This is a genomic window from Sphingomonas mali NBRC 15500 (assembly GCF_001598415.1).
Taxonomy (GTDB): Bacteria; Pseudomonadota; Alphaproteobacteria; order Sphingomonadales; family Sphingomonadaceae; genus Sphingomonas; species Sphingomonas mali.
On sequence record NZ_BCYX01000029.1, the window covers coordinates 1 to 48,767 of the forward strand.

A 48,767-nucleotide genomic window follows, 5' to 3' on the forward strand; every position below is an offset into this window, starting at 1 on the left:
GGGGCCGCAGCCGCGTAGCGGCGGGATTGCTCGCGGCATTTCCCCTCCACCACCGGCTTCGCCGGCGGTCCCCCTCCCCATCTGCGATGGGGAGGATTTAAGTCGGGCGGAACTTGACCTTTCCCCCCCGTCCGCCGCAAAGCCCGGAAACGATGAAACGCCATACCGGACAAGACCGCTCGATCACGCAAAACTGGCGCCCGGCCACCCAGGCGGTGCGCGGCGGGACGGTGCGATCGGAATTCGGGGAGACGTCCGAAGCGCTCTTCCTGACGTCGGGTTATGCCTATGATTGCGCGGGCGATGCCGCGGCGCGGTTCGCGGGCGAGCAGCAGGGCATGACCTATTCGCGCCTGCAGAATCCGACCGTGCAGATGCTCGAGCAACGGATCGCGCTGCTCGAAGGGGCAGAGGCCTGCCGCGCGATGGCGACGGGCATGGCGGCGATGACCGCGGCCCTGCTGTGCCAATTGCAGACCGGCGATCACGTCGTCGCGGGTCGTGCGGCCTTCGGCTCGTGCCGCTGGCTGGTCGATACCTTGCTGCCCAAGTTCGGCATCCAGACGACGGTGATCGATGCGCGCGATCCGCAGCAATTCATCGACGCGACCCGGCCCCAGACCAAGGTCTATTTCTTCGAAACGCCGGCCAACCCGACGATGGATGTGGTCGACCTGGAAGCGGTGTGCGGCATCGCCAGGGAACGCGGCATCGTCTCCGTGGTCGATAACGCCTTCGCGACGCCGGTGCTGCAGCGGCCGCTCGATTTCGGCGCCGATGTCGTCGCTTATTCCGCGACCAAGATGATGGACGGACAGGGCCGCGTGCTGGCCGGCGCGGTGTGCGGCAGCGAGGAGTTCATCGAGAACACCTTGCTCTCGTTCACGCGCAATACCGGACCGACCTTGTCGCCGTTCAATGCCTGGGTAGTGCTGAAAGGACTCGAGACGCTCGATCTGCGCGCGCACCGGCAAAGCGAGAACGCGCTCAAGGTCGGGCGATTCCTCGAGGGCCGCGTGCCGCGCATCCTCCACCCCGGCCTGCCGAGCCATCCGCAGCACAATCTCGCGATGCGGCAGATGGATGCGGCCGGCCCGATCTTCGCGTTCGAGGTCGACGGCGGGCGGACGCAGGCACACGGCCTGCTCGATGCGCTCGCGCTCATTGATATCTCCAACAATATCGGCGATTCTCGTTCGCTGATGACACATCCGGCGTCGACGACGCATGCCGGCGTCAGCGAGGAAAAACGCCTCGAAATGGGCGTCACCGAAGGGATGCTGCGGCTCAACGTCGGGCTGGAAGATCCTGACGATGTGATCGACGACCTCGACCAGGCGTTGAAGGCAGTCAGCTTGTGAGGAGCGAGGCTTGAGCGACGCGATGAAGGCGCTGTTCCCCAATGTCGCGGAAACGCGCGGGGTGGTCGTGCGCGTCTCGGTCAGCTTCCTGCCCGAACAGTCCGAGCCCGATCGCGGTCGCTGGTTCTGGGCCTATCACGTGCGCATCGAAAACGAGTCGCCGGCGACGATCCAGCTGCTGACCCGGCATTGGGTGATTACCGACGGGCGCGGCGCGCGCCATTCGGTCGAAGGCGAAGGCGTGGTCGGCGAACAGCCGGTGATCGCCCCGGGCGCGAGCTTCGATTACGTTTCGGGCTGCCCGCTGGCGACGCCGACCGGGGCGATGCAGGGCAGCTACCACATGATCGCCGAGGACGGCTCGCCGTTCGATGTCGACATTCCCCGCTTCGCGCTGCTCGCGCCTGCGGTGGGGGCATGACGGTCGCATGAAGCGCACGCATCTTCCTCTCAACGGCCTGCGCGTGCTCGACGCCGCGGCCCGCCATCTCTCCTTCACCCGCGCCGCCGACGAGCTCGCGGTGACGCCGGCCGCGGTCGGGCAGCAGATCCGCGCGCTCGAGGATACGCTGGGCGTGGTGCTGTTCCGCCGCACGACCAAGGGCCTGGAACTGACGCCGGAAGGAGAGGCCGGGCTCGACGCGCTGCGCCAGGGTTTCCTGCAATTCGAGGAAGCGGTCCGCGCGATGCAGGCCGGCCAGTCGTCCAAGTCGCTGACCATCGCCGCGCCGCGTGACGTGCTGCATTGCTGGCTGATGCCGCGGCTGGCCGAGATCAGCGCCGCCGATGGCGAGATGCGCTTCATGCTGATCGCCGCCGACGAGGAACTGGATTTCACCCAGGCCAATCTCGACCTCGCGATCCGGTGGGGCGAGGGGCCGGGCGAGCATGAGGGCGAGGCGCTCGAATCCGAAGGCATGATCACGGTGCAGCGGCCGGGCGGCGGTGCCGATACGCGGATTTCCTGGCCGGGCTGCCTCAACGACGATGCCGTGTCGCTGGTGCGCGTCGCCGATGCCGGGCTGGCGATCGACGCCGCGGCCGAAGGACTGGGGCGGGCGACCGTGCCCGAACTGCTCGCGCGGCGGGACATTGCCGCCGGGCGCATTGTCGCGGTGGGCGAGGCCAAGCCGTACCGACTGGGTTATTGGCTCGTCGCCCCGTTGCCGCAGTGGCGGCAGAAGAAGGTCAAGGCGCTGGTGGAGGCGTTGGGCGCGTGACGCTGCCGGTCATGACGACCGAACGGCTGATCCTCCGACCGCTCAGGATCGAGGACGCCGAGGCGCTTCACCCGATGTATTCGGACGCCGAGGCCAACACCTACGGCTCGCACCCCGCTACCACGACTCTGGAGGAAAGCCGCGCCCGGCTCGAACGCGGCATCGCCGACCACACCTGGCGCGCCTGGGCAGTGACGCTGAAAGGCGATGACACGGCGATCGGCACCGTCGCCTGCTACGAGAAGCGCCAGGGCAAGGTGACCGAGATCGGCTATGTGTTGAAGCGTGCCTATTGGGGGCGCGGCATCGTCACCGAGGCGGTCGCGGCCATGATCGACCTGTTGTTCGCCGAAGGCCAGCGCCGGGTGTTCGCCGATACCGACCCCGACAACAAGGCGTCGACTGCGGTGCTCGAACGCCTGGGATTCACGCTGGAGGCGCGGCTGCGTGCCGAATGGGACACGCATATCGGCGTGCGCGACAGCCTGATCTGGGGATTGCTGGAGGACGAATGGAAAGCCGCCCGCCCCCGAACTTGAAGGATCCGGGCGAACTCGCCGCCTATCGCCGCGAACTGCGGGGTGTCGCCAGCGGCGTGCGCTGGGGCGGGATCGGGATCACCTTGGTCGGCGCGGTGGTCGCCGCGCTGCGCGCCTGGGCCTGGCCGGCGATCCCTGCGCTGATTCCGATGATCGTCGTGGCCTGGGGCATGTTGCTGATGTTGACCGCGATCGCGCTTCGGGCGGCCTATCACGCGCGCCGGATGCGCGGCGGGTAGAGCGAAGCAACCCGCGCCTCAAACCTTCTCCCACAAGGGGAGAAGGGACTTTTTCCTTTTCCGATCCGCGTCTCGTCAGTTCGGCAAGGGTCCGTCCGCCAATAGCACCAATGCCCGTGTCATCAGCATGATGAGCCGGTTCTCCTCGACACCGGCGTCGTTCCGATGCCAGCCGGCGGCAATCGCGAGCCAGCGCCCGTCCTTGCGCCTGACCAGGAAATTGAGCGTGACGACGCCGGGTTCTGACCCGCCCTTGAACCCGACATAGTCGAACTTGCTGCGCGTGGCGGGATCGATCCCGGGATTGATCGCCAGCAACGCCAGGGGCGTTTCCCCGTCCTCCTTGCGGAGCCAGTCGAACATCCCGGCAGTCTCGGCAGGACTGGCGAACCATTCGAGCGTATCGATCTTGCTCGGCTTCCCAGCGAACATCATCGGGTCGACCGGCGTCGTCCGCAGCCGTTCAGCATTGCCATCGAGCAGTTTGCGCCGCGCCGAAGGCGCCGGCGATGTCACCCATTGTGCCGCGAGATCGGCATTGGCGGAGCTTTTCAGCGCGAACATCTGTCGCGTGGTCAGGACCGGCGCGAGGCCGGCGACGCCCGCCTTGGTGACGAAGTCATCGAGCCGATCGCCCTCTAGCGACACCAATGTGTCGGTTGCGGTGTTATCGCTGATCGAGATCATCAGAGTGGCGAGCGTCTGGATCGTCACCGGGCTGCCCGCCGGCCAGTTCTGCGTAATGCCCGAGGGCAGCGACGCGGGACCGACCGGCACCACGTCGCTCCACTTGCGGTCGCCCGCACCCACCTCGCGCGCCAGCTCGCCGAGTACCCAGAGCTTGAACGCCGAGCCAAGCGGCATCGCCTTGTCGGGCGCGATCCCGGTCACCAGGCGCGGCGCTCCTTCACCGAGCGCGTAGATGCCAAGGCCGGTCGTTCCGGGAAGCGCCCGGATATCGGCGGCGAGCTTGTCGAGCGTATCCCCCGTCATCTCGGGGCCGGTGAAGAGCAGGCCGACGACCTGATGCGGCGCCGCCGGATCGATCGCGATCTGCGCATTGACGATACCGCGTTCGAACCGGACCCGCAGATTGGCCGAGAATGGCGTGACGGCGGTCAGCCTGTCGATCGCCAGCGGCTTGCCCATCTGGGCGGTCATCGACGCAACGACCGTTTCCCATTTTTCCTTGGGCAACGCGGCATGGAAGCTCGGAGCAAAATAGCCATCGAAGTCACCGCTGCCGGCGATCACGCCGATCAACTGGCGCGAACGCGCATCGAGCGCGGGATCAGCGCGTACCGCCTCGGCGATAGGGGTCTGCGCTGCAGCCAATGGCGCCGGCATTAGGCAGGCGACCACGACGAGCGCGCGGATCATCCACACGCGCATCGCCGAATTCAGCTGGCCTTCGGACCGGACGGCGGATCGACCGACAGATCGAGCATCTCGATCTGTGGCCTGGGCTCCCTGACCAGCAACCGCGATCCGGTATTGGTGGTGAGCCGCGCTGTCAGCGTATAGCGTTCGACGCGCATCACCCCAGGCTGCGACGGATCCATCTTGAGCGGGGCATAGCGTCGCGCGGTTATTCCCGTCAGGATCGGCTTCACCCAATAGGGTTCATCAACCGACTTGCCCGAGCGCAGCACGCCGGCATCGCTGACCCGGCCGTCAGGGGTTACCCAAAAGCCGATATCGACCCATTCGCCGTCATAACTGGTCCGCGACAATTTGGTCAGCGTCTCTCCCGAATTTGCGCCACGGTCGGTGTCATCGACCGATTTGAGCGGTGGGGCATAAAGCAACACCGGTGCACTACCCTGGTCGGTGGCACGGTAATCGGCGATCAGCTTGTCGATCGCACTGGGGTCGCCGGTCTTGGCATCCAGCCGCGCCATCAGTACGCGAGCCGCCTGGCTGAAGGGCTTCATATGCGGGTCGGCATTGTTGATCAGCCAGTCCGCGGCTTTGTGGGCTTCGCCCTTATATTCGAACGGTAGCGCCAGCGCGAGCTGGCTGTACAGGCCGACGATGCGCAGGCGTGCCATGCCCTGGATGTTGTACAGACCGAGCTTAACCGCCTGGCGCTCGACGCTCGAATATTTGTCGACCGCCTCATCTATGCGGTTGAACCGCGCATACATGTCGCCGACTTCGATTTCCCCGCCCAGCACGCGCGGGTCTTTCTCTGGCAGGCCAGCCTTGAGCGCGCTTACCATATCGAACGTGCCGACCCGGAACGCCTCTCCGTCGCCGAGATGCGCCGCGATGCGGTAATTGGCGCGCAAGAGGTCGGCCACCGGCTCGGGATAGTCGTGCGCAAAGCGCTTATTGCGACCGATCGACTTGAGCAGGGTGGAGCGAGCATCCTCATATTTGCCGTCAACGAACTGGTGCTCGGCGACCTTCAGCGTGGCATTGATGTCCTGATCGGGCGGACATTTGCGGTCGATACAGGCCTTCAGCGCTTTCTGCAGGTCAGGAAGGCGCTCGCCGGTAATGACGATGTCGGCCTTGGAAGCATCGGCCGCGTTATCCTGCGCGGCGACGGTCGCCGGAGCAGAGGCGAGCAATAAAGCGAACAGGGTCAAGCTACGCGACATGACGTGAATCCTTCCAGACGCGACAGCCGTTCGTACCATTCTGCTTCGAATCGCGGAAGCGTCGCGCGATCACGCGTCGATCGCTTCTTCATCCAATCTGGCGGCATTTTCCTGGATGAAGGCGAAGCGGTGCGCCGGGTTGGTGCCCATTAGCCGGTCGACCAGATCCTTCACGCCGGCGCGTTCTTCATATTCCTGCGGCAAGGTGATGCGGATCAGCCCGCGCGAGCCGGGATTCATCGTCGTTTCCTTGAGCTGGTTGGGGTTCATCTCGCCCAGACCCTTGAATCGGCTGACCTCGACCTTCTTGCCTTTGAACTCCTTGGCCTCGAGCTCGGCGCGATGCGCATCGTCGCGCGCGTACAGGCTCTTGGTGCCGGCGGTCAGGCGATAGAGTGGCGGCTGGGCAAGATAGAGGTGCCCGCGGCGGACGATGTCCGGCATTTCCTGGAAGAAGAAGGTCATCAACAGGGTCGCGATATGCGCGCCGTCGACATCGGCGTCGGTCATGATGATCACGCGTTCGTAGCGCAGATTGTCGGGTTCGCAGTCCTTGCGCGTGCCGCAGCCTAGCGCCAAGGTCAGGTCAGCGATTTCCTGGTTGGCGAAGATCTTGGCGCTCGTTGCGCTCGCGACGTTGAGGATCTTGCCGCGGATCGGCAGGATCGCCTGGGTCTTGCGGTCGCGTGCCTGCTTGGCCGAGCCGCCGGCCGAATCGCCTTCGACGATGAAAATCTCGGTGCCGGCGGGATCGTCGGCCGAGCAATCGGTCAGTTTGCCAGGCAGGCGCAACTTGCGCCCCGAGGTCGCCGACTTGCGTTTGACCTCGCGCTCCTGCTTGCGGCGGAGGCGCTCGTCCATCCGCTCGACGACATAGCCGAGCAGCGCCTTGCCGCGGTCCATATTGTCCGACAGAAAATGGTCGAAATGGTCGCGCACCGCGCGCTCGACCATAGTTGCCGCCTCGGGGCTGGTCAGCCGATCCTTGGTCTGGCTCTGGAATTGCGGCTCGCGGATGAACACCGACAGCATCAGCTCGCAGCCGACCATCACGTCGTCGGCGGTGATGTCCTTGGCGCGCTTCTGCCCGACCAATTCGCCGAACGCGCGGATGCCGCGGACGAGTGCGGCGCGCAGGCCGGCTTCGTGCGTGCCGCCGTCGGGGGTCGGGATGGTGTTGCAATACCAGCTATAGCTGCCGTCGGACCAGAGCGGCCAGGCCACTGCCCATTCGACGCGGCCCTGGCTTTCGCCGGGGAAATCCTGGCTGCCCGAGAAGAAATTGGCGGTGGCGCATTCGCGGTCGCCAATTTGCTCCTTCAGATGATCGGCCAAGCCGCCGGGGAACTGGAATACCGCTTCGGCTGGGGTGTCGTCGGTGATGAGTTCGGGCGCGCATTTCCAGCGAATCTCGACGCCCGCGAACAGATACGCCTTGGAGCGCGCCAATTTGTACAGCCGCGCCGGCTTGAAGTGCAGCTCGGGCCCGAAAATCTCGGGGTCGGGCGTGAACGCGACCGAGGTGCCACGGCGATTGGGGGTCGGTCCCAGTTTCTCGATCGGACCGAGCGTCAGTCCCTTGGAAAAGCGCTGGCGGAACAATTCGCGGTTGCGCGCGACCTCGATCACCGTGTCCTCGCTCAGCGCGTTGACCACGCTGATGCCGACGCCGTGCAGACCGCCCGAGGTTGCGTAAGCCTTGCCGTCGAACTTGCCGCCGGCATGCAGCATCGAGAGGATCACTTCGAGCGCCGACTTGTCGGGGAATTTGGGATGCGGGTCGACCGGCATGCCGCGGCCATTGTCGACGATCGTCAGCCGGTTACCGATATCCAGCGTGACCTCGATCCGCGTCGCGTGCCCGGCGACCGCCTCATCCATCGAATTGTCGAGCACTTCGGCCGCGAGGTGGTGCATCGCGCGCTCGTCGGTCCCGCCGACATACATGCCGGGCCGGCGGCGCACCGGCTCCAGCCCCTCGAGCACTTCGATCGAGGAGGCGTCATACTCGTTGCCGGGCTTACCGGAAGAAGCGAACAAATCGTCGGACATATGTCACGTATAGGAGGGGCGGAATCCGCTGCAAGGGCTGCGCGCGCGACGGCGTCGCCTATCCACAGCAAATCGCGCGCCCGAATGCTCTTCGGACGCGCGATATGCGGTCATCGATGATCCCGGGTCAGCGGACGCGCGGACCGCCGAACGGCAGCGGCGGCGGCGGGCGACGGTCGCGGCGCGGCAGCTGCGCCTGATAGGCGTGGCCGCAATGCGCGACGCAATAGGGGAATCCCGGGTTCACCTTGTCGCCGCAGAAATGGAAATCGGGCTCGCCGGGATGGCCCAGCGGCCATTTGCAGATCTTGTCGTTGAGATCGAGCAGGCTGGTCTTGCCGGCAATCTCGGGCGACGGCTTGGCGGGAACCAGCCGGCGCGGCGGTGCTGGCGCGATCGGCGGCTGCTGCTCGCCTGGCGCTTGGCGCACGAAGCCGCCGGGACCGACCGAGCGCAGGATCGGCTGGGGCGGGGCGTCGGGAGCGGGGGTGGCAGGCGTAGCGGGTATCGCTGCCGCGGCGGGCGGTGCCGCCGGGACCGGAGCAGGGGCTGGCGCGGGGCGTGGTGCCTCGGCAACCGGCGGCGCGGCCTTCTTGACCGGCGCCGGGGCAGGGGTGGGCGACGCGCTGTCGTCATTGGGCTTCACGGGCGACGGGCGCGATTGCAGGCCCAGGCGATGCGCCTTGCCGATCACCGCGTTGCGGCTGACATCGCCCAGCGCCTCGGCGATCTGGCTCGCCGTCATGCCCTTTTCCCACATCGTCCTCAGCGTATCGATGCGGTCGTCGGTCCAGCTCATTCACATTCCTTCCAAAACGTCACCAGACGGTTGCGGGGCATCGCGTCAGCGCCTACCTGCGTGGCCGATGGACGCGCCCACCACTTCCGGTGAGAAAATCACTGTTATGGCACCCCCCGGCGTTCCGGTGATCCGGAGCGTGAACTGGGGTGGCCTGAGAACCCTCTATGTGAAGGAGGTGCGCCGTTTCTTCAAGGTGCACCTGCAGACGATCTGGGCGCCGGCCGCCACGACCTTGCTATTTCTGGTCGTTTTTACAGTCGCGACGGGCGCCAAACGTCCGGTTCAGGTCGGCGGCGTCGACATTCCGTTCGGCGATTTCATCGCGCCGGGGCTGATCATCAGCCAGGGAATGATGGGTCCGGCCTTCGCCAATGCCAGTTTCTCGCTGCTGGTCGGCAAGATCCAGGGCACGATCGTCGATTATCTGATGCCGCCCTTGTCGACGATGGAGTTGCTTGCGGCTTTGGTCGGTGGGGCGATGACGCGTGCCTTTATCGTCGGCTTCATCGTCTGGGCGGCGATGGCGCTCTACGGCATCGGGGTCTGGCCGCAGCATTTGTGGGCGGTGATCTGGTTCGGTTTCCTCGGCGCGGCGTTCCTGTCGCTGCTCGGCGTGCTGACCTCGATCTGGGCGGACAAGTTCGACCATGCCGCGGCGGTGACCAACTTCGTCATCGTGCCATTGGGACTGTTGTCGGGTACCTTCTATTCGGTCGACCGCCTGGCGCCCGCATTCCGCGCCTTCAGCCACGGCAACCCGTTCTTCTACATCATCTCGGGCTTCCGCTACGGGTTCCTGGGCACCGCCGACTCGCCGGTGCTCATCGGCAGCGTGGTCGTGTTCGGCCTGGACGTCGTCTTGGCCTTGACCTGCTACTGGCTGCTCAACAAGGGCTGGAAGATCAAGAGCTGACGACCGGCCGACGGCTTGGCGACGCAGTCGACTGAACGGCGGGTGACGGCGGCGTTCAGCCTGCACGCAACATCGCACCTCTATCGCGCGTTATGATCCCACCCAGTGGAGTTCCGGTAACATGCGCATTCTGTTGATATCGGCGGCGAGCCTCGCCGCCTTGAGCGCGGTGCCCGCGACGGCGCAATCCTATAACCGCGATTATTCGGGCAGTTACGGCAACGGCTATGCTCGCACCGCGGTGCCGACGCCGTACCAAATCCGCTCGATGATCGATACCGCCGAGCGCCGCGGCGAGATTTCAGACGATCAGGCAAGCAACCTGCGCCAGCAGGCCGACGACCTGGTGCGGCTGGACCGCCGCGCCCAGCGCGACGACGATGGCGATGTGCGCCGCGATCTCACTCGCCGGACCTTCGCGCTGCTACGCGATCTGCGCGAGGCGCGCGGCGACTCGGGCAATGATTACGCTTATCGTGGCCGCTCGACCGACTATCCCCCCACTTATGGATCGACGCCCCAGGGCGGCTATGACAGCGCCCGCCGCGCGCCCGGCGACGATGACGACGACCAGCTTTATTCGTCCGCACCGGACGATTCGTATCGCAGCACGCCTCGTACGGACGACTCCTACAATATATCGCCGTCCTACGATCCCCGCCGTGCCGCGCCGGAGAATGACGATTCCTATCGCGCACCGTCGCGGAACGAGGACGCCGATCGATCGACGCCACCGGTCAGCGATTCGTACAGCGCGACGACGCCACCTGCCGACGACCAGAGCTATGACGATCCCAATGGGCAGGACGGTGACAATATGCCGCCGTCCGACGACGGCATTTACCGCCCCCGTAACAACTGATCGAAGGTGGGTGGCGGCCTAGTCGCCGCCCGCCTTGTCCAAGCACGCCGCAGCGGCTTGCGCCGGCATGGGTAGTCATCTTCCGCCGGATCGCCGGGCAAGGCGATCCGGTCGTCATGCGCCTTGGGCATGACTCGCTCAACCTATGTCATGGCCGATTCGGTCCGGCGGTGTTGACGCTCCATGGCTGGACCAAGTAAATGCCCGCTCCGGGCGGTCCGGATGGGCCGCCCTTTTTGCTTTTTTGCAATTGAAGGAGGCCATCGCCGTGACCATCACTCCGCTCATGCCCGTCTATCCGCGGTGCGGGGTGCGTCCGGTCCGAGGCGAGGGCTGCTATCTGATCGGCGAGCGTGGTGAGCGCTATCTCGATTTCGCGGCCGGCATCGCGGTCAACGCTCTCGGCCACGGCCATCCCAAGCTGACCAAGGCGATCGCCGACCAGGCGGCGACCCTGATGCATGTATCGAACCTGTACGGCAGCCCGCAAGGCGAGCACCTGGCGCAGCGTATCGTCGACATCAGCTTCGCCGACACGGTGTTCTTCACCAATTCTGGAGTCGAGGCGATCGAATGCGCGATCAAGACCGCGCGCCGTTATCACGACGTCAACGGCAATCCCGACCGCTACAAGCTGATCACCTTCAAGAATGCGTTCCACGGCCGCTCGCTCGGCGCGATCAGCGCCACCGACCAGCCCAAGATGCGCGACGGCTTCGAGCCGCTGCTGCCGGGCTTCGATTATGCGAAGTTCAACGACCTGGAAGGCGCGCTCGCGCTGATCGACGACGAGACCGCGGGCTTCCTGGTTGAGACGGTGCAGGGCGAGGGCGGGATGACCGCCGGCACGCCCGAATTCATCCAGGGCTTGCGCAAGGCGTGCGACGAGCACGGTCTGCTGCTGATCCTCGACGAAATTCAGTGCGGCTATGGCCGTACCGGCAAGATGTGGGCGTATGAGCATTACGGCATCACCCCCGACATCATGACCGTGGCCAAGGGCATCGGCGGCGGCTTCCCGCTCGGCGCCTGTCTCGCTACCGAGGAAGCGGCCAAGGGGATGGTGATCGGTACCCACGGCTCGACTTATGGTGGCAACCCGCTGGCAATGGCGGCGGGCGAGGCGGTGCTCGACGTGATGCTCGAGCCGGGCTTTCTCGAACACGTCACCGCGATGGGCGACCGGCTGCGCGCGGCGTTCGAGCAGCTCATTCCGAACCATGACGATCTGTTCGAGGAAATCCGCGGCAAGGGGCTGATGCTCGGCATCAAGATGAAGGAGCCGGCGGTCAGCCGCGATTTCGTCGCGCATCTGCGCGACAATCACGGCCTGCTGACGGTCGCCGCGGGCGAGAACGTGTTCCGCGTGCTGCCGCCGTTGGTGATCGAGGAAAACCACATCGCCGAATGCATCGAGCGGCTGAGCGAAGGCGCGCGGACCTATGCCGCCGCCGCCGTGGCAGCGTGATAATTTCCCTCTCCCCTTGGGAGAGGGAAGGGGCCCGCTCGGCGAAGCCGAGCGGGAAGGGTGAGGGCAGCCTCATCTTCTCTGCCCTCACCCTTCCGCCGCTTCGCGGCTCCGTCCCGCATCGGGTAAACAGCGCCCCGCGCTGTTTAGGTCATGCCGGGGGCATGACCGACCTGATGCGCCCAAAGGGAGAGGGATCGTGATCCGCCACTTCCTCAACCTGTCCGATGCCGGACCCGACGGCGTGGCCGCGATGCTGGCCGACGCGCTCGACCGTAAGGCCGCGCGCGCCGGCTGGCCCAAGGGCAAGGTGGATACCGACGCGCCGCTCGCCGGGCATGTGCTTGCGATGGTGTTCGAGAAGAACTCGACTCGGACCCGCTTCAGCTTCGACATGGCGATCCGCCAATTGGGCGGCACCAGCATCGTGACGGATGCCGGCCAGATGCAGCTTGGCCGCGGCGAGACCGTCGCCGACACGGCGCGCATTCTGTCGGGCTATGTCGACGCGATCATGATCCGCACCGACGACCACGCCAAGGTCGAGGAACTCGCGGCCTATGCCACCGTGCCGGTGATCAACGGTCTGACCGACTATTCGCATCCGTGCCAGATCGTCGCCGACCTGCAGACGGTGATCGAGGCGGGCTATGCGCTGCCGGGCCTCAAGGTCGCATGGCTGGGCGACGGCAACAACGTGCTGACGTCGATGATGGAAGCGGCCGGGCTGATGCAGTTCGATGTGGTAGCCGCCTGTCCCCAAGGTTTCCAGCCGTCCGAAGAGGAAGTCGCGCTGGCGAACGGTCGGGCGAAAGTCGTGGGTACCGCCCGCGAAGCGGTCGAGGGCGCGGACATCGTCGTCACCGATACCTGGATCTCGATGGGACAGGAGCACGCCGACACCAAGCTCGCGGCGATGATGCCGTTCCAGGTGACCGGCGAGTTGATGGCGGGCGCGAAGCCGGGCGCCAAATTCCTCCATTGCCTGCCCGCGCATCGCGGCGAGGAAGTGACCGCCGAGGTGCTCGACGGGCCGCAATCGTTGATCTGGCCCGAAGCGGAGAACCGGCTGCACGCCCAGAAATCGATCCTGCGCTGGTGCTTCGGGCAGATCGGTTGACCGCGGGCAGCGCGCTTCCCACATCCGTCATGCCGGCGCACGCCGGCATCTCATGCAATTTGGCGCAGCGCTGACCGCCAGAGACTCCTGCTTTCGCTGGGGTGACGAAGGATTGTTATGACCGCAGACGTTACCGAGCTCGACCAGACGATCGGCTTCACCATTCCCGCTCGCCACGCGCGCGGCCGGCTGGTGCGGCTGGGGCCGGTGCTCGACGAAATTCTGGCGGCGCATGCCTATCCGCCAGCGATCGAACGGTTGCTCGCCGAGGCGCTGACCTTGACCGCGTTGATCGGCTCGACGCTCAAGGATCCATTGGGGCAGCTCACCATCCAGGCGCAGACCCAGGCTGGCGTGGTGAAATTGCTGGTGTGTGACTATCGCGGCGGCGACTTGCGCGGTTACGTCCAGTTCGATGGCGATCGCCTGGCCGAGGCGCCTGAAGAGCCAACGCTGTTCGCCTTGTTCGGCGAAGGATATCTGGCGATCACCTTCGATCTGGCGGGAACCGGCGAACGCTATCAGGGCATCGTCCCGCTCGACGGCGAAACGCTAGCCGAGGCCGCGGAGAGCTATTTTGCGCAGTCGGAGCAAATCCCGACGCTGATCAATTTCGGGGTGGCGCGCGACCGCGCCGGCCATCACGTCGCCGGCGGGCTGTTGCTGCAACATCTGCCGGAAGGCGAGATCGGACGTGAGCGGCTGCATGTGCGGCACGACCATCCCGAGTGGGAACATGTCGCGATCCTCGGGCGGACGATGGGGGCGGACGAACTCACCGATGCCGCGATCCCATTGGAAACCTTGATCTGGCGCCTGTTCAACGAAGAAGAGGAAGTGCGCGTGCTGGCGCGGTCGGACTTCCGCAAGGGATGCCGCTGCGACGCGGTGTATATTGCCGGCGTGCTCGCCAAATTTACGCCCGAGGATCGGCGCGAGATGGCCGACGAGCATGGCATGATCAACGTCGATTGCGCGTTCTGCGCGAAGTCGTTTCCGGTATCGGCGGAGTTAGCCGCGCCCTAGCGTCGTTTTCAGCTTCGCTGAAACCGAGTCTAGTGATTGTAACATCGCCCGCCCATTGCCACATTTCGACGGCATAGGAGTGTGTATGGGGAAGGGCACGATGATCTTGGCTGCGTTTGCGGCCATGGCCGGGCTGGGCGCCGGCGTAGCGGTGGCGGCGGGACCGGCTGCGCTCGACCGGCTAGGCATGGGTCAATGGCAATTGCACGAGATCGGCAGCGCCGACGCGCCGCGACAGATGTGCGTGCACAATCCCTTGCAGATGGTCCAATTGTTCCATCCCGGCGTTCAATGCGCGCGTTTCACCATCGACGATGCGCCCGACCACGCCACGATACATTATACCTGCCAGGGCCGCGGTTATGGACGCACGACGATCACGCTCGAAAATCCCAATTTGATTCGCCTCGATACGCAAGGGATCGATCCGCTGGGGCAGCCGTTCGACATTGTCTATGAAGGCCGCCGGACGGGCGTGTGCACGTCACCTCCTGTCCGTTAAGGTCGCGTTTAGGGTCGTTGGATTATGGAGGAGATGTGCTCTTCGGGCACGCTTTCCTCCCTGAAAGACGCGTGGAAGCGTCCAGACTGGGCCGCCGCGAGGCGGCCCTCTTCTTTTGTCGCGCTGTTCAGGTCATGCCGGGGGCATGACCGACCCGGTGCACCCGCACGCGGGGGAGGGCTTAGAGTGGAGAGAGCCGGAAGCATCGCGGCTTGCGAGAGAGGGCTTAACCCCCTAGCTCCCGCCCGATCATGGAAACTACATCGCCTTTGGCGGTCGCGCTGATCTCGGGCGGCCTCGATTCGATGGTTGCCGCGGCCTCGATGAAGGCTGCGGGCTATCGCCTGCTCGCGCTTTCGATCGATTATAACCAGCGCCATCAGATCGAGCTTGCCGCGGCGCGACGAATCGCCGGCGTGCTGGGTGCCGAACGCCATGTCGTGCTGCCGCTCGACCTGCGTGCGTTCGGCGGCTCGGCGCTGACCGCGGAGATCGATGTTCCCAAGAGCGGCGTCGGCAGCGACATCCCGGTCACCTACGTGCCCGCGCGCAACACGATCTTTCTCAGCCTGTCATTGGGTTGGGCGGAGGCGGCGGGCGCGCGCGACCTGGTGATCGGGGTCAATGCGCTCGATTATTCCGGCTATCCCGATTGCCGCCCTGAATTCGTCGCCGCGTTCGAGGATATGGCGGCGCTCGCGACTAAAGCGGGCGTGGAGGGCGACCGTTTCCGCATCCATGCACCGCTCCAGCACATGACCAAAGCGGATATCGTACGCGAAGGCACGCGGCTGGGGCTCGATCTGGGGATGAGCTGGTCGTGCTACGATCCGGCGCCGGGCGGGGTGCATTGCGGGTTGTGCGACAGCTGCCGCCTCCGCGCCAAGGGCTTCGAGGAAGCCGGTATTCCCGACCCGACGCGTTACGCCGGCTGACGATGAGCTACGCGGTCAAGGAGATGTTCCTCACGCTCCAGGGAGAGGGGGTGAATGCCGGCCGGCGTGCCGTGTTCGTCCGCTTTGCCGGGTGCAATCTATGGTCGGGCCGCGAACAGGATCGCGCGACCGCGATCTGCCGGTTCTGCGACACCGATTTCGTCGGCACCGACGGCGAGGGCGGCGGGCGGTTCGCCGACGCCGCCGCGCTGGCCGAGGCAGCGGCGGGTTTCTGGGGGGAAGGGCGCGAGGAGCGGTTCTGCGTGCTTACCGGTGGCGAGCCGATGCTCCAGGTCGACGACGCTTTGGTCGACGCGCTGCACGCGGCAGGGTTCACCATCGCTATCGAAAGCAACGGCACGCTCGCCGTGCATCCCGGAATCGACTGGGTCTGCATCAGCCCCAAGGCGGGGAGCGAGGTGGTCCAGCGATCGGGCGACGAGCTGAAACTGGTCTGGCCGCAACCCGGTACCGATGTCGACGTGCTCGAGACCTGGGATTTCGCCCATCTGCTCGCGCAGCCGCTCGATACCGGCTCGGCCGAAGGCAATGCGGCGAGCGAGGCCGAGGCGATCGCGTTGGTCATGGCCCGGCCGCGCTGGCGCCTGACGCTTCAGGCGCACAAGCGGCTTGGCCTGCGCTAGAGCGTCGCGCGGAAAAGTGGATACCGGTTTTCCGCAAAAAGCGACGCGACAGCTGTAGGGCTTTAGCTCAGCGCTTCTTTTTCTTGGCGCTGCTGCCGCAATAGGTCGCGCTATAGCGTTGCTTGCGCCAGCAATCAGGCTGGAAATCCGGCAGGAACAGATAGGTCCGGGCGTAGAAGGCGCGCGGGAATTGCTGCTCGCCATAGGGGATCAGGCTGTTGCGCAATTCGCGCATGTACCTGGTGGCGACATCGCCCAACTGGCCGCGCGGCGCGAAGATCACTTCCCGGCCGATCTTGCTGGCGGTCTGGCAGAAGCCATATTGCGCGGCGACGGTGGCGAAGGCCGAATAGGTGCGCGTACCGAATCGGTCGAACGCGGTCTGGCCCGCCGCCTTGGTCTTGGCGGTGCGGACGAAATAGGCATTGATCGTGTCGAGCGAGCTTTTGAGCTCGGCCGAATGGTCGCGCAGCATCGCGTTGTAATTGTCGACCGTGAGCAGCATCGGCGCGAAATCGCATTGCAGCGCCGCGACGTTGAGCGCGGCGCGCATGTTCCACACCAGCCCGGCGCGCAATTCGGCCGGCGTCGCGCCCGGCAGCGGCATGCCCATTTCCGGCTCGGCACCGGTCACTGTCGCGCCACTGAAATCATAGGATTTCAGGAAAAACTGCGCCGATGCCGGTGATCCGGCGAACAGGCCGGCGGCAAGCGACACGCCTGCCATGATACGCACGATTTTCATCCTCATCCCTTCTCGCGCCCCCTGCGCAGGCACTTTCCTACGGTGATTTTCCTGCGCGCCCAAGAGGTTTCGGTGTGTTTAAGTTCGCTGAATCTGCACCACGAATCGAAAGGGGCCGCCCGACGAACGGACGGCCCCTCGAAACCTAACCATCCGCCCGAAGGCGGACGACCAGACGAATTACATCGTCGTGTTGGTCGTGGTGGTCGTGGTGTCGTTCGACATCATGTCGGTACCGTTCATGGCGCCGCCGTCGACCGCAGTCATGTTGTCGGTGGCGGTTTCGTCAGTGACGTTCATGTCGGTGACATTGGTGGTGGTTTCGGTCTTGGTGCAGGCCGAAACCGCCAGGGCGGCGCCCGCGATCATGGTGCCGATCACGGCCTTCGAGTTGAAAGAACGCATTTGGAAGCTCCCTAGATAGTGGATTTGGTCGGCTTTTCCGGCCTTATCACCCAAATCAAGGGGGACATTAGACACTAATCCGAAGTTGCTCAAGCCGCTTTTCGTGCGCGGAAAGCGCATCGAGAAAGTCGGGCAGGTGAGCCGCCAATGCCGCGTCAAATTCCTCAAAAACAACGGGTTTTCCTAGGGTTGCCGCGCTGGTCACGGCATAGTCGGCCAGGCCGCACGGCACGATTCCGCCAAAATGTGCGAGATCGGGGTCGAGGTTGATCGCGAAGCCATGCAGGGTCACCCACCGTTTCACGCGCACCCCGATCGCGCCGATTTTCGCCTCCTCGGCGCCATGCCCGGTCCAGATGCCGACGCGCCCCGATTCGGTCCGCGCCTCTATCCCGAAGTCGCCCAGCGTCGCGATCAGCCAATGTTCGAGCTCATGGATGAAGCACCGCACGTCGCGCCCGCGGCGGTTGAGGTCGAGCACCAGATAGCCGACGCGCTGGCCAGGGCCATGATAGGTGTAGCGCCCGCCGCGCCCCGTCTGGACGACCGGAAAGCGCGGATCGATCAACTCGGTCGGATCGGCGCTGGTGCCTCCGGTATAGATCGGCGGATGTTCGAGCAGCCAGATGAGTTCGCGCGCATCGCCGGCGGCGACCGCTGCGGCGCGAGCCTCCATCGCCGCCAGGCTGTCGGCATAGGGCACTTGCTCGGTCGAGACGCGCAATTCGATATCGGCGGGGATCATCGCGCGGGGCTACTCCCGCGCGGGGACGTGGCGCAAGTCGCGGGCCGCCGTAAGATGCTTGGGTGAGGGCGTTGCCAGTCGTGAGCACACGCCCTAGTCAGGCGTCCTCGGGCCGACGACTGGATCGGCATGTGGGGAATCGGGGGCCGCATATGGTCAATATGGGAAACGTCTGGGATCGTACCACCGAATTCCTCAGCGATAATCTGGGCGCGGTGGTGCCGATCGCGTTGCTGACGATCTTCGTGCCGCAATCGATATCGGGGGCGATCAAGCTCGCCGGCACCGCGGTCGCGCCGGCGCTCGGCCAGGGGATCATGCTCGCCTTGCTGATTCCGATGCTGTGGGGCCAGCTCGCCATTGCCGTGCTGGCGCTCCGGCCGGATGGCGGACGAGGCGCGGCGCAATCGACCGCGACACGCCGTTTCCTCCCATATCTGCTGGCCATGCTGATCCTGTTCGGCGTGATCGTCGTGCTGTTCCTGCCGATTATCCTCGCGCTGGTCGCGAGCGGGGTCGATCTGACCGCCCTGACCAGTGCGTCCGCCGAACCGAAGCCCGACATCTCGCCGGCCATGGCCGGGTTCATCGGTCTCTACGGCCTAGCCTGGCTGATCTTCGCCGTGTTCGTGTCGGTCAGGTTCAGCACGTTGCTCGTCGCGGTGGTCGCTGCCGAAGGCGGCGTGATCGCCGCCTTGCGCCGCTCGTTCGCGCTCAGCCGGGGAATCGCCTGGAAGCTGCTCGGCGTCGTGCTGCTGTTCGGGCTGGTCGTCGGCGTCGCGTCGATCGCGGTGACCTCGGTATTCGGCGCCTTATTCCGCTTCCTCGATCCCACCGCCGGGCCGTTCGCGATCGGATCGATCGTTGTCGCGATCCTCGGCGGGCTGGTGACGACGGCTTATTATGTCGTCCAGTCGAGCTTCATGGCCAAAGTCTATCTGGCGGCGACGTCGGCGCGCGAGGGCGTGTGAGAGTCACTTTTCCGGCTTTGATGCGCGATGCCTGGCGATTGTGGCGGCGCGATTGGGAAGTGCTGACGGCGGTGGCGGGGTTGTTCGTATTCCTGCCCGCGCTGGCGATGGCGATGTTCATCCCCGACATGCCGTCGCCGCCCGCGGCAGGCGAAGCCGTGCCGGGCTCGGTGACGATGGCGGCCTATGAACAGGGCCTCACGCAATGGATGCTCAACTATGGCGGCTGGCAGATCGCCGCGCAGGCGGTCGTGCTGTTCGGCCAATTCGCGATCGTCGCCTTGTATCTGGCAGGCGACCAGCCGCCGGCGAGCAAGGCACTGATCGCCGCGGCGCGGCGTTATCCGTTGTTGCTGCTCGCGGGGCTGATCATCGCCGTACCGATCGCGGCCGCCCTGTTGCTGGCGCAGGCACTGCCGCTGCTGATGGCCGCGTTTTTCGTGATCGTCTTCTGGGTGCTGGCGCGGACGATCGTGCTGGCGCCGACCTTGCTGGCCGAAGCCCCGGTGGGGGCGCTGGGGGCGATTACTCGCAGCCTCCATTTGACGCGCGGCCACACGCTCGCGCTCGCCGCGGCGGTGATGACGGTGATCCTGGCGATGACGATCGCGACCTGGCCGTTCGAGCAGGTCGATGCCTGGATGGTGGTTCACGCGCCCAATCCGATCGCGCGCACGATCGTCGACATGATCGCCGCGACGATCACCGGACTGGGCGGGATCGCCATGGCGCTGGTTCAGGTCGCGGCGTATCGCCGGCTTAAAGCGTGATGACTCACGTCATCACGCTCTAGGACCAGGTAGCGACCGGCGGCAGGCTCATCAGAATGGCATCGATGTTGCCGCCCGTCTTGAGCCCGAACAGCGTCCCGCGATCATAGACCAGGTTGAATTCGGCGTAGCGGCCGCGCCACTCGCGCATCGCGGCGATGTCGGCATCGGTGAAGGCGTCGCCCATCCGCCGCCGCACGATCCGCGGAAACGCGTCCAGGAAGGCGCGCCCGACATCCTGGGTGAAGGCGAAATTGGCGGCGAAATCGCCTTCGAGATGATCGTAGAAAATGCCGCCGACGCCGCGATGCACCTTGCGGTGCGGGATGTAGAAATAATCGTCGGCCCATTGCTTGAAGCGCGGATAATGCGCCGGATCATGGCGATCGCAGGCCGCCTTGAGCGTCTCGTGGAAATCGGCGGTGTCCGCCGCCACCGGCAAGGGCGGGTTGAGGTCGGCGCCGCCGCCGAACCAGCGCTTGGTCGTGACCAGGAAGCGCGTGTTCATGTGCACCGCCGGGACGTGCGGGTTGGCCATGTGGGCGACCAGGCTGATCCCGGTGGCGAAGAAGGTCGGATCCTCGGCCGCGCCATGAATGGTCTTGCCGAATTCGCCGTCGAACGCACCGCCCACCGTCGAGACGTTGACGCCGACTTTCTCGAACACCTTGCCCTTCATCACGCCGCGCACGCCGCCACCGCCATCGGCGCCCGACGGATCGACTCGGTTCCACGCGATATAGTCGAATCGCGCGTCGGAACCCGCCTCGCGCTCGATCGATTCGAATTCGGCGCAGATCAGGTCGCGGAGCTGCTCGAACCACTGTCTCGCGGTCGCCTGTTCGACGTCCAGCTCCTTCATTCGGGCCATCCCTTCGTCTGTCGTAATGCTTCACCGAGCGCGATGGCGGCGGAAACCGCAACGTTCAAGGACCGAAAGCCCGGCCGCATCGGAATCATGACCCGCAGATCGGCGCGATCGTGAACCGATTGCGGCACGCCAGCGCTTTCCGACCCCAGCAGCAAAATATCGTTCGGCCGGAATTCGGCGGCGTCAAGGCGCACCGCGCCCTGGGTGGACAAAAGGACGATGCGGCCCGTGATGCCCGCTTCGAATGCCGGCCAGTCGGCGTGGCGCGTCACCTCTGCCTGCGCGGCATAGTCCATTCCGGCGCGCATCAAGGCTCGGTCGGAAAAGGCGAATCCCATCGGTTCGATAAGGTCGACGGGCACGTCCAGGCAGGCGGCCAGTCGCAAGATGGTGCCGACGTTTCCGGCAATGTCGGGCTGGTGAAGGGCGATGCGCATAAAAAGCCGTTGGCAAAGCGGCATGCCCGTGTCTATCAGGCGCGCAACTTCCGTGGGGACGGAAGGGTTCTGGCGGGCGCGCGGCCTCCTCAAGGCCGGTTCCCCGAGCGTTCCGCCGCCGGATTTGAAGTGCAAGGGCAGGTGAATGGCGACCGTTGACGATGTGATTCCGGAGGGTGAGTCGCCCGATAGCGTGAGCGATCCGCGTCGCCGCGACTTCCTGAACATTGCCGCCGTGGCGTTTCCCGCCACCGCCGGCGCGGTCGCGGTGCTCATTCCGCTGGTCAACCAGATGAGCCCGTCGGCCGACGTTCTCGCCGAATCGACCACCACGGTCGACCTGTCGAAGATCCAGCCGGGCCAGGGCGTCATCACGACGTTCCGCAAGCAGCCTTTGTTCGTGCGCAACCTGACGCCGAAGGAAGTCGCCGAGGCCAATGCGGTTCCGCTGTCCGAACTGCGCGATCCCGAAACGCTCGAGAAGCGCACCCAGCCGGGGCATGAGAACTGGCTGATTACCTTGGGCGTCTGCACCCATCTGGGCTGCATCCCGCTCGGCATCAACGAGGGCGACAATCGCGGCAAGTTCGGCGGATATTTCTGCCCGTGCCACGGCTCGCAATACGACACGGCCGGGCGCATTCGTCAGGGACCGGCGCCGAAGAATCTCGCCGTGCCGCCCTACAAGTTCACGTCGCCGACCGCGATCCTGGTCGGTTAAAGGGGTAGAAGAAGATGAGTTTCCCCTGGGCCAATCATTACGAGCCGAAGCAGCCATTCATGCGCTGGCTCGACGAGAAGCTGCCGCTGCCGCGCCTGGCGTACAATGCGGTGGGCGCCGGCTATCCGGTGCCGCGCAACCTCAATTATTTCTGGAATTTCGGCGTGCTCGCCGGCGCCGCGCTGGCGATCCAGATCGTCACCGGCATCGTGCTGGCGATGCATTATCACTCGGACGCCGCGACCGCTTTCTCGTCGATCAACGGCACGATCATGCGCGACGTCAATGCCGGCTGGTTCCTGCGCTATGCGCACGCCAACGGCGCGTCGATGTTCTTCATCGTCGTCTACATCCACATTTTCCGCGGTCTGTATTACGGATCGTACAAGGCGCCGCGCGAGATGGTGTGGCTGCTCGGCGTGGTCATCTTCCTGCTGATGATGGCGACTGCGTTCATGGGCTACGTGCTTCCCTGGGGCCAGATGAGCTTCTGGGGCGCGCAGGTCATCACCGGCTTCTTCTCCGCGATCCCAGGGGTCGGCGAGACGATCCGCGTGTGGCTGCTCGGCGGCTATGCCCCGGACGACGCCGCGCTCAACCGCTTCTTCTCGCTCCATTATCTGCTGCCGTTCGTAATCGCGGCGGTGATCATCCTGCACATCTGGGCGCTGCACATTCCGGGCTCGGGCAATCCGACCGGCGTCGACGTCAAGGGCGAGCAGGACACGGTACCGTTCCATCCTTATTATACGGCGAAGGACGGTTTCGGGCTGGGCGTCTTCCTGCTGCTGTTCGCGGCGTTGGTGTTCTTCTTCCCGGACATGCTCGGCCACCCGGACAATTACATCGCGGCGAATCCGTTGCAGACGCCGGCGCACATCGTTCCCGAATGGTATTTCTGGCCGTTCTACGCGATCCTGCGCTCGTTCACCTCGGACTTCATCCTGCCGGCCAAGCTGTGGGGCGTGCTCGCGATGTTCGGGTCGATCCTGCTGCTGTTCTTCCTGCCGTGGCTCGATTCGTCGCCGATCCGCTCGAACAATTATCGTCCGAAGGCACGTATCGCCTTCTGGTTGCTCGTCGTCGACGTGCTGATCCTGGGCTATTGCGGCGGTTCGCCCGCCGACCCGTTCTACGTGATCGTCGCACAGGTCTGCTCGGCTTATTACTTCCTGCACTTCCTGGTGGTCCTGCCGTGGATTTCGCGGACGGAGCGGCCGGTGGCGCTGCCGAATTCGATCACCGAAGCGGTGCTCGCGGGCAAGGGCGGGACGAACCCGGCCGAAACCGCGCTGGCGCACTGAGCGAGCTATAGGGGATATAAGACAGATGGTTCGCTGGATTGCAGCTTTGGTCGGGTTGGCGTTTGCGGGCGTGCTCGCGATCGCACTGGTCATCACCGTGTGGGGCGTCGCGTCCGACAGCACGCCCAAGATCTGGACGGGCGCGCCGAAGTCGGCGGAGACCGAGTTCCACAAGCATCCGCGCAATGCGGGGCTGAGCTCGGCGGGCGTGTTCGGCAAGTTCGACAAACAGCAGCTGCAGCGCGGCTTCCAAGTCTATAAGGAAGTCTGCTCGGCGTGCCATTCGCTCAAGTACGTCGCGTTCCGCGATCTCACTGGGCTCGGCTACAGCGAAGGCCAGGTGAAGGCGATCGCGGCCGGCTTCGACAACATTCCGTCGATCAATCCGGACACGGGTGAGGCCGCGACCCGCAAGGGCGTGCCGGCCGACCATTTCCCGCTGGCGTTCGCCAACGACATCGCGGCGCGCGCCGCCAACAACAACGCGATCCCGCCCGACCTCAGCTACATGACTCGCGCCCGCCATGGCGGTGCCGACTATGTCTATTCGCTGCTGACCGGCTATCAGGATCAGCCCGCGGCGTTGTTGAAGGAATTCCCCGAGGCCAAGACGCCGACCGGGCTGCACTTCAATCCGTATTTCGCGAACCTCAACATCGCGATGCCGCCGCCGCTCAGGTCGGAAGGCCAGGTGCAATATTCCGACGGCACCAAGCCCACGGTCGACAATATGGCGCGCGACGTTGCCGCTTTCCTGGTGTGGACCGCAGACCCCAATCTGGAGACGCGGCACCAATATGGCTTCATGGCGGTCATCTTCCTGCTGTTCTCGAGCCTGCTGGCGTTCGGCGCGTACCGGAACATCTGGCGCGACGTGAAGCATTGATCGGGCGCGGCGCTTGACGTTTTAAAACGGCTCCGCCGCCCCCCTTCGTTTCGTCATCCATCGGGCGGAGTTCGCGATGACCCACGCCAATGATGACCTCAAGGCACTGATCCGCACGATCCCGGACTTCCCCAAGCCCGGGATCATGTTCCGTGACATCACGACCCTATTGCTCGACGCGCAGGGGCTGGCCGAAACCATCAGGCGCATGGCGGCGGCCGTCGACGGCCCGGTCGACCTCGTGGCTGGAATCGAAGCGCGCGGTTTCCTGTTCGCCGCCGCGCTCGCCGTGCCGCTCAACGCCGGCGTGCTGCTGATCCGCAAGGACGGCAAGCTGCCCGGCGTGACGATCGCGGAGGACTATGCGCTCGAATACGGCACCGACCGCATCACCATGCACGAGGATGCGCTGGTGCCCGGCCAGCGCGTATTGCTGGTCGACGATCTGATCGCCACCGGCGGCACGGCACGCGCCGCAATCCGCTTGCTGCGCAAGGCCGGCGCGGTGGTCGACCAGGTCCAGTTCGTCATCGACCTGCCAGACCTCGGCGGTGCCGCCGCGCTGGCAGGCGACGGCGTGAAGGTCACCTCATTGTTCGCCTTCGAAGGGCATTGACCGGTCCGATTGGGCTGAAACGGCCCTGGAGCATCGCGCGGAAAAGTGGGCACCGGTTTCCGCAAAAAAGCGATGCGACCTCTGCCCCTCGGAACTGATTTCGCCTCCGAATCGTTTTATCGCCTAGTGGCAGCGGCGCGTTTTTTGCCGCGGCTCCGGTGTATGGAGACGTTTCAATGAAGATCGGCATCATGATGTTGGGTGCGGCGTCGCTGCTCTCGCTCGGCGGCTGCGTCGATGATGGCTATGGCTATAGCGGCGTCAGTATCGGCTATGGCTCACCTGGCTATTACGGCGACTATTACAGCGATTTCTACGACGGCGGATATGGCACGCCATATTACGGATGGTACGGGGGCTATTATTACCCCGGCACAGGCTATTACGTCTACGATCGCTATCGCCGTCCGCATCGTTGGGACAGCAACCAGCAGCGCTACTGGCAGAACCGCGGCTCGCAATGGCGGGGGTCGGGTCGAAGCGACGAATGGCGCGGCTTCCAGCGCGGTCCGCGGACAGGCGGCAACGACGGCTATCGCTGGCGTGGCAATGGCGGCGGCAACGGAGGTTGGCGCGGTAACGATGGTCGACGCGGCAATGGCGGCGACGGGCGCCATCGCGGCCACTAATATCAATTCTCCTGGGGCCGCGTCCGGATCAGCCCGTTGGCGACGAAGGTCATGACCGCTTCGTCATGCTGGTTGAACACCGTGGTGCGGCCCTTGGTGATGCCCATTTCCGGGCGGCTCCGCGACACGCGCTTGTCGAGCAATTCCGTCTCGCAGCGCAATGTGTCGCCCGGATAGACCGGCTTCAGCCAGCGCAATTCGTCGATTCCCGGTGATCCGAGGCCAGCCGAGCGCTGGCCCTTCATATTCTCGACCGTCATCCGCATTGCCATCGCCGCGGTATGCCAGCCGCTCGCCGACAATCGTCCGAAATGGGTCTGCGCGGCCGCCTCGTCGGACAGATGGAAGGGCTGGGGGTCGTATTTGGTGGCGAACTCGACCACTTCTTCGCGCGTCACTTCGTAGCGGCCGAAGCTCGCTTTGGTGCCGACCACCAGATCCTCGAAATATTTGAGGTCGTCGCTCATTTTCCCAATGCTCCCCGGAACGGTACGTCGTCGCCATCCAGCCCCTGTCCCGGCGGCAGCCCGATCAGGTCGCGCAGCAACGGCGCGACGTCGACATTGTCGAAGGTCGGAATCCTGCCGATCGGCTTGATCGCCGGGCCGCTGGCGATGAACAGCGCCCGCATCTCCGGCGCGTCATTGTCATAGCCATGTGCGCCGCCCTCGACCTTGCGCTTGGGCGGGTGGACGACGACCGTCCAGCCCGCATCGGGCAGGCAGAGGATGGCCGGCACGCGCGGGTTCTTCCCATAATGGAGGCGCTCCGGCACCTCGGCCTTGCGATAACAATTGAGGTGCGGGCCGTGTGCGCCGAGCAGCGCCTTCTCGACCGCCGCCTGCTTGCCCGGCTTGGGATTGATCGAGGCGTACACCCCGTCCTCGACCACGTCATAATCGTCGGGATTGCTGAACGTATCGAGCACGATCAGCCGGTCTTGGGAGATCGCCGCCATGCCGTGATCGGCGACGATGACGAAATTGGCCGGCTGGCCCAGCTTGGCGAGTTCCTCGCGCAGCCGTCCGATCGCCTTGTCGGCACTGGCCGCCGCATCGGTCGTGCGTTGGTCGTCCGGGCCATATTCATGGCCCGCGGTATCGACCTCGTCGAAATAGAGCGTGACGAAGCGCGGGCGCGTCTCAGCCGGGCGGCGCAGCCAGTCGACGACGCTGTCGACGCGCTGGCGGTCGCTCAGCGCCTGGTTGAATTGCAGCCAATCGTGCGGCCGCGTGCCCCCGGTCATCGGGTTGGGCCAGTCCTTCGATCGCTCGCCGCCCCAGGCGACGTTCGATCCCGGCCAGAAGGCGGTCGCGGTGCGGATCCCGGCCTTTTCCGCGGTGACCCAGATGGGCTCCGCGGCGTTCCACCAGAACGGGTCGTCCGACGCCATGGTGAAGGTGTCGCCCGGTCGCGATGCGTCGAGCATCTTGTTGGCGACGATGCCGGTACGGTCGGGGCGCAGTCCGGTGACCAAGGTCCAGTGATTGGGGAACGTCTTGGACGGATAGCTCGGCCGCATCGCGCCGCTGATGCCGGCGGCGGCAAGCGCGCTGAGATTGGGTGTCACGCCGCGATCGAGATAGTCGGCGCGGAAGCCGTCGATCGAGACCAGGATGGTGACCGGCGCCTTGGCCTCGGCTTCGGCAACCGGCGTGGGAAGGGTGCTTGCTGCGCTTTGCGGCGGTGGCGACGCCCCCGCATATGCCGGCAACGCAATAGCGGCGGCGAGAAGGGCGGCCCGGGCAATCCAGCGCATCAACGACTCCTTGGTCGATCCGCCCCCGCCATGGCGGGCCGCGGTTTCACGCGCAAGCTGAAGCGGAGAGCGTGGTTCTAATCACGCTCTCCGCTTCATCATTGGTGTCGCAGTGCGGAAGTCGGAATCCACTTTCCCGCGCGATCTACCCGCCCAAGCTGAGCTTGACGAATCCGGTCCAGCCCGCCGGCGACTTGCCATAAGCCGCATCGAGCGCCGCCGGCTTGGCGATCAGGAACCCGCTGCCACCGATGGCCGCCTCCAGCGGCCCGATCAACTTGAGCCGATAGGCATAACCGAACTCGGCGCGCGTCACGCGAAAGGGACGGTCGTGGAACGGATCCTGCGGGTCGGGGAACAGCTCATCGTTGGTCAGGTTCTCGACCCGACCGAACACAGTGTGGTGATCGTCGATGTCCCAATTCGCCTCGCCCAGCCACGCAGTCAGCGATCGCCCGGGCAAGCGGTTCTTGACCGCAAATCCCGCCAGCGCGGAAAAGCCGCCGCGCGCATATTGCACGCTCGCCGTGGTTCGCGCTTCATCGACGTCCGGCTCGAGCGCTTCGGGGCTCTTTAACCGTCCGTAGCTGGCCTGGGCGGACCAGTAAGGCGACGGGTTCCACGTCGCGCGCACGCTCCACGAATCGAGCTTGGGGGTTTCGATGTCCCAGCGATGCTGGTCCGGCTCGCGCCCGCGGAACGCCGACCCCTCGATCTGCCAATGATCGCCATTGAGCCCGGTCGTGACGACGCCATAGGTGATGTGCGTGCTGTCGAACCAGTGATGCGTGATCGGCGCGAGCGGCAGATATTTGGCCGATCGGCGATGCATGAACGCCGATGGTCCCAGGGCCGGCTCGGCGACCGGCCCGCCATAGACGAACCCGGTGATCCCCTTGCCCAGCGGCACGTCGACTCGCGCCGCGAGCTCCATGAACAGGTCATGCGGATGCTGGCGATCGACCAGGGAGGTCACGCCATTGGCGGTCTCCCCGGTCGCCAGCAGGCTCGGATAGCCCTTCGCGCCCATCAACGGCTCCAGGCTGAGCATCGACCGCAACGTCAGCCGCGCACCACCGAGATCGCGCTGCGCTTCGATCATCGCCATCGAGGTCACGAACGCCTCGTCGCGGCCACGCGGTCCCGACTGATCGGTATAGGCGCCCCAGACATAGCCGTGGAGCATCACCATCCAGTCGCCGCTGGCGAGGTGAAGGCCGTGCATCCCGCCTTCCGCCCCCGGCAGGCGCGAGGTGCCCGATCCGGTTGCGAAGGCGGACGGCGCGCCCGACATGTCCATCCCCGGCATCGCAGCCGCGGATCGGTCATTGCCTGACGGCGTACCCGACTGGGGCATCGGCATGGTCATGCCCGGCATCGCGGCCGGCGCCTGGCCGGATGGCGTTGGGCCTGCGGGAGGCGACTGGGGCGGCGCCTGCGGGCTCGACATGTCCATTCCGGGCATCGCCTGCGGCATTGGCGATGTCGACGGTGGAGAGGCGGGGGCGGGCGTCCCCATCTCCATCCCCGGCATGGCCTCGGTCCGCATCGGTTCCGGCGCGGGGGCAGGCGCCTTTGAAGCATTGCGCGGCGCGCCCGCGCGCACGGGCGTTTTGTGTTTCGCGACCGAGCCGCGCTTGGGTTTGGACTTGGGTTTTGGCTTGGGCTTCGCCGTCGGCTTGGCGGGCATCTTCATGCCGGGCATCTGCATGCCGGCCATGCTCTGGCCGGCTGCCATGCCAGGCAGCATCGCGACCGCCGCGGCGGCCACGAACCATTTGGTACTGATCATCGGAAATCTCCGTGGAATGGGGGAAGCGTCGGGGGCTTCACCCGTTCCTCGGCGGAGGCGGAATCGGCGCCTCGCCGGGCATCATGCGCAGGGCCATGATTCGCGAGATCGGTTCGGGAGCGGGCAGCGAGACCGGCGGCCGCACCCGCACGGCGTACCAGTCGCCCATCGGCACGCAGCCGATGCAAAGATGCTGCTGGACCATGGGCGCCTTGGGCTGCGGGTCGGGCATCCGGTGCCCGGCCATCGCCATCGGCTCCATCCCCTCCATCCCCTCATGCGCCGCGGCCGGCATGGCCGGTGCGCCGAACGCAAGCATGAGGGCAAGGATCAATCGCAACAGCATCGGTCGACCTTAGCGCGCCAGCATCCAGATCGCCATCGCGACCATCATCAGGTTCTCCGTCAACGACACGAAGCCGAGCGGGACGTTGCTCGATCCGCCGACGCAGGCGCATTTCAGCTGACGCTTGTCGATATAGACCGCCTTGAACACCGACACCGCACCGACGTCGCCGATGAACAACGCGACGGGAATCGACAGCCACTTGGCGCTGCCGGCGATCATCAGGACGCCTGCCAGCGCCTCGGCAAAGGGATAGATATAGGCATAGGGCACCCAGCGCCGCGCCAGCAGATCGTAATTGAGGAACATGGTCGAGAAGCGTTCGATATCCTGCAGCTTCAGGATCGCCAGCACGCCCATGCTGAAGGCGATGAACCATTCGCCCGCCATGATCGTGAACGGCGACCCCATCGCCGCCTGGCTGGCGGCCAGCGCCATCAGCGCAGTCATCGCGAATAGGGCGATGACGGGACGATAGCTGGTCTCGTCCTTGGTCGGCACGTGCTTGCCGAAGAATGCGCGCAAATCGTCATTGCCGCCGATCCGCTGGCCATGGATGACCGTCTGCGGCGTCGTGGCGACGTTATGCTCGGCCTTGAACGCGTCCGTCTCCTCGCGCGTCCGCAGCCAGTGATCGTCGACCTGGTAGCCGTACGATTCGAGCAGCCATTTGGATTTGAGGCCATAGGGGCAGACATGCTCGGGCATGACCATGCGATAGAGCGTCGCGCGCTTTGCGTTTTCCATGATGCATCCCATATAGGTTCCGTACCGTGGTACGGAGTCAAGCATGGCTGGAATGACGATCGGTAAATTGGCCGCGGCGGGCGGGGTCGGCGTCGAGACCATCCGCTATTATCAACGCCGCGGCCTGTTGGAGGAGCCGCCTCGCGACGGATTTTATGGCGGTGTCCGCCGCTACGATACGACGGATGTGCAGCGGCTACGCTTCATCCGCGCGGCGCAGGGCGCCGGCTTCACGCTCGACCAGATCGCCGAATTGCTCGAACTCGACGCGACCGACGATCGCGCCCGGGCGCGGGCGCTCGCGACCGAGCGGATCGCCGCGCTCGATGCCAAGATCGCCGAAATGCAGGAGGCGCGGGCCGCGCTCTCGCGACTGGCGCGTGACTGCGCGAGTTCGGAGGCCGGACCCTGCCCGATCCTGCGGGCGTTCGAGGCGGGCCGGCAGAGCTAGAGTGATCCGTCTAGTCGACATCCCTCCCCGGCGAAGGCCGGGGCCCAGTTTCGGTGGCGGGGAGATGGCGTCTGCTCGCTGAGAGAGCATCGCGACTGGGCCCCGGCCTTCGCCGGGGAGGTGTTTTATATTCGATGCACATCGTTCCGACGCCGCGTCAGCTGTGGAGGAAGTGCATCACGTCGCCATCATGGACGACGTACGCCTTGCCCTCTGCGCGTAGCTTGCCGGCTTCGCGCGCGCGGCTCTCGCCGCCCAGGGCGACGTAGTCGTCGTAGGCGATCGTCTCGGCGCGGATGAAGCCTTTTTCGAAGTCGGTGTGGATCTCGCCGGCGGCTTCGGGCGCGGTGGCGCCAGCATGGACGGTCCAGGCGCGCGCTTCCTTCGGGCCGACGGTGAAGAAGGTGAGGAGATGGAGCAGCTTGTACCCGGCGCGGATGACGCGGGCGAGACCGGTTTCCTCAAGCCCCAGTTCGGCCAGGAACTCGCCGCGATCCTCGGCCGGCATGGTCGCGATCTCCGCCTCGATCGCGGCGGAGACGATCACTGCCTCGGCGCCTTCGGCCTTGGCCTTTTCGAACACGCGCGCCGAATGCGCATTGCCATGGGCGGCGTTGGCTTCCTCGACGTTGCAGACGTAGAGGACCGGCTTGGCGGTCAGCAATTGCGCCTGCGAGAACACGCGCGCTTCCTCGGCATCCCTGGGCTGGGTCAGCCGCGCCGGCTTGCCGTCGCGCAGCAGGTCGAGCGCCTGGCCCAGCACACTGGCTGCGATCTTCGCTTCCTTGTCGCCCTGCGCGGCCTTCTTGGCGAAATTGGGCACGCGCTTTTCGAGACTCTCCAGGTCGGAGAGCATCAATTCGGTTTCGACCGTCTCGGCATCGGCGATCGGGTCGATCTTGCCTTCGACATGGGTGACGTCGCCATCCTCGAAACAGCGTAGCACGTGGACGACCGCATCGACTTCACGGATGTTGCCGAGGAACTGATTGCCCAGGCCTTCGCCCTTCGATGCGCCGCGGACCAGGCCGGCGATGTCGACGAAGGCGAGCTGGGTTTCGATGATCTTGGCCGAGCCGGCGATCGCCGCGAGCTTATCCAGCCGCGGATCGGGCACGGCCACATTGCCCACATTCGGTTCGATCGTGCAGAACGGATAATTCGCCGCCTGCGCCGCTGCCGTCTCCGTCAGCGCGTTGAACAAGGTCGACTTGCCGACATTGGGAAGGCCGACAATGCCGCAACGGAAACCCATGTAGTTCGTCCTCAAGCTTTCGGGGGAAGGCCCGGCGCCTACTCGCCCGGCCACGCGCTGGCAAGGATTGGGCGATGTTGAACACGAGCAACGGCCCGAGCAATTGCTCGGGCCGCCACCGGTGTTCAAGTCAAGAGACGTCTAGTGCTTGTGATCGCCGCCGCCGCGGCCATTGCCGCCACCGCCCCTTGGCGCGGCTGGCGCGGCGGCGCGTGGCGGCGGTGCCGGGCGAGCCATTTGCGGTGCTGGTCGGGCCATTTGCGGGGCGCGAGGCTGGAATGCGGGCCGGCTCATTTGCGGTGCCGGGCGCATCCCGCCATTGCCGCCCCCGCCAAACCGGGGCGCCTGCGGCCGAGGCGCGGCGATTTGCGGTTGCGGGCGCGGGGCCTGGAAGCGCGGGCGCTCGTTGCCGCCGTTGAAGCGCGGCTGGAAGCGCGGTGCTGCCGCGCGCGGTTCTGGACGCGGCGCGGCCATTTGCGGGCGCCCGCCACCGCGGCCGAACTGGGGCTGCGGTCTAGGCGTTGCGACACGCGGTTGCGGCTGGGGTTGCGCCCCGAAGCGCGGGCCATTGCCCCGCATCCCATGATCGCCGCGCATAGTCGCTAGTTGGGCGCGGTCGGGATTGCCGTGGGGACCCACAAGGCGCGGCGGATTGGGCTGTCCCTGCGGCCTTGGCGCGAAGCGGCCGGCGGGGGCGTTGCCCTGCGGCTCGCGAATTGCGCGCATCGGCCCCATGCCTGGACGCTGTTGCTCTCGGGCAGCGATGATCGCCTGACGGCGTGGGTCGTTGGCTTGCGGCGCGACGACATTTGCGGGCTGGTTGCCCGGCTCGACCCGCTGGCGATTGCCGAACAGGCCCTGCGGCATGTTGGGCATGCCACGATTGGGTTGGGCATTGGCGGCCAAGCGCTCGCGATCGTCTTTGGCCGGTAGAAAGCGCTTCTGGTCGCGCGCCCAGCTTGCCGACGTCCAGGTCGCGGGGATGGCGCGCGGCGGCGGTGGGCTGCGGAACGAATCGTTGCGCCAGGCCGCGAAACGGCGGGCGTCGGCCTGGCGGCGGACGCTCTCCTCGCGCCAGTAATTGGCCTGAGTCGGGCTCACGCGGCTGCTATAGTCGCGCCATTGCGGCTGGCGATCACGAACCGCATACCAACGCGCCTGCATTGCGGAAATCGCAGCGCTACGTGCCGCCCAATTGGCCGCGCTGACCGCGCGCCGGTCATCACGCCGCGACGCCATATAGAGGTCGCGTCCGCGCGCCAGATATCGGCCGGCATAATCGAGCCGCGCGCCGTAATCCGAATAAGGCACGACCGCGCCATAGCTGTCATAGACCACCGCCAATTGGCCGTTGTCATAGCCATAGCCATAATAGGGATCGCGGACGAAATAGGGTTCGTCGGCGCCCGGGCGGTAATAATAATAGCGATAGCCGTCATCGACCGGCTCGAGGAAGACGACCGATTGGTCATAGCCTTCCCACGCCCAGGGATCGGTGCCGTCATAATCGAAATAATAATCGGGTGGGGCGTCGCTCAGCACGCGCTGATAATCGTAAGCAGCGTCGGCATAGCCGTAATAATCGCGCGGATTGGCGACGCGAACGGTACGCACCGGCTTTGCTTCGGGCAGTGCCGCGACTTCGGGCGCGGTCGGCCAGGCGGTCGATGGACTGGCGTCGAGCGGCAAGGTCGCGGGAAGCGCCGGCGGGGCCGCCGCCATCATCTGCTGATCACTGCCTTTGCCGCAGGCCGACAGAGCGGTGGCGAGCGCGATGGTCGCGGCAGTCGCAAGCCGGCGGCGGCTGAAAATGATCTTGTTCACGGCATCCATACTCCACTCGATGCCCACCCGAACTGACGATCATATCGCCGCGTTCCTTAATCGGCGCTGGCCCGGCGGTTCATCGGGGAGTCTGGTGGAACGTCGGCCAAAACGAGGCGCTTCGCGCACGCACCTCGGGCTGCGCTAACTGCTTTTTCCGATCTGCAAATGGGAGCGATATTGATAAGTTGCGTCCGGACCAAGGGCATGACACTCTCCATGAATGAAGCGCCGGCCGGGGGGAAAACGGGCGGCGCTTCGAGGGGAAAAATGATGGTCATCAGGGCGATCTGTGCCGGTTTCGTGATCGGCGCGCTGGCGTGCACCTTTCAGCCGGCGCACGCCCGTAACACCCAATCGGAGGCGCAAAAACCCGCATCGAAAATCGTCGCGCGGGTGAGGCTGGGGCTGCTGCCCACCAGATCGCCCCGCCTGGGGCCACAGATCGTCTATCGCGGCGGCTATACGCCGTTGGACGAGATGGTCCGTCCGCGCTTCATCGGCGGCATGATCGATCTCTACCCGACCGAGCGATCTGGAATCCGCCTGTCGGTCGGCACGCGCTATTTCGCGCGACCAAATTTCTGGATCGCGGCCGAACAGGCGACCGGCGGCGTCCTCTACGACCCGCATATGACGCGTGGCGGACGCAGCTTGTCGCGCGGGTTCCGCCGCTCCACGCCCGCCATGATTTTGGGCTATGATCGCGAGGTGTCGAAGGGGCTCGTCCTGGGCCTCGAAGGCGGCGCGCTCAGCGATCGGGCGATCATGCCGACGCGGCCGGGCCGCTGGAGCGCCACTGGCGTGCGCGACGGCGGTTTCGGTCTCAACCCCGTCGCGACGGCCTCCGCGCGGTTCGCTTTCTGATCAGCCCTTCGGGGCGGACGCCAGGCCGATGCCGCCGACCGGCTCGGTCTCCGCGCTGGAATCGAACCCCGCGATCAACGGCCGCGCCTTGGCGATCGCCGCCTGGACCTGGGGAAGTTTCAGCGAGGCGTCGTGATGGTCCTTGCTGTCCCACGCTTCAGTGATCCAGATCGCGTCGGCGTCCTTCGCATCCTTGGCAACGATATAGCTCAGGCACCCGGGCATGCTGCCCGAGCTGTCGAGCAATAGCGCGAGCAGGTCGTCGCGCTTGCCCGGCACTGCCTTCATCCGTCCCAGCATGCCGTACATGGTCGCTCCTTTTTTCGCGCTCAGTGCGGCAGTCGGCAACATCGTCGCCGCAGCCGTCGCGCCCAGCATCGTGCGTCGATCGATCGTCATGCAGGCAGTCTAGACTCTGTTTCAGCAAAGCTGAAACGGTTGCGGTACCGGCCCACTCCCCCACCCGGCCGCCCAACAGCGTATTCTATGGGCGGCCGGGTGGGGGAGTGGGCCGGTACCGTCTCAGCGTAGCTGCAAAAGACTCTATCGCGCGATCAGCGATAGTTGAAGCTGATGCTGATCCGGTCCTGCTTGGCGGCGTTGGGCATGACTTCGTGGCGGAGCCAGCTTTCCCACAGAAAGACGCTGCCTTCGCTCGGTTCGGCATAGACGAACGTACCGGGTCGCGACGGCGCCGCCATCATCAGCGGCAAGCGCGGATCCTCGAGCTTGAGCGCGCCCGATCCCGGCGGCACCGCGACATAGATGGTGCCCGACACGATCGAATGCGGGTGGATGTGCCCGGAATGCGTGCCGCCGGGCTTGAGGACGTTGACCCACAGGCTGTCGAGCCTGAGCTTCTTGCCGAGCTCGAATCCGCACTCCTTGGCGAAGGCCGCGACGTGGCGGTCGAGCAGCTTGACCAGATCGGCGAAACGCGGGTCGCGCAGCGGCAAATCGTTGAGCGAGGCGTAGGACGTATAGCCGCGATAGCCATGCTCCTTCGACCAATTGCGCCCGGCGCGATCCTGCTCGGCGAGGTCGCGGCAGGCGTCGGTGAGCTCTACGATCAGCGCGTCGTTGCCGAGCGGAGCGTCATAGAAGCGGGTGGCGAAGAGATCGCGGCTGGTCACGCGGCCGGGCGAAGCACGCAGCGCGCGGCGATGCAAGCGTCCAGAGTCGTTTTCAGCTTCGCTGAGCGGGCCGGTGCCGCAACCGTTTCAGCTTTGCTGAAACAGACACTCTATCGGTCGGCCACCGCCGCCGTCGCGGCTACGGGCGGGACGCCAGCCGATGTAGTAATCAGCATACCGCCGATCAGCAGGCCGCTCACCAGCGCACTCAGCACAAACGCAGGCTTCACGACTCACTCTCCCTGGAACTCGAGCGGCGCGATAGGCGAGCAGGCCTGCCTTAATATTGGATGGATTCGACCTCGAACCGGCAGTGGCTGCTTTCTAGAGTGGAATGCGACCAAGCCGAACGTCACCTCGGCCTGGTGCCGGGGTCCAACTCTCCGTCACGGAAGCTAGCCGTGTGGCACCTTGGATGCCGGAACAAGTCCGGCATGACGGCTAAAGCTGATCGAAAACGATTCTAGTCCTGCAACCGCAGCGCGATATCGTTCATGAACCGCGCGTCGTCGCCCTTGGCCAGCCAATCGGCCTCCGCGGCCAACGCGCCGAGCAGATCGCTCAACGGCTCGATCTCGCTTTTGGAATAGTTTCCAAGGACATGGCCGGTCACCCGATCCTTATGCCCGGGATGGCCGATGCCGATCCTGACCCGGCGGAAGGCGTCGCCGATATGCTGAATGGTCGATCGGATGCCATTATGCCCAGCAGCACCTCCACCGCGCTTCACCCGTACCTTGAACGGATCGAGGTCGAGTTCGTCATAGAACACGGTCACGTCTTCTGGCTCGAGTTTGTAGAAGCGCATCGCCTCACCGACCGAACGGCCGCTGTCGTTCATGAAGGTCGCGGGCTTGAGCAACAGGATCTTATCCGACCCGATCCGGCCTTCCTGCGTCCAGCCCTGGAACTGCTTCTTGACCGGGCCAAAGCCTTGCACCTCGGCGATCGCGTCGACCGCCATGAAGCCGACATTGTGCCGGTGCATCGCATATTGCGCGCCGGGATTTCCGAGGCCGACCCAGAGTTGCATGAAATATCCCTAGACATGAAAGGGGCGCCCGATCCAGCGGATCCGGCGCCCCCTTTCAATTCGGCAAAGAAGCAGACGCTTACTCGGCGTCGCCCTCGGCAGCCGGGGTTTCCTCGGCTTCGGCTTCGGCTTCGGCGGCATGCTCGGCAGAGGCTTCCTCGGCCTGCGCGGCTTCTTCAGCCGCCTGCTCGACCGCTTCCGACTTCATCGCCGACGGCGCAACGATCGTGGCGATGGTGAAGTCGCGATCGTCGATCGCCGAGGTCGCGCCCTTGGGCAGCTTGACGTTCGAGATGTGGATCGCGTCGCCCACGTCGAGACCCGCGAGCGAAATCTGGATCTCGCTGGGGATGTCGGCGGAATCGACCACCAGTTCGAGCTCGTGACGGACGACGTTGAGCACGCCACCCTTCTTGATGCCCTTGGACTCTTCCTCGTCGGTGAACACGACCGGCACGTTGACGTGAACCGTGGTGTGCGCACCGATGCGCAGGAAGTCGACATGGATCGGACGATCGGTGACGACGTCGAACGCGACGTCCTTGGGCAAGGTCCGCGTGGGCTTGCCGTCAACGTCGATCATCACGACGGAATTCATGAAATGCCCGGTCATCAGCTGGCGGACCAGCTCCTTCTCTTCCACGTGGATCGAGACGGGGTCCTGCTTGTTGCCGTAGATAACGGCGGGCACGCGGCCATTGCGGCGCAGATCACGTGAGGCTCCCTTGCCTCCACGGTCGCGCGTCTCGGCGGCGAGCGTCATTTGGTCGCTCATGGTAATCTCCGATATGCGGTTTGCTTGGATTTCCGCGCACGCCTCCAGGGATGACCATGCACGGAAGCGCGCGCCTGTAGCCGGAAGGGGAGGGGAAGGCAAGGGCAGGTTCTTGCGCGGGTTCGTTTGAGTTTGTCCGCCCGAACCCCTATCGCCGCCCTCAGGACCGCCCGATGGCGGTCGAAACATGGAGGAATAGATGGCCGGCCCGCAGGATAAAGCATGGAGCGAAGGCTATGCCGCCGGCAAGCGGGGCAGGCCGGAGACCGTTTCACCCTACAAGAAGGGCGCGTTCATGCTTGCCTGGCAGCAGGGCTGGCAGAACGGCGTCAAGGCGCGGGACGACAAGGAGGCCTGAAAAACGGCCGATAATTAACGGCTGTGCGTCGGCCTGAACGCGCCGCCTACTCGATCCGCTCGACCTTCAGTCCGCGTGCGGCGAGCAGTTTCGGCAGCGCGTACGGTCCAGCCATGTGACCCAGCCCGACCGCGACCAGCACAATACCCGGCTGTTTCATCCGCGTGGTGATCCATTGCGCCCAGCGATTGTTGGGCTGTCCGACGAGTTTCCCCTCCAGCGGCGTGCACTCCGCCGTCTTTTCGAGCGAGGCAACATCGCCGCTCGTCCAGGCTCTCAGCGTTTCCCCGTAATTCTCTTTTCCCGATAATGTGTTTTCCAGCATTTTCCTTTGGTCGGCTTCGGGAAGGACGTCGAGTTGATCAAGTTGTTCCTTTGCACGGTAGAATGCCAGTCGCGTTTTCCCAGTCGATTTGAAATCGCTCCAAAGTTTCGCCTCGATACCGTGACGCGTCGTGGCGCCGGCTGCAATCGCGTCGCCGGTCGCAAGCGTGGTTGCCAAAGCCCAATCCTTGTAGCCGTCCAGCGTCTCGCGAGCGATCCCCGACCGCGCGATCATGGCGTCCAGGAGTAAACGTTTCCCCGGGGAAACACGTTCTCCTGCAGGCTTGAGATTTGCCCCTTGCGCCATTGCCCTAAAGTCGACCGACTCTTCCGGGGAGCTTTCGAGCACCAGCGTGTCGGATGTGGCGATGGCGCGGTCGATCAGCGGCGTTCGCCAATCGATGTTCGGGGGCAGCAAGTGGATGCTGCCGAGCAGATAGATCGTCGTGTCGCCGTCGCTGACGCGCCACATCGCGGGCCGCGCCTCGATTGGCGGCTTACCACACCCGGCGAGTGCCAGCAGGACGGTGCCGAGCGCGGCAAGGCGCTGGCGTCGGCTCGCCATCAGTAGGCGACCCGTTCCGCCTTGATTTTCAAAGCCTTGAGCTGGTGGATCACGCTCTTGTCGCCGGCCAGATGCCCTGCGCCGACCGCGATGAACACGGTGCCGGGCTTATCGAGCCGCGCCTTGATCCATTGCGCCCAGCGCGCGTTGCGATCGAACAGCAGGGTCTTGGCGAGCTCAGGCGAATCGTCGAGACCGTCGTTCATATATTTGGCCAGCGCAACGGGATCGCCGCGCGACCAGGCGGCGACCATGCCGTTCATCGTCTCTTCGGTCTTGGGCAGATCCTTGAGCGTCGATTCGAGGAACTGCAATTGCACCTTGTCGGGCAGGCCGGCGAGATAGCCGATCTGTTGCTCGGGTGTCTCGAGACCCTCGACCGCCTTCTTCTCGGTCGCGGCGGCGGCGGTCAGCACGGTTTCGGGACCGCTCTTGGGATCATAGCCCAGCTTCATCAGCGGCAGCAGCGACAGATTGGTGGCGACGAACCAGGGCTGCGCGCGGTCGAACGCGGCCGGTGGGATGCCCAGATTGGTCATGGCGTTCAGATAGACGGGGCGATCTGCCTCCGGTAGGCGCTCGATAAGGGTGGGTCCGGTCAGGCTATATGCCTTGCTCAGCACGATATTCTGCATCGTGGCCGCATCGGGCTGGACCATTTCGAGCACCAGCTCGTCGCTCGCGTCGAACGCCTTCTTCACGCCGTCATCGAACCAACTCAGCCCGGGCTTGAGCACATGGATCGTGCCGAACAGATAGATCGTCGTGTCCTTGTCCTTCACCACCCACAAAGCGGGATCGGCATCGACCGTCTTGACCTCGGGCGCGGCCGGGGCCGGCCTTGGGGCAGGGGCTGTCTGTCCGCTCGCGAAGGAGGGGGACAGGGTGGCGAGCGCCAAGGCTGCCGCGCGGATAGCGCGTCGGAAGAGAGCGAGCATAGTATCTCCATATAGATGGCGGCGACTGATCGGAAAGGGCCGCCCGAACGGGATGGGTCGCGGTCAGCGATATTTGGCCCAGAACCAGATGACGGTGGCGATGACCGCGGTCGCGACATAGATCAGCACGCCGTCGGGTGCGGCGACCAGCCCGCCACGCCAAAGTAGCCACCAGACCGGCGCGCCGACCCAGTAAGCGTACATCGCGAACAGCGCGCCTTTGTTATAGGCGGCTGCTTCCTGCTCATCGATCGCGTGCAAATGCCAGTAGAGCGACAGCGCCGGCAGCAGCACGCCAACCAGCAGCGCCAGGGCAATCGCGACGCCCGGCGACAAGGGGCCATCGAGAAGCTCCAGCGGATTGCCAGTGAGCGTGTCGTTCTGGAGGGCAAGGGTCAGGCTGATCGCCCCGCCGAGCAACGCGGCCAGGATCATGACCAAACGATAGCGACCTTCGCGCGGCGTCGGTGGGCCGCCAACGGCGCTGGCCGCCCGGAGCGATCGACCCGCGCGCCACCCGGCATAGAGGCAGCCGAGCACGAACAAACCCGCGCCCGCCAGGATCAGCAGGTCGCGGACCGACATCGCGCCGCCGTGTTGCTGGTGTGCGGCGATAAAGCCGGTGATCACGCCGGCGCCCAGTAAGGCGCCGAACCCACCCAGCGCGACCATTGCGATCCGGCCGGCCTGCGCGCCGAACCCGGCATTCGCCTCCTTATCCACGGCGCTCTCCATCATCGAAAATCTCCTCGATCGACAAGTCGAACAAGCGGGCGATCTTGAAGGCGAGCGGCAGCGACGGGTCGTACTTGCTGGTTTCGATCGCGTTAACCGCCTGTCGCGACACGTCGAGCCGTCCGGCCAGCTCCGCTTGGCTCCAGTTCCGCTCGGCTCTCAATACCTTGAGGCGGTTCTTCATCTCGTTCCTCGCCCGACGTGCCGGTGAATGTCAGGTTTCCATGACTAAATGACAGCGTCCACTGACTATGTCAACAACACCTGACAAAAAGTCGCTAAGCCGTGACTTCGCGCGCGCAGCATGGTTCTTGACCGGCCCGAAGCGCTCGGCCAAAGCCGCGCCGTGACCGACCAGCCTCTATCGTTCCAGCGAATGATCCTGACGCTCCATGATTATTGGAGCCAGCACGGCTGTCTGATCCTCCAGCCGTACGACATGCGGATGGGCGCGGGGACGTTTCACACCGCGACCACCCTGCGCGCGCTCGGCCCCGATCCGTGGAATGCCGCCTTCGTCCAGCCGTGCCGCCGCCCGACCGACGGCCGCTATGGCGAGAACCCCAACCGGCTGCAGCATTATTATCAGTATCAGGTGATCCTGAAGCCGAGCCCGCCCGATCTCCAGGATCTCTATCTCGGCAGCCTGGCGGCGATCGGCATCGATTTCACCAAGCACGACATCCGTTTCGTCGAGGACGATTGGGAATCGCCCACGCTCGGCGCCTGGGGGCTGGGCTGGGAAGTATGGTGCGACGGGATGGAAGTGACCCAGTTCACCTATTTCCAGCAGATGGGCGGCTTCGACTGCAAGCCGGTCGCGGGCGAGCTGACCTATGGGCTCGAGCGGCTGGCGACGTATATCCAGAACAAGGACAGCGTGTACGACCTCGCCTATAACGACGCGGTCGGCAACACGCCGCAGCTGACCTATGGCGACGTGTTCCATGAGAATGAGGTCGAGATGTCGACCTGGAACTTCGAAGTCGCCGACACCGACACCTTGTTCGACCTGTTCCGCAAGGCCGCGGCCGAGTGCGAGAATTGCCTCGACCACAAATTGCCGATCCCGGCCTATGAACAGGCGATCGAGGCGAGCCACATCTTCAACCTGTTGAACGCGCGCGGGGTGATCTCGGTCGCCGAGCGCCAGGCGTATATCGGCCGCGTCCGCGACCTGGCGAAGGGTAGCTGCCAGGCGTGGATGGAGAAGAACGGGTGGGCGGCGTGATTGGGTTCACGCAAAGACGCGAAGGCGCGAAGATTCTGCTCACGCGGAGGCGCGGAGGCGCGGAGTTTTTGTTCGCGCAGAGGCGCAGAGGCGCAGAGAGAGCGCAGAGCATCGCTCGTCTCGCGCCAGCGAGACCTTCACGCTTGATCGCCGCGGGCTTTGAGGGAGCCGCTAAAGCGGCTCGGCCGCCAGCAACTCCGACTCCTCGGCGCCCTCTGCGCCTCTGCGCGAACCAATCTTTTCTTCGCGCCTCCGCGCCTCCGCGTGAATCAAAAAAATGACCGACTTCCTCCTCGAACTCCGCTCAGAAGAAATCCCCGCGCGGATGCAGGACAAGGCGCGCGATGACCTCGCTCGGCTGTTCACCGCCGAGCTCGAGAAAGCCGGCCTGCGCGCCGATGCGATCGTCACCTTCGCGACGCCGCGCCGGCTGGCGCTGATCGCGCGTGACTTGCCCGAGGCGACCGAGGCGGTCAGCGAGGAAATCAAAGGCCCGCGCGCCGGTGCGCCGCCCCAGGCGCTCGAAGGATTTCTGCGCAAGACCGGCCTCACCGCCGACCAATTGGTCGAGCGCGACGGCGTGCTGTTCGCGGTGATCGACAAGCCTGGCCGCGACACCGCCGAGGTGCTGGCCGAAGCGATCCCGGCGATTATCCGCGCTTTCCCCTGGCCCAAATCGATGCGCTGGGGCGAGGCGTCGTCCTCGACCGAAAGCCTGCGCTGGGTGCGTCCGTTGCATGGCATCGTCGCGTTGCTCGGTGACCAGATCGTGCCCGTGGAGATCGCTGGTGTCCGATCGGGCGCGGTGACCCTCGGCCATCGCTTTCATCATCCGGGGCCGATCACGATCGGCTCGGCGGCGGACTATGCCGAGAAGCTCCACGCCTGCCATGTCATCGTCGACCAGGACGAGCGCCGCGCGATCATCCGCGACAAGGCGAGCGCGCTGGCCGACGCCGCCGGGCTCGAACTGATCGAGGACGAAGGGCTGGTCGCCGAGAATGCCGGGCTGACCGAATGGCCGGTGCCTTTGCTCGGCCGATTCGACGAGGATTTCCTCGGCGTGCCGCCCGAGGTGATCCAGCTCACCGCGCGGGTGAACCAGAAGTATTTCGTCTGCCGCGACAAAGCAGGCAAGCTGGCCAATGCCTTCGTCTGTACCGCCAATATCGATGCGGCGGACGGCGGCGCGAAGATCGTCGACGGTAACCGCAAGGTGCTGGCAGCGCGGTTGAGCGATGCGCGGTTCTTCTACGAGACGGACCTCAAGGTGCCGCTCGAGGAGCAGGCCAAGAAGCTCGAGAAGATCGTCTTCCATGAGAGACTGGGGACGGTCGCCGACAAGGTCGAGCGGGTCGCGAAGCTAGCGCGGTGGCTGGTCGAAGAAGGGATCATCGGGGGGGCGAGTCCCTCCGGGACCACCATGCTTGCGGACCAAGCCGAACGCGCCGCGCGCTTGGCCAAGGCCGATCTCGTCACCGGTATGGTCGGCGAGTTCCCCGAACTCCAAGGCTTGATGGGCGGCTATTACGCCGCCGCGCAGGGCGAGGCTCCGGCGGTCGCCGAGGCGATCCGCGATCACTACAAGCCGGTCGGGCAAGGTGATGAGGTGCCGACTGCGCCGGTGACGGTGGCGGTGTCGCTGGCGGATAAGCTGGATATTTTGACGCGCTTTTTCTTGATCAACGAGGCGCCGACCGGTTCCAAAGATCCGTTTGCGCTGAGGCGTGCTGCGCTCGGCGTGATTTCGACGATACTGCAGAATAATCTTCGGTTCCGCTTAGAACGTGTCCTCCTCAAGGCTTGCGGCGACGATCTGGCGCAGTTTGAAGATGTCTTCTTCGGCCGAATTGAAGAGAAGCTGGCGGCCTTCTTCGCCGACCGCCTCAAGGTCCAGCAGCGCGAAGCCGGCGTCCGTCACGACCTGATCGACGCGGTGTTCGCGCTCGGGGGCGAGGACGATCTCGTTCGTCTGCTTGCCCGCGTCCACGCGTTGCAGTCGTTCGTCACCACGGAGGACGGCGCCAACCTGCTCGCCGGGTACAAGCGCGCGGCGAATATCCTGAAGAAGGAAGGGTATGAAACTCCCTCTCCCCTTGTGGGAGAGGGAGGGGGCCCGCTCGCGTCAGCGAGTGGGAAGGGTGAGGGAGACTCTGAGAGTTCGCCGACTCCCCCTCATCCTTCCGCGCCTTCGGCGCTCCCTCCTTCTCCCACAAGGGGAGAAGGACTTTCGTACACCCCTGAACCCGCTGAAGCCGACCTCATCGCCGCGCTCGACGCCGCCGGCCCGGTCGCGGCGGACGCGGTCGCGAACGAGGATTTCGAAGCCGCGATGGCCGCGCTCGCGACGTTGCGCGCGCCGATCGACGCATTCTTCGACGCCGTCACGGTCAACGACACCGATCCCGCCAAACGCGCCGCTCGCCTCGCGCTGCTCGCCCGGGTGCGCGATGCGGTGCATGGTGTTGCCGATTTCTCCAAGATCGAGGGATGACATCTCGGCATACATATTCCGCCTGATCCTTCCGCCTCCCCAGCGAAACCAGGCATCAAAGGGACTGACGAATGACGCAGTACGTGTACCGGTTCGGTGGTGGCGTTTCCGATGGGGGGAAAGGCGACAAGAATCTGCTGGGCGGCAAGGGCGCGAACCTTGCCGAAATGGCCTCGATCGGGCTGCCGGTGCCCCCGGGCTTCACCATCTCGACCGAGATGTGCACGCGTTATTATGACGAAGGCGCGGTCTTTCCCGACAGCCTGAGGGCCGAAGTCGCCGCGGGCATCGCGCATATCGAAAGCGTCACCGGCAAGAAGTTCGGCGATGCGTCGGATCCCTTGCTCGTCTCGGTCCGCTCGGGCGCGCGCGCCTCGATGCCGGGGATGATGGACACCGTGCTCAACCTTGGCCTCAACGACCACACCGTGGTCGGCCTGGCCAATGCCTCGGGCGACGAGCGTTTCGCCTGGGACAGCTATCGCCGCTTCATCCAGATGTATTCGGACGTGGTGCTCGAACTCGACCACGGATCGTTCGAGGAAGCGCTCGAAATCGCCAAGGAAGACAAGGGTTATTATCTCGACACCGAGATGACCGCCGCCGACTGGAAGGCGCTGGTCGATACCTACAAGAAATTGGTCGTCGAGCAGTGGGACAAGCCGTTCCCGCAGGACGTTCACGATCAGCTGTGGGGCGCGGTCGGCGCGGTGTTCGGGTCGTGGCAGTCGGAGCGCGCCAAAGTCTATCGCCGGCTCAACGACATCCCGTCCGAATGGGGCACCGCGGTCAACGTCCAGGCGATGGTGTTCGGCAATATGGGCGACACCTCGGCGACCGGTGTGGCGTTCACGCGCGATCCGGCAAAGGGCGACAATGCCTATTATGGCGAGTTCCTGATCAACGCGCAGGGCGAGGACGTCGTCGCCGGCATCCGCACGCCGCAATATCTGACCAAGGCTGCGCGCGAAGAGGCCAATGCCAAACCGTTGTCGATGGAAGAGGCTTTGCCCGAAGTCTATCAGCAGCTCGCGGGCGTGTTCGACACGCTGGAAACGCATTACCGCGACATGCAGGACATCGAGTTCACGGTGCAGCAAGGCAAGCTCTGGATGCTGCAGACGCGGTCGGGCAAGCGCACCGCCAAGGCCGCGCTCAAGATTGCGGTCGACATGGCCAATGAAGGCTTGATCACGCGGGAGGAAGCGATCGCGCGCGTCGATCCGGCGGCGCTCGACCAATTGCTCCACCCGACGCTCGACCCCGCCGCGCCGCGCGACGTGCTGACCAAGGGCCTGCCGGCATCGCCGGGTGCCGCCTCGGGCAAGGTCGTGTTCGATGCCGATGCCGCGGAAAAGCGCGCGGCGGCGGGCGACGCGGTGATCCTGGTCCGCACCGAAACCAGTCCCGAGGACATTCACGGCATGCACGCGGCGCGGGGCATCCTGACCGCGCGCGGCGGCATGACCAGCCACGCCGCCGTCGTGGCGCGCGGCATGGGTCGGCCGTGCGTGTCGGGCGCAGGCACCTTGTCGATCGACGCCAAGGCGAAGGTCATGCGCTGCGCCGGGCGCGAGGTGAACGAAGGCGACATCATCACGATCGACGGTGCGTCGGGCGAAGTGATGATCGGCGAAGTGCCGACCGTCCAGCCCGAGCTGGCCGGCGATTTCGGCACACTGATGGAATGGGCCGATGGTGTCCGCCGGCTCAAGGTGCGCGCCAATGCCGAAACGCCGCTCGATGCCAAGACGGCGCGCGAGTTCGGCGCGGAAGGCATTGGTCTCTGCCGCACCGAGCACATGTTCTTCGACGCCAATCGCATCACCGCGGTCCGCCAGATGATCCTGGCCGAGGATGAAAAAGGCCGCCGCGCGGCGCTCGACAAGCTGCTCCCAGAGCAGCGCAGCGACTTCGTCGAACTGTTCGAGGTGATGGCGGGGCTGCCCGTCACCATCCGCCTGCTCGACCCGCCGCTGCACGAATTCCTGCCCCACGAGGAAGAAGAGTTCGCCGAAGTGGCTGAGGCCGCCGGCGTCGAGGTCGATTATCTCAAGCGCCGTGCCGCCGAACTCCATGAATTCAACCCGATGCTTGGCCATCGCGGTTGCCGGCTGGGCGTGACCTATCCCGAAATCTACGAGATGCAGGCACGCGCGATCTTCGAGGCGGCGGTCATCGTTGCGGAGAAATCGGGCGACGCACCGATTCCCGAAGTGATGATCCCATTGGTCGCGACGCGACGCGAACTCGAACTGATGAAGGACGTGGTCGACAAGGCGGCCAAGGCGGTGTTCGCCGACAAGGGGCGCGAGATCAGCTATTTCGTCGGCACGATGATCGAACTGCCGCGCGCCGCGCTCAAGGCAGGCGAGATCGCCGAAGTCGGGCAGTTTTTCTCGTTCGGTACCAATGACCTGACCCAGACCGCTTTGGGTGTCAGCCGCGACGACGCGGCGCGCTTCCTCGGCATCTATGTCGACAAGGGTATCTATCCCAAGGACCCGTTCGTCAGCCTCGACGTCGAAGGCGTCGGCGAGTTGATCCGCATCGCCGCCGAGCGCGGTCGCGCGACCCGGCCCGATATCAAGCTCGGCATTTGCGGCGAGCATGGCGGCGATCCGGCATCGATCGCGTTCTGCGAGGAAGTCGGGCTCGATTACGTCTCGGCCTCGCCCTATCGCGTGCCGATCGCCCGGCTGGCCGCCGCGCAAGCGGCGCTGGGCAGCAAAGCGGGTTGAGACGGGCTTGACTTCGCGCGCGCGGCGACCGCACTCAACGGCGATGGATCTGGGCATGAAGCGCTGGCTGGTTCTCGCGATGGTGGCGCCGTTGGCGGCCTGTAATCCGTTCGCCAGCAATGACGGTCCGTCCGAAAAGGACATTGCCGACGCCTTGGTTCGATCGGGGGCGAAGGTGCAGTCGACCGAGCGTATCGCGTGCAAGACGGCACCCGATCGGCCCGGCTATGTCTGCGATTATCGCGCGACGACCTGCAGTCCGTTCACCGGCAAGTGCGACAAGTCGGCGACGCGCACGGGCCGCTTCGTGCGCTATGGCGACAATTGGATGTTCCGCGACGACGTGATCGATCCCAATCGCTATGTTCCGACGCCCGCGCCGAGCCCGGTGGCGAGCCCCGCGATCACTGATCTTTCGGCCAGGCCGGCGCCCACACCGACGCCGACGCCAACCGCGAGCGCGTCACCTGATCCGACGCCCTCGCCGACCGCGAAGCCAACGCCCAAGCCGAGTCCGACACCAAAGCCGACGCCCAAACCGACATCGACGCCGATCGCGAAGCCGACGCCCAAACCCACGCCGACCGCGAAACCCACGCCGAAACCGATCCCGGGTGGCGTCAACCGCACCTGGCTGTCGGGGCGCTGGGGCGCGGAGAATGGCGATTGCACGGCGCGGCGCGCGGTCAATTTCGGTCCCGGCGGCGGCTTCTACGGCAAGCGCGGCATGGGTCACTGGTCGCTCGACGGCAAGACGGTCAAGGTCACCGGCAATTACAGCGAAGACGACAAGCCGTTCGACCAGATTCTGAAGGTCGACCGTATCGGCGACGACGCGATGATGATGGAAGGCAAGCGCTACCACCGCTGCCCGAACTGACAGGGGAGGGGGTTATGAAGCCCTGGATCCGATATGCGATCTGCGGTGTGCTCGGCTTGGCGCTGGGCGCAGGGGCTGCGATCCAGCACGTCCGTACGGGAGCGCTCGGCGCCAGCCGGGCGATCGGACCGTGGACGACGGGCAGCGATTTCGGCACCGCCCGAGCCGGCGCGTTCACTCGCGCGGTGGTCTCGCTCCGGGGCTTGCTCGCACTGCCGGCGCATGAGGCACGCTATTACAACGCCGCGGTCGACAGCGCGAACGAGCCGCTCGAGGGTCGCTGCCGCTATCGCGTGTCGGGTGGATCGATCCCGGCCAAATGGTGGAGCCTGACGCTCTACGATCATCCGGGCTATCTGGTCGCCAACCAGGCCGGCCGGTTCTCGATCGCCAGCGCGGCTGTGTCCAACCCGGCCAAATGGGAAGTGATCGTGGCGCCGTCCGAACAGGCGGGATTGTGGCTGCCGACCGGGCGGATCGACCGGTTCGAGCTGACGCTGCGCGCCTATCTTCCCGATGACGGCGGCATCGGCAACATGACCCGCGACCAGCTGCCCTCGATCGTCAAGGAGGGATGCTGATGCGCCGCTGGCTGTTCCCGCTGCTGCTCGGGCTGGTGCTGGCGTTTGCCGGCTATCATCTCGCGCTTGTGCAATTCCCACGCGTGCTGATGGGCCTCGCCACACACCGTATCGCCAAGGGCGCGGGCTACAACACCATGTTCGCTGCGCCGCTCGCCACCGACAAGGCGCGTGCGATCGTCCGGCCAAGTCCCGATTTGGCCTATTCGTCCTGCCCGTTCGACTTGTCCAAGGGGCCGGTCCTCGTCGATGTCGCGCCGGTGCCCGCGCTTTACTGGTCGCTGTCGATCTTCGATGCGCGCACCGACGTCGCCTATGTCCGCAACAATATCGAGGCCGCCAACCAGCCGATCCGTGTCGCCATCGCGCAAGCCGGCCAGCCGGTCCCCGACGGCATGACCGCGGTCCGCGTCAAGGGCACGACCGGGATCGCGTTGATCCGAATCCTGGTGCCCGATCGTAGTCAGTTTCCTGCGATCGACGCCGCGCGCAAGAAATCGAGCTGCAAGGCGCTGAGTTAGGGAAATAATTTCCCTCTCCCCTTGTGGG

53 protein-coding genes are annotated in these 48,767 nt (G+C 65.2%); 29 read left to right on the forward strand and 24 right to left on the reverse strand.

Going from position 1 to position 48,767, the window contains the following annotated elements; all coding sequences use genetic code 11:
* The first annotated feature begins 152 nt into the window (after window positions 1-152).
* The 5 genes from SMA01S_RS17570 to SMA01S_RS17590 are packed head-to-tail and all read left to right on the forward strand — an operon-like array spanning window position 153 to window position 3,359.
* The gene (locus SMA01S_RS17570) at window positions 153-1,361 is read left to right on the forward strand and encodes a trans-sulfuration enzyme family protein (protein WP_066825378.1); all 1,209 of its coding nucleotides are present in this window, start codon (window positions 153-155) and stop codon (window positions 1,359-1,361) included.
* Between the two features lie 22 nt (window positions 1,362-1,383).
* The gene (apaG, locus tag SMA01S_RS17575; RefSeq protein ID WP_066825380.1) at window positions 1,384-1,782 is read left to right on the forward strand and encodes a Co2+/Mg2+ efflux facilitator ApaG/CorD; all 399 of its coding nucleotides are present in this window, start codon (window positions 1,384-1,386) and stop codon (window positions 1,780-1,782) included.
* A gap of 7 nt (window positions 1,783-1,789) precedes the next feature.
* Complete coding sequence (locus SMA01S_RS17580; protein ID WP_066825382.1) at window positions 1,790-2,581, forward strand: LysR family transcriptional regulator; 792 nt, start codon at window positions 1,790-1,792, stop codon at window positions 2,579-2,581.
* Complete coding sequence (locus SMA01S_RS17585; protein WP_369405675.1) at window positions 2,578-3,120, forward strand: GNAT family N-acetyltransferase; 543 nt, start codon at window positions 2,578-2,580, stop codon at window positions 3,118-3,120. Before SMA01S_RS17580 ends, SMA01S_RS17585 begins: the two co-directional genes overlap by 4 nt.
* Window positions 3,093-3,359 carry a hypothetical protein gene (locus tag SMA01S_RS17590; protein WP_157094016.1) on the forward strand — a complete coding sequence of 89 codons (267 nt, stop codon included), beginning with the start codon at window positions 3,093-3,095 and terminating at the stop codon, window positions 3,357-3,359. The genes SMA01S_RS17585 and SMA01S_RS17590 overlap by 28 nt, the downstream gene beginning before the upstream one ends.
* Before the next feature lie 75 nt (window positions 3,360-3,434).
* On the opposite strand, the gene SMA01S_RS17595 is transcribed toward SMA01S_RS17590, so the two are convergent.
* The 4 genes from SMA01S_RS17595 to SMA01S_RS17610 form a co-directional block, all read right to left on the reverse strand.
* Complete coding sequence (locus tag SMA01S_RS17595) at window positions 3,435-4,739, reverse strand: serine hydrolase (RefSeq protein ID WP_169804263.1); 1,305 nt, start codon at window positions 4,737-4,739, stop codon at window positions 3,435-3,437.
* Between the two features lie 20 nt (window positions 4,740-4,759).
* On the reverse strand, window positions 4,760-5,965 hold the full coding sequence (locus SMA01S_RS17600) for a hypothetical protein (protein WP_066825395.1): 1,206 nt from the start codon (window positions 5,963-5,965) through the stop codon (window positions 4,760-4,762).
* A gap of 69 nt (window positions 5,966-6,034) precedes the next feature.
* Window positions 6,035-8,017, reverse strand: a complete 1,983-nt coding sequence (gene parE, locus SMA01S_RS17605) for a DNA topoisomerase IV subunit B (protein WP_066825396.1) — start codon at window positions 8,015-8,017, stop codon at window positions 6,035-6,037.
* Window positions 8,018-8,144: 127 nt separating this feature from the next.
* The gene (locus SMA01S_RS17610) at window positions 8,145-8,816 is read right to left on the reverse strand and encodes a GcrA family cell cycle regulator (RefSeq protein ID WP_066825402.1); all 672 of its coding nucleotides are present in this window, start codon (window positions 8,814-8,816) and stop codon (window positions 8,145-8,147) included.
* Between the two features lie 106 nt (window positions 8,817-8,922).
* On the opposite strand from SMA01S_RS17610, the gene SMA01S_RS17615 reads away from it, so the two are divergent.
* From SMA01S_RS17615 to queE, 8 genes are all read left to right on the forward strand, one after another.
* Window positions 8,923-9,732 carry an ABC transporter permease gene (locus tag SMA01S_RS17615; RefSeq protein WP_066825404.1) on the forward strand — a complete coding sequence of 270 codons (810 nt, stop codon included), beginning with the start codon at window positions 8,923-8,925 and terminating at the stop codon, window positions 9,730-9,732.
* A gap of 121 nt (window positions 9,733-9,853) precedes the next feature.
* Window positions 9,854-10,594, forward strand: coding sequence for a hypothetical protein (locus SMA01S_RS17620; RefSeq protein ID WP_066825406.1), 741 nt, complete (start codon window positions 9,854-9,856; stop codon window positions 10,592-10,594).
* A gap of 268 nt (window positions 10,595-10,862) precedes the next feature.
* Complete coding sequence (locus tag SMA01S_RS17625; RefSeq protein ID WP_066825512.1) at window positions 10,863-12,062, forward strand: aspartate aminotransferase family protein; 1,200 nt, start codon at window positions 10,863-10,865, stop codon at window positions 12,060-12,062.
* Window positions 12,063-12,264: 202 nt separating this feature from the next.
* On the forward strand, window positions 12,265-13,182 hold the full coding sequence (gene argF / locus SMA01S_RS17630) for an ornithine carbamoyltransferase (protein ID WP_066825514.1): 918 nt from the start codon (window positions 12,265-12,267) through the stop codon (window positions 13,180-13,182).
* A 117-nt stretch (window positions 13,183-13,299) separates the two neighbouring features.
* On the forward strand, window positions 13,300-14,208 hold the full coding sequence (gene hslO / locus SMA01S_RS17635; protein WP_066825409.1) for an Hsp33 family molecular chaperone HslO: 909 nt from the start codon (window positions 13,300-13,302) through the stop codon (window positions 14,206-14,208).
* Window positions 14,209-14,308: 100 nt separating this feature from the next.
* Window positions 14,309-14,710 (forward strand): hypothetical protein, encoded by a 402-nt coding sequence (locus SMA01S_RS17640; RefSeq protein ID WP_157094017.1) that lies wholly within the window; start codon window positions 14,309-14,311, stop codon window positions 14,708-14,710.
* A 251-nt stretch (window positions 14,711-14,961) separates the two neighbouring features.
* Window positions 14,962-15,645 carry a 7-cyano-7-deazaguanine synthase QueC gene (gene queC, locus SMA01S_RS17645; RefSeq protein ID WP_066825414.1) on the forward strand — a complete coding sequence of 228 codons (684 nt, stop codon included), beginning with the start codon at window positions 14,962-14,964 and terminating at the stop codon, window positions 15,643-15,645.
* 2 nt (window positions 15,646-15,647) lie between these two features.
* Complete coding sequence (queE, locus tag SMA01S_RS17650) at window positions 15,648-16,289, forward strand: 7-carboxy-7-deazaguanine synthase (protein WP_066825416.1); 642 nt, start codon at window positions 15,648-15,650, stop codon at window positions 16,287-16,289.
* 67 nt (window positions 16,290-16,356) lie between these two features.
* Here the strand turns inward: queE and SMA01S_RS17655 are convergent, their stop codons facing one another.
* The 3 genes from SMA01S_RS17655 to lipB all read right to left on the reverse strand — a co-directional run bounded on the left by SMA01S_RS17655 (window position 16,357) and on the right by lipB (window position 18,184).
* Window positions 16,357-17,034, reverse strand: coding sequence for a hypothetical protein (locus SMA01S_RS17655; RefSeq protein WP_066825418.1), 678 nt, complete (start codon window positions 17,032-17,034; stop codon window positions 16,357-16,359).
* Between the two features lie 180 nt (window positions 17,035-17,214).
* Window positions 17,215-17,439 carry a hypothetical protein gene (locus SMA01S_RS17660; RefSeq protein WP_066825421.1) on the reverse strand — a complete coding sequence of 75 codons (225 nt, stop codon included), beginning with the start codon at window positions 17,437-17,439 and terminating at the stop codon, window positions 17,215-17,217.
* Window positions 17,440-17,506: 67 nt separating this feature from the next.
* The gene (lipB, locus tag SMA01S_RS17665; RefSeq protein WP_066825424.1) at window positions 17,507-18,184 is read right to left on the reverse strand and encodes a lipoyl(octanoyl) transferase LipB; all 678 of its coding nucleotides are present in this window, start codon (window positions 18,182-18,184) and stop codon (window positions 17,507-17,509) included.
* A gap of 152 nt (window positions 18,185-18,336) precedes the next feature.
* Between lipB and SMA01S_RS17670 the strand changes: the two genes are divergently transcribed.
* Window positions 18,337-19,155, forward strand: a complete 819-nt coding sequence (locus SMA01S_RS17670) for a DUF7847 domain-containing protein (protein WP_066825426.1) — start codon at window positions 18,337-18,339, stop codon at window positions 19,153-19,155.
* 20 nt (window positions 19,156-19,175) lie between these two features.
* Window positions 19,176-19,925, forward strand: a complete 750-nt coding sequence (locus SMA01S_RS17675; protein ID WP_066825428.1) for a hypothetical protein — start codon at window positions 19,176-19,178, stop codon at window positions 19,923-19,925.
* A gap of 19 nt (window positions 19,926-19,944) precedes the next feature.
* Here the strand turns inward: SMA01S_RS17675 and hemF are convergent, their stop codons facing one another.
* Together hemF and SMA01S_RS17685 are read right to left on the reverse strand one after the other, a co-directional pair.
* A complete protein-coding gene (gene hemF / locus SMA01S_RS17680; RefSeq protein ID WP_066825430.1) occupies window positions 19,945-20,787 on the reverse strand; it encodes an oxygen-dependent coproporphyrinogen oxidase in 843 nt (280 codons plus the stop codon).
* Window positions 20,784-21,233, reverse strand: a complete 450-nt coding sequence (locus SMA01S_RS17685) for a tRNA (cytidine(34)-2'-O)-methyltransferase (RefSeq protein WP_066825433.1) — start codon at window positions 21,231-21,233, stop codon at window positions 20,784-20,786. The genes hemF and SMA01S_RS17685 overlap by 4 nt, the downstream gene beginning before the upstream one ends.
* A 145-nt stretch (window positions 21,234-21,378) precedes the next feature.
* Here SMA01S_RS17685 and petA point away from each other — a divergent pair, with 145 nt between their 5' ends.
* The 5 genes from petA (at window position 21,379) to SMA01S_RS17710 (ending at window position 25,389) form a co-directional block, all read left to right on the forward strand.
* Complete coding sequence (gene petA, locus SMA01S_RS17690) at window positions 21,379-21,954, forward strand: ubiquinol-cytochrome c reductase iron-sulfur subunit (RefSeq protein WP_066825435.1); 576 nt, start codon at window positions 21,379-21,381, stop codon at window positions 21,952-21,954.
* Between the two features lie 14 nt (window positions 21,955-21,968).
* On the forward strand, window positions 21,969-23,258 hold the full coding sequence (locus tag SMA01S_RS17695) for a cytochrome b (RefSeq protein WP_066825437.1): 1,290 nt from the start codon (window positions 21,969-21,971) through the stop codon (window positions 23,256-23,258).
* 25 nt (window positions 23,259-23,283) lie between these two features.
* The gene (locus SMA01S_RS17700) at window positions 23,284-24,144 is read left to right on the forward strand and encodes a cytochrome c1 (protein ID WP_066825439.1); all 861 of its coding nucleotides are present in this window, start codon (window positions 23,284-23,286) and stop codon (window positions 24,142-24,144) included.
* A 76-nt stretch (window positions 24,145-24,220) separates the two neighbouring features.
* Window positions 24,221-24,760: an adenine phosphoribosyltransferase gene (locus SMA01S_RS17705; protein WP_066825444.1), complete on the forward strand. Its 540-nt coding sequence runs from the start codon at window positions 24,221-24,223 to the stop codon at window positions 24,758-24,760.
* A 176-nt stretch (window positions 24,761-24,936) separates the two neighbouring features.
* Window positions 24,937-25,389, forward strand: coding sequence for a hypothetical protein (locus SMA01S_RS17710; protein ID WP_066825446.1), 453 nt, complete (start codon window positions 24,937-24,939; stop codon window positions 25,387-25,389).
* A gap of 2 nt (window positions 25,390-25,391) precedes the next feature.
* On the opposite strand, the gene SMA01S_RS17715 is transcribed toward SMA01S_RS17710, so the two are convergent.
* The 5 genes from SMA01S_RS17715 to SMA01S_RS24885 all read right to left on the reverse strand — a co-directional run bounded on the left by SMA01S_RS17715 (window position 25,392) and on the right by SMA01S_RS24885 (window position 30,033).
* Window positions 25,392-25,856, reverse strand: a complete 465-nt coding sequence (locus SMA01S_RS17715) for a MaoC family dehydratase (RefSeq protein WP_066825449.1) — start codon at window positions 25,854-25,856, stop codon at window positions 25,392-25,394.
* Window positions 25,853-27,148: an alkaline phosphatase family protein gene (locus SMA01S_RS17720; protein WP_066825452.1), complete on the reverse strand. Its 1,296-nt coding sequence runs from the start codon at window positions 27,146-27,148 to the stop codon at window positions 25,853-25,855. Before SMA01S_RS17720 ends, SMA01S_RS17715 begins: the two co-directional genes overlap by 4 nt.
* Window positions 27,149-27,293: 145 nt before the next feature.
* On the reverse strand, window positions 27,294-28,940 hold the full coding sequence (locus SMA01S_RS17725) for a hypothetical protein (RefSeq protein WP_245649322.1): 1,647 nt from the start codon (window positions 28,938-28,940) through the stop codon (window positions 27,294-27,296).
* Window positions 28,941-28,977: 37 nt separating this feature from the next.
* Window positions 28,978-29,286, reverse strand: coding sequence for a hypothetical protein (locus SMA01S_RS17730; protein ID WP_066825454.1), 309 nt, complete (start codon window positions 29,284-29,286; stop codon window positions 28,978-28,980).
* Window positions 29,287-29,295: 9 nt separating this feature from the next.
* Complete coding sequence (locus SMA01S_RS24885; protein WP_174543166.1) at window positions 29,296-30,033, reverse strand: glutaredoxin family protein; 738 nt, start codon at window positions 30,031-30,033, stop codon at window positions 29,296-29,298.
* A gap of 43 nt (window positions 30,034-30,076) precedes the next feature.
* Here SMA01S_RS24885 and SMA01S_RS17740 point away from each other — a divergent pair, with 43 nt between their 5' ends.
* Window positions 30,077-30,484, forward strand: coding sequence for a MerR family transcriptional regulator (locus tag SMA01S_RS17740; RefSeq protein ID WP_066825457.1), 408 nt, complete (start codon window positions 30,077-30,079; stop codon window positions 30,482-30,484).
* 157 nt (window positions 30,485-30,641) lie between these two features.
* On the opposite strand, the gene ychF is transcribed toward SMA01S_RS17740, so the two are convergent.
* Window positions 30,642-31,739, reverse strand: a complete 1,098-nt coding sequence (gene ychF / locus SMA01S_RS17745; RefSeq protein ID WP_066825466.1) for a redox-regulated ATPase YchF — start codon at window positions 31,737-31,739, stop codon at window positions 30,642-30,644.
* Window positions 31,740-31,880: 141 nt separating this feature from the next.
* Window positions 31,881-33,563, reverse strand: a complete 1,683-nt coding sequence (locus SMA01S_RS17750) for a hypothetical protein (protein ID WP_157094018.1) — start codon at window positions 33,561-33,563, stop codon at window positions 31,881-31,883.
* A 270-nt stretch (window positions 33,564-33,833) separates the two neighbouring features.
* On the opposite strand from SMA01S_RS17750, the gene SMA01S_RS17755 reads away from it, so the two are divergent.
* On the forward strand, window positions 33,834-34,430 hold the full coding sequence (locus SMA01S_RS17755; RefSeq protein WP_066825472.1) for a hypothetical protein: 597 nt from the start codon (window positions 33,834-33,836) through the stop codon (window positions 34,428-34,430).
* Here SMA01S_RS17755 and SMA01S_RS17760 read toward each other — a convergent pair whose 3' ends face one another.
* The 4 genes from SMA01S_RS17760 to SMA01S_RS17775 form a co-directional block, all read right to left on the reverse strand.
* A complete protein-coding gene (locus SMA01S_RS17760) occupies window positions 34,431-34,829 on the reverse strand; it encodes a putative quinol monooxygenase (RefSeq protein WP_066825475.1) in 399 nt (132 codons plus the stop codon).
* A 155-nt stretch (window positions 34,830-34,984) separates the two neighbouring features.
* Window positions 34,985-35,563 carry a TIGR02466 family protein gene (locus tag SMA01S_RS17765; RefSeq protein WP_084250407.1) on the reverse strand — a complete coding sequence of 193 codons (579 nt, stop codon included), beginning with the start codon at window positions 35,561-35,563 and terminating at the stop codon, window positions 34,985-34,987.
* 463 nt (window positions 35,564-36,026) lie between these two features.
* A complete protein-coding gene (gene pth / locus SMA01S_RS17770) occupies window positions 36,027-36,596 on the reverse strand; it encodes an aminoacyl-tRNA hydrolase (protein ID WP_066825477.1) in 570 nt (189 codons plus the stop codon).
* A 79-nt stretch (window positions 36,597-36,675) separates the two neighbouring features.
* Window positions 36,676-37,371 (reverse strand): 50S ribosomal protein L25/general stress protein Ctc, encoded by a 696-nt coding sequence (locus tag SMA01S_RS17775; RefSeq protein ID WP_066825479.1) that lies wholly within the window; start codon window positions 37,369-37,371, stop codon window positions 36,676-36,678.
* 199 nt (window positions 37,372-37,570) lie between these two features.
* On the opposite strand from SMA01S_RS17775, the gene SMA01S_RS24675 reads away from it, so the two are divergent.
* A complete protein-coding gene (locus SMA01S_RS24675) occupies window positions 37,571-37,729 on the forward strand; it encodes a ribosome modulation factor (RefSeq protein ID WP_157094020.1) in 159 nt (52 codons plus the stop codon).
* Between the two features lie 46 nt (window positions 37,730-37,775).
* On the opposite strand, the gene SMA01S_RS17780 is transcribed toward SMA01S_RS24675, so the two are convergent.
* The 4 genes from SMA01S_RS17780 to SMA01S_RS17795 all read right to left on the reverse strand — a co-directional run bounded on the left by SMA01S_RS17780 (window position 37,776) and on the right by SMA01S_RS17795 (window position 40,475).
* On the reverse strand, window positions 37,776-38,525 hold the full coding sequence (locus tag SMA01S_RS17780; RefSeq protein ID WP_169804264.1) for a TraB/GumN family protein: 750 nt from the start codon (window positions 38,523-38,525) through the stop codon (window positions 37,776-37,778).
* A gap of 92 nt (window positions 38,526-38,617) precedes the next feature.
* A complete protein-coding gene (locus tag SMA01S_RS17785; RefSeq protein ID WP_066825484.1) occupies window positions 38,618-39,556 on the reverse strand; it encodes a TraB/GumN family protein in 939 nt (312 codons plus the stop codon).
* Window positions 39,557-39,619: 63 nt separating this feature from the next.
* A complete protein-coding gene (locus SMA01S_RS17790) occupies window positions 39,620-40,279 on the reverse strand; it encodes a hypothetical protein (protein WP_157094021.1) in 660 nt (219 codons plus the stop codon).
* Window positions 40,272-40,475, reverse strand: coding sequence for a helix-turn-helix transcriptional regulator (locus tag SMA01S_RS17795; RefSeq protein WP_066825492.1), 204 nt, complete (start codon window positions 40,473-40,475; stop codon window positions 40,272-40,274). Before SMA01S_RS17795 ends, SMA01S_RS17790 begins: the two co-directional genes overlap by 8 nt.
* Before the next feature lie 192 nt (window positions 40,476-40,667).
* Between SMA01S_RS17795 and SMA01S_RS17800 the strand changes: the two genes are divergently transcribed.
* The 6 genes from SMA01S_RS17800 to SMA01S_RS17825 all read left to right on the forward strand — a co-directional run bounded on the left by SMA01S_RS17800 (window position 40,668) and on the right by SMA01S_RS17825 (window position 48,739).
* The gene (locus SMA01S_RS17800; RefSeq protein ID WP_066825524.1) at window positions 40,668-41,522 is read left to right on the forward strand and encodes a glycine--tRNA ligase subunit alpha; all 855 of its coding nucleotides are present in this window, start codon (window positions 40,668-40,670) and stop codon (window positions 41,520-41,522) included.
* Between the two features lie 277 nt (window positions 41,523-41,799).
* The gene (glyS, locus tag SMA01S_RS17805; protein ID WP_066825495.1) at window positions 41,800-44,016 is read left to right on the forward strand and encodes a glycine--tRNA ligase subunit beta; all 2,217 of its coding nucleotides are present in this window, start codon (window positions 41,800-41,802) and stop codon (window positions 44,014-44,016) included.
* 71 nt (window positions 44,017-44,087) lie between these two features.
* Window positions 44,088-46,757: a pyruvate, phosphate dikinase gene (gene ppdK / locus SMA01S_RS17810; protein ID WP_066825498.1), complete on the forward strand. Its 2,670-nt coding sequence runs from the start codon at window positions 44,088-44,090 to the stop codon at window positions 46,755-46,757.
* A 55-nt stretch (window positions 46,758-46,812) separates the two neighbouring features.
* Window positions 46,813-47,637: a hypothetical protein gene (locus SMA01S_RS24965; protein ID WP_176573634.1), complete on the forward strand. Its 825-nt coding sequence runs from the start codon at window positions 46,813-46,815 to the stop codon at window positions 47,635-47,637.
* Between the two features lie 14 nt (window positions 47,638-47,651).
* The gene (locus SMA01S_RS17820) at window positions 47,652-48,218 is read left to right on the forward strand and encodes a DUF1214 domain-containing protein (RefSeq protein ID WP_066825504.1); all 567 of its coding nucleotides are present in this window, start codon (window positions 47,652-47,654) and stop codon (window positions 48,216-48,218) included.
* The gene (locus SMA01S_RS17825) at window positions 48,218-48,739 is read left to right on the forward strand and encodes a DUF1254 domain-containing protein (RefSeq protein ID WP_169804265.1); all 522 of its coding nucleotides are present in this window, start codon (window positions 48,218-48,220) and stop codon (window positions 48,737-48,739) included. Before SMA01S_RS17820 ends, SMA01S_RS17825 begins: the two co-directional genes overlap by 1 nt.
* The last annotated feature ends 28 nt before the right edge of the window (window positions 48,740-48,767 follow it).

Coding starts and splice junctions, on each gene's coding strand:
- SMA01S_RS17685 (WP_066825433.1), bottom strand. CDS start 21,233: ATGCGCATCGCCCTTCACCAGCCCGACATTGCCGGAAACGTCGGCACC.
- SMA01S_RS17755 (WP_066825472.1), top strand. CDS start 33,834: ATGATGGTCATCAGGGCGATCTGTGCCGGTTTCGTGATCGGCGCGCTG.
- SMA01S_RS17775 (WP_066825479.1), bottom strand. CDS start 37,371: ATGAGCGACCAAATGACGCTCGCCGCCGAGACGCGCGACCGTGGAGGC.
- SMA01S_RS17785 (WP_066825484.1), bottom strand. CDS start 39,556: ATGCTCGCTCTCTTCCGACGCGCTATCCGCGCGGCAGCCTTGGCGCTC.
- SMA01S_RS24965 (WP_176573634.1), top strand. CDS start 46,813: ATGAAGCGCTGGCTGGTTCTCGCGATGGTGGCGCCGTTGGCGGCCTGT.
- SMA01S_RS17670 (WP_066825426.1), top strand. CDS start 18,337: ATGGTCAATATGGGAAACGTCTGGGATCGTACCACCGAATTCCTCAGC.
- SMA01S_RS17800 (WP_066825524.1), top strand. CDS start 40,668: ATGATCCTGACGCTCCATGATTATTGGAGCCAGCACGGCTGTCTGATC.
- SMA01S_RS17795 (WP_066825492.1), bottom strand. CDS start 40,475: ATGAAGAACCGCCTCAAGGTATTGAGAGCCGAGCGGAACTGGAGCCAA.
- SMA01S_RS17640 (WP_157094017.1), top strand. CDS start 14,309: ATGATCTTGGCTGCGTTTGCGGCCATGGCCGGGCTGGGCGCCGGCGTA.
- SMA01S_RS24675 (WP_157094020.1), top strand. CDS start 37,571: ATGGCCGGCCCGCAGGATAAAGCATGGAGCGAAGGCTATGCCGCCGGC.
- SMA01S_RS17610 (WP_066825402.1), bottom strand. CDS start 8,816: ATGAGCTGGACCGACGACCGCATCGATACGCTGAGGACGATGTGGGAA.
- glyS (WP_066825495.1), top strand. CDS start 41,800: ATGACCGACTTCCTCCTCGAACTCCGCTCAGAAGAAATCCCCGCGCGG.
- SMA01S_RS17590 (WP_157094016.1), top strand. CDS start 3,093: ATGGAAAGCCGCCCGCCCCCGAACTTGAAGGATCCGGGCGAACTCGCC.
- lipB (WP_066825424.1), bottom strand. CDS start 18,184: ATGATCCCCGCCGATATCGAATTGCGCGTCTCGACCGAGCAAGTGCCC.
- ppdK (WP_066825498.1), top strand. CDS start 44,088: ATGACGCAGTACGTGTACCGGTTCGGTGGTGGCGTTTCCGATGGGGGG.
- SMA01S_RS17740 (WP_066825457.1), top strand. CDS start 30,077: ATGGCTGGAATGACGATCGGTAAATTGGCCGCGGCGGGCGGGGTCGGC.
- pth (WP_066825477.1), bottom strand. CDS start 36,596: ATGCAACTCTGGGTCGGCCTCGGAAATCCCGGCGCGCAATATGCGATG.
- SMA01S_RS17655 (WP_066825418.1), bottom strand. CDS start 17,034: ATGAAAATCGTGCGTATCATGGCAGGCGTGTCGCTTGCCGCCGGCCTG.
- petA (WP_066825435.1), top strand. CDS start 21,379: ATGGCGACCGTTGACGATGTGATTCCGGAGGGTGAGTCGCCCGATAGC.
- queC (WP_066825414.1), top strand. CDS start 14,962: ATGGAAACTACATCGCCTTTGGCGGTCGCGCTGATCTCGGGCGGCCTC.
- SMA01S_RS17725 (WP_245649322.1), bottom strand. CDS start 28,940: ATGATCAGTACCAAATGGTTCGTGGCCGCCGCGGCGGTCGCGATGCTG.
- hslO (WP_066825409.1), top strand. CDS start 13,300: ATGACCGCAGACGTTACCGAGCTCGACCAGACGATCGGCTTCACCATT.
- SMA01S_RS24885 (WP_174543166.1), bottom strand. CDS start 30,033: ATGGAAAACGCAAAGCGCGCGACGCTCTATCGCATGGTCATGCCCGAG.
- SMA01S_RS17660 (WP_066825421.1), bottom strand. CDS start 17,439: ATGCGTTCTTTCAACTCGAAGGCCGTGATCGGCACCATGATCGCGGGC.
- SMA01S_RS17820 (WP_066825504.1), top strand. CDS start 47,652: ATGAAGCCCTGGATCCGATATGCGATCTGCGGTGTGCTCGGCTTGGCG.
- SMA01S_RS17695 (WP_066825437.1), top strand. CDS start 21,969: ATGAGTTTCCCCTGGGCCAATCATTACGAGCCGAAGCAGCCATTCATG.
- SMA01S_RS17715 (WP_066825449.1), bottom strand. CDS start 25,856: ATGAGCGACGACCTCAAATATTTCGAGGATCTGGTGGTCGGCACCAAA.
- SMA01S_RS17780 (WP_169804264.1), bottom strand. CDS start 38,525: ATGTGGCGCGTCAGCGACGGCGACACGACGATCTATCTGCTCGGCAGC.
- SMA01S_RS17760 (WP_066825475.1), bottom strand. CDS start 34,829: ATGACGATCGATCGACGCACGATGCTGGGCGCGACGGCTGCGGCGACG.
- SMA01S_RS17615 (WP_066825404.1), top strand. CDS start 8,923: ATGGCACCCCCCGGCGTTCCGGTGATCCGGAGCGTGAACTGGGGTGGC.
- SMA01S_RS17720 (WP_066825452.1), bottom strand. CDS start 27,148: ATGCGCTGGATTGCCCGGGCCGCCCTTCTCGCCGCCGCTATTGCGTTG.
- SMA01S_RS17705 (WP_066825444.1), top strand. CDS start 24,221: ATGACCCACGCCAATGATGACCTCAAGGCACTGATCCGCACGATCCCG.
- SMA01S_RS17825 (WP_169804265.1), top strand. CDS start 48,218: ATGCGCCGCTGGCTGTTCCCGCTGCTGCTCGGGCTGGTGCTGGCGTTT.
- SMA01S_RS17620 (WP_066825406.1), top strand. CDS start 9,854: ATGCGCATTCTGTTGATATCGGCGGCGAGCCTCGCCGCCTTGAGCGCG.
- SMA01S_RS17710 (WP_066825446.1), top strand. CDS start 24,937: ATGAAGATCGGCATCATGATGTTGGGTGCGGCGTCGCTGCTCTCGCTC.
- hemF (WP_066825430.1), bottom strand. CDS start 20,787: ATGAAGGAGCTGGACGTCGAACAGGCGACCGCGAGACAGTGGTTCGAG.
- queE (WP_066825416.1), top strand. CDS start 15,648: ATGAGCTACGCGGTCAAGGAGATGTTCCTCACGCTCCAGGGAGAGGGG.
- SMA01S_RS17595 (WP_169804263.1), bottom strand. CDS start 4,739: ATGATCCGCGCGCTCGTCGTGGTCGCCTGCCTAATGCCGGCGCCATTG.
- parE (WP_066825396.1), bottom strand. CDS start 8,017: ATGTCCGACGATTTGTTCGCTTCTTCCGGTAAGCCCGGCAACGAGTAT.
- SMA01S_RS17600 (WP_066825395.1), bottom strand. CDS start 5,965: ATGTCGCGTAGCTTGACCCTGTTCGCTTTATTGCTCGCCTCTGCTCCG.
- SMA01S_RS17570 (WP_066825378.1), top strand. CDS start 153: ATGAAACGCCATACCGGACAAGACCGCTCGATCACGCAAAACTGGCGC.
- SMA01S_RS17580 (WP_066825382.1), top strand. CDS start 1,790: ATGAAGCGCACGCATCTTCCTCTCAACGGCCTGCGCGTGCTCGACGCC.
- SMA01S_RS17730 (WP_066825454.1), bottom strand. CDS start 29,286: ATGCTGTTGCGATTGATCCTTGCCCTCATGCTTGCGTTCGGCGCACCG.
- SMA01S_RS17700 (WP_066825439.1), top strand. CDS start 23,284: ATGGTTCGCTGGATTGCAGCTTTGGTCGGGTTGGCGTTTGCGGGCGTG.
- ychF (WP_066825466.1), bottom strand. CDS start 31,739: ATGGGTTTCCGTTGCGGCATTGTCGGCCTTCCCAATGTCGGCAAGTCG.
- SMA01S_RS17675 (WP_066825428.1), top strand. CDS start 19,176: ATGCGCGATGCCTGGCGATTGTGGCGGCGCGATTGGGAAGTGCTGACG.
- apaG (WP_066825380.1), top strand. CDS start 1,384: ATGAAGGCGCTGTTCCCCAATGTCGCGGAAACGCGCGGGGTGGTCGTG.